A 57,671-nucleotide genomic window follows, 5' to 3' on the forward strand; every position below is an offset into this window, starting at 1 on the left:
CGCAGAGAACTCGCGAAGCTTTCGAGCGAATGATGCAGCCACCACTTATGCGCGCCGCCGAGCGCGCGGACCCCGTCCGACTCCTCGTCGAGCACCACAAGCGGAACGATTGGCCGATTGGTCTCGGCCGCGAGCGCGAGCGCCGGATTGTCGTCGAGCCTCAGATCGTCACGGAGCCAGACGACGATCGGGCCGGTCTCCTGATCTGCGGTTTCGCTCTTAGGCGCTTTTGATCTTGCCATTGGGTCTCGATCCGTCTCCGTTTCGCTGTCGTCGATGAATGTGTGACGCTGGAGATCGGTTGGAAGCCGGGCGCGGGACGGTATGCCGCAGACCGAGCCTAAGCTTTGCGTAGCGGAGGTGATCGGACGATCCGGTCTTCAGAAACGAAGCGGGTACAGGCCGTGAGGTTAGCCGAGCTCCTGAATGGGTAGGGTTTCACGAAAAAGAATCATTCGCCGAGAAAGGCAGCAGTACAATGATCAAAATTCTGGGTTCGGTTTGCATTCACGCTCGCCTGGCGAACAATCTCTGCGTGGCCGAAAGCGACTGAAATCGCATAATTGAAAAGAAGTGGCTCCCCGGGCCGGATTCGAACCAGCGACCGATCGATTAACAGTCGAGTGCTCTACCACTGAGCTACCGGGGAACGTGCCGAAGCCCGTGCAAAAGCTCCGGGGACGGCTGCGGAGGCTATAGCAAAGTGCCGGGCGGCTTGCCAAGCGCTTCTTCGCGAAAAATTCCTAGCCTTAGTGCCTATCTAAAACGTTTGGCCAGAGAACTCTTTTCTTCGCGCCGTGTTACCCTGTGAGACGACACCTGGACAGAGACGTATGGATAATCGGACGGATCGGATCGAAGACGAGGGACGGCACATAGCGGATGCCCCTATAGGTGAAGCCTTTGCGAGCAGCGAGCCAGACGTCGCGGGACAGAAGCAGTCGATGCGCCTGTTCGGCCGCAATTTCGACCTGCCGCAGAATCGCTGGCTTCGCATTTCCATCGGCACGTTGCTGGTGATCGGCGGCCTGTTCGGGTTCCTTCCTGTTCTCGGCATCTGGATGGTCCCGCTCGGACTGATTGTCCTGTCAATCGATCTTCCTGTTGTACGCCGACTGCGCCGCCGCTCAGATGTCTGGGCGACGCGCCGTTATCGTGAGTGGAAAACGAAACGTGCGCAGGAACGGCAAACGCGCGCTTGAAGTGGTCCTCGGCGTTCTTCTCGATCCCATCCTGTACTCGGCATCGCTTCGGTCGACCTGAAGCGTCCTGACAATGGAGTTGCGAAAAGTTCGCCTCTCATCTCCCCGTGCCCGTCGTCACGACCACCGCTGATTCAACCTATGGTCAAAATCGAGCCCATTTGGACTGACGTCGCAAATGTTAATGAGGCTTAGCTGATGACCACGCCGCACGTTCGGGCAATACGCTTCCTGGGAACGGACGGCCACGAGTGCGGATGATCTGTGCGGCAGGGTTCGACCACAGTCGCTTTAACGACTTTGGCTGCCGTGCGCATGACGCCGGGCAGTTGCGTGATTCGTGATACGCCAGGCAGGTGTCGAGCGCTGCACCAACGCGTGTAAGACAAACGCCACCTCGAATGCGCTCGCGCAAAGCAATGTAGACTGTCGGTCCTGTCGCGAGATCGGCGCCGCCGAACCCAAAGTGCCGTCTCACGACAGCGAATACAATTCGTTCAAAGTAGCCGGAAAAATGAGTGGGGGCCTCGGTATAAGATCGTCGAGCTATCAGAAGCAATGCTTTGTGGTCAACTGTTTTAGATTTTGATTTCGATTCGATCAATCACTTGTCCGCTGCGGTGATACACTTTCTCTAGCCCTCGATTAGGCCGAGGACGCTCACGTTAAAATCGATCAGTAAGATTGTGCGGCGGGCGATGATCTTCTGGCTTGCCTTGCGAGTGTAGAGGTTAGCTTCATTAGCGTTCTCCCAACCGAAAAGAGCCTTCAGATCCTCTTCGTTGGCGCCGTTCTTGGCGGCGATTGCGGCGCCTGCCTTCCTCAGGCGACGGGCCGAGCAATGGTTCAGGCCGGCTTCGTTGCACGACTTGCGAAAGCGTTGGCCGGGTCTCTTGATTGAGAACGGCTTTCCGTATTCGCTCAACCGCTACGCCCGTCTTGCTCATGGTGGTGATGGATGCAGACCGAGAAGAGCGGCCGCTAAAGGCGCTCTCATCGAGACGATAGAGCTTCGCAAATTCCTACATGCGATCGACGGAGTTCTGACCTGATAGCTTGGCATCGAATACGTGGTCGGCGCGATCAACCCATCTGAATTTGGCACTCTTCTCGATCAAGGCCGTATTAGCGAGGCGCAAGTCGCCGCAAGAGGCCGAAATATTCGCGTAACCTGCCCGACCGCTTGTCGAATCGCGTTGGCGTTCCTTATCCGTTCTCCATGAGCTTGCCGCGCCACAACCGAGGACTGATGTTTAGCCGCCCCGGCCAGCTCGGCCACCTCGTGCGCCTGCGATGCAATTACTGCCGGACGGGATCGCTCTTTTTCCGCCTTGAGGACCTTGTCGTCCTCGCGGGCGACCGGGAAGTCGACCGGCTGCGGCGCCGGCTGATATACGAGGTTTGCGGCTGGAGAGACTATGTCGAGATCGACACGCCGCCGCTGACGGGGCAGGAGCGGCAGAGCGTGATCGTCCGGCGGGCTGGTGCGGGTCTCGACGATCCGTCGCCCAATATGACGCGAGGAACTGCTGTAGATCTCGGAATCCCTGCGATGTGCAATCTCTATTCCATCACCAAGGGCCAGGTGGCGATCCGGCAGTTCACCAGGGCGATGACTGATCGCACGGGCAACCTGCCGAGCCTGCCCGGCGTCTTTCCGGACATGGAAGCGCCGGTGATGCGAAACGGCGAGTACGGCGATCGCGAGCTGACGATGATGCGCTGGGGCATGCCGTCGCCGAAGTTCGTGCTGAAGGGCCGCAAGACGGATCCCGGCGTCACGAACATTCGCAACACAAAGAGCCCGCACTGGCGGCGCTGGCTGTCGCCGGAACATCGCTGCGTCGTGCCGTTCACCTCGTTCAGCGAGTATGAAAGCGTTGACGGGAAGAAAGTGCCGGTCTGGTTCTCGCTCTCCGAGAAGCGCCCGCTTGCCGTCTTCGCGGGCATCTGGACGAACTGGACGAGCGTATGGAAGGTGAAGGAGGGTGAAGTGAACGCCGACCTCTACGGCTTCCTCACCTGCGATGCGAACGCCGAAGTCGGAGCGATCCACCCGAAGACGATGCCGGTGATCCTGACCGAGATGAACGAGATCGATACCTGGCTGCGGGCGCAATGGGACGAGGCGAAGGAGTTGCAGCGGCCGCTGGCGGACGGGACGCTGCATGTGGTGGCGAAGGGCGCGAAGAAGGACGCCGAAGGTGATGGCGGCTAGCGGCCATCCTCAGCACGGACCGGCTGAGTGAAGAACGCACCACGTACTTCGAGAGGGTCTCGCAGACGTCTCGATGGCATAGGCGGGGGATTAATCAAGCGCCCGAGGGCCGAGGTCAGTTTAGGTAGAAGGGCCTGTCTTCGATGAAACCTTCCATACCTACACGCTCGACCGTCTGATGGAACTCGGAAAAGGCGGTCATATCGGTCGGGAATGCGTCGCCCGAAAGCATCGACCCATCTTCCTCTTTTTGCCTAGCCATCTCATCCCTAAAGTGAGCGCGTGGTCTGCAGAGGACAACATGCTCCTACGGACTAGGCTGAGACTATCGCCGTGTGCCCTCAGAACGCCGAAATTCATATCGACAGGTTCAGTGGAATAGTGCCCATGGACGACCATGCCCCCTGACACTTCTTATCGCGCCGACGTGGACGGCCTCCGCGCCCTGGCCGTTGTTCTTGTGATCCTGTTTCACATCCATACTCCCTGGGTGCAGGGCGGTTACATCGGAGTGGACGTTTTCTTCGTTATCTCGGGGTACGTGATCACACGGGGAACAGCACCTGCGATAACCGAGGGCAGATTCCGGCTGACGACCTTTTATCTCCGTCGCTGCCGTCGCCTGCTTCCGGCATTGATCCTCGTTCTCTGCGCAGCCTCTCCGGTTGCCTGGTATTTGCTGCATCCAACGGCTTTTGGAGATTTTTCCGGTAACGCGGCCGCCTCGCTACTGTTTGTTTCGAACATCTTATACAGCTTTACCGACCCTTACTTGGTCGACCAGAGCTGGCTTAATCCACTCATTCATACATGGAGCCTCGGAGTAGAGGCGCAGTTTTATCTGGTCTTCCCCGTTATTCTTATGCTAACGTTGCGGAAGAGAAATCTCGCTGCGCTCCTAGCGATTTCCATTCTTTCATTGGTGTCTTTTGTGCTTGCTGTCGTTTTGACCGGCATCAGCAAAGAAGCTTCTTTCTATTTGCCTGTAACACGCTTCTGGGAGTTTGGCGTCGGCGCAATCCTGGCGTTGAGCGAACGATACCGCTCGCAGAAATATCAGGTGCTGCCATGGCTACTGCCTGCACTAAGCCTCTTGATACTGCTTTCTTCTGCCAATCTCTTCACAGAAGCCACGTACCATCCAGGACCCATGACGCTGTTTCCAGTTGCAGCGACTGCGCTGCTCATCTGGGGCGGCCATCGTCCAAATTTTGTGTCTCGTGCACTGTCACTCGCGCCGCTCGTGTCAATTGGTGGGGCATCTTATTCGATTTACCTGTGGCACCAACCAATACTTGCTTTCTTGCGCGACGCGCTGAACTCTGAGCCTTCGCTCCTTACTCTAGTATTGTGTTCGCCGGCTCTTCTGATCTTATCATACTTTAGTCTTCATTTCATTGAGAAGCCGATCAGAGAAGCGAGACAACCTGTCGGCGGCTTCGATCTTGGTCGCTGGGCAGCGCCTACACTGATAATGCTTGTGGCTTGCGGCTTGGGTATGTGGACCCAATACTCTCGCCTCGCTTCAACCTCCTCGGCACTCCTTTATGAACCCAAACGTGGTATCGCCCAGATCAATGGAACACCCTGCCTCATTAACGATCTCAACGACATCTGTATAATCGGTGATCAAGATGTGACACCCACCGTTGCTATCCTCGGCGACAGTCATGCACACACCCTAACCCAATCAATTCAGGAACGCCTTGCAGAAGAGCATGTCTCCGCGTTCGTATATATCTTGGCAGGGTGCCCTTTCATCGAGCAGGTGCGCCGGATTGGTTATCCAAGGGACTGCCCACGATTCATTGAAGAAGTTCTAGACCGATTAGCCGACTCCACTGTTCAGTCGGTTATCATTTCAGACTACCGCTCAGCCTATATTAGCGGGATGAGTGAGGCCGCCGCCGTGCCGTCGGAGAGTCTGGCCGTCTATCCGCTGGAACCCGTCGATGGTCACCGTGCTCGTCTTGAGGCGGTCGATCGCCTGCAACGACAGACAATCGATCGGTTGCTGGGTATGGGATTGAATGTCACACTCATTCTGCCGGTGCCGGATGCCCCTGGCCGTGTTCCAGCTGAAATTCGCAATCGATACTCCTCGAACTCATTGCCATATCGATATCCAGTCCAGAGCTACCTGACGAGAAGTTCGACAGTTTTGGCACTAGCTCAGGACTATGCGGAGAATCCGCAATTTCGAGCGATTTTCCCACACAAGGTGTTCTGTCGGGACGACGGATTTTGCGAAACGCACGGGCAAGATCAGGTTTACTATACAGACTCCAATCACTTGAGCGCAGAGGGTGCCGATTGGCTGATAGACGCTGCTGAGCGCGATCTACTTTGGTCGATGAATGGCGGCTCGAACTTCGTCGATCGCTAACGGCGGTCAGAATTCGGAACGTCCGATCGTCGAAGAGGCGTTCGGATTTTAAGTTCATTGCGCAGACAATGTTTAGGTGGCATCCGCCTGCAACCGTTCAGAGCGATATCGGCACCACTGACGGCGTTTCGGTGCGAGTTACCAAACCATCACAGCCCCACTTCAGTGAGACCCGCGCACGCTAATACACGAGCCGAAAGCGGCAGAAGATTTAGAGAACAGAAATGATACACCTTCGCGCGGCCGTGGCGTTCAGTATATCAAGTATCGTAAAACGCCTAGCAATATCAACAACCGGCATAGCGAATGGAGGCCTCGGCCGGAATCGAACCGGCGTGCAAGGATTTGCAGTCCTCTGCGTAACCACTCCGCCACGAGGCCCCATGCGGCGTCTACCTACTGAGTCGAGCGGGGCAGCGCAAGGGGCGCGCCTATCGATTGGTGGTGATTGATTCTGCTTTTCGTCCTCTTGAAACAGGCGGATTGGGTTGGTGCGCCAATCCGCCAAAACGCGTGGCAAAAAATGCCGGCGACCCCCTATCTTGCGATGGCTTGGCCTCGATAATAAGGGATGTATTGAGCCGGTCGTCCGGCTCTGGCGGATAAAAGGATCGCGGTCTCATGGATTTCAAGGACGCCCGGATCAAACTGGTCGATAACCAGATCAGAACGACGGATGTGACATCTCACGCGATCCTTAGTGCATTTCTGACCGTTCCGCGCGAAGAATTCGTTCCAGCCGGTAAGCGGCCGCTCGCCTATATCGATGAAGATATGCCTATCGGTAACGGCCGCTTTCTGATGGAAGCCTCGCCCCTTGCCAAGCTTCTCCAACTCGCATCGATCGACCGGGATGACGTTGTTCTCGACGTCGGCTGCGGCTCGGGCTACGGCGCAGCCATCCTGTCCTGTCTCGCAAGTGCTGTGGTCGCGCTGGAAGAAGATGAGGAACTCGCCGCAACAGCGACCGATATCCTCAACAGGCACGATTTCGTCACCTGCACGGTCGTCACGGGCCCACTTGCTGAGGGATATCCTGACGAGGCGCCCTACGACGTAATCCTGTTCGAGGGCTGCATCGAGACGCTGCCGCAGACCTTCCTCGATCAGCTCAAAAAGGGCGGACGCCTCGTCGCGGTGATCGGACGCGGCCTCTCGGCGCAAGCTCGGCTTTACGTCAAGGACGAAGAGGGGATCGTCTCCGACCGCTTCGGCTTCAACTGTGCGATCAAGCCATTGCCCGGGTTCTCTAAGAAGGCCGAGTTCGTCTTCTGAGCGACCCTAAACGCGCTGACGAAGGGCGTTGCACTTTTGCGCCGCTTCACGTCCGAATTTCGTTCCGGGCAATTCCGACACTTGATTATTCACTGTTCTGGGTGATGAGTTAGAGCCCGCATGCCGAGTACCGGGAGCGTTGATGTTCCGACCGGCGGATCCCGCGTCTTCGCGCGGTCCAAGACTGGAGTGAAGCAATTGCTCGCACGATCAATGTTGAGAGCGTTGGCGACAGCCGCCCTCATTCTTTCCGTCCCATCCATCGCGGATGCCGAGACGCTGCAGGGCGCGTTGGCGAAGGCCTACCAGAATAGCCAGGACCTCAATGCTTCGCGGGCACAGCTCCGCGCAACCGATGAAAACGTCACCCAGGCTCGCGCAGGCATGCGTCCCTTCGTGACGGGCATCGGCAGTGCGTCCGCGAGCCGACTGAGCAACGATCGCGATACGATTTCACGCAGCCGACAGCGTCTCAACAGCAATGGTACGACGCAGCGTTCGCGGCAATATCAAAAGAGCTTGGTCGACACGGAAACGGAAGTTCTGTCGACGACGGTCGGCATACAGCTCAACCAGACGCTCTTCGATGGCTTCCAGACGCCCAACAACGTCGAAGCTGCGAAGGCGCAGGTAAGGGCAGGGCAGCATAACCTCTCGAACATCGAGCAGAACACGCTGTTCGATGCGGCATCCACCTATATGAACGTACTGCGGGATCGGCAGATCGCATCGCTCCGGCAGCAGAATTTAAGCTTCCTGAGTGAACAGGTTCGCGCGGCGCGAGCGCGGTTCGAGGTCGGCGAGGGCACCCGCACCGATGTGAGCCAGGCCGAATCAGAGCAGGCACTCGCCACCGCGCTCCTGAACAGCGCGCTCGCACAGGTTGCGACGAGTGAAGCGAACTATTTCGACATCATCGGCGATGCGCCTACCGACTTACAGCCTGCAAGTGTGCCGCGAGCGATACCGAACACAGTAACGAGTGCCTACGAGATCTCACAGCGAGAGCACCCGGCGATACGCGCAACGCTCGCATCCGTCGACGCGGCGGCTTTCCAGGTGAAATCTGCGGAAGGTGCGCTGCTGCCGACGGTCGAATTGCAGGCCTCGGTTCAGAACGATTTCTCGACCTCGAACACGTCCCAGTTCTCGAACACCTTCACAGAGAGCCGTACCCTCAACGGGTTGCCTGGCGTGAGTACCAATACGCAGACGAGTTTTTCGGGCGTCGGCTCGCGCAGCAATGAGAATCAACTGAGCGCCACCATCGGTGCGCAGCTCACCGTCCCGATCTATCAGGGTGGAAGGGCCTCTTCGGTCGTCCGCCAGCAGAAGGAAGTGCTGGGTCAGAGGCGTATCGAGGTCGACGGCACGCGCGATCAGGTGCGGGCCGCGGTTGCTACGTCCTGGGCCGAGCTTCAGGCTGCGCGCGCCAATATCGCTGGCTATTCCGCGCAGGTTCAGGCCGCACAGCTCGCGCTGAACGGCGTTATCGAAGAGCGGAACGTCGGTCAGCGGACCACTCTCGACGTACTGAATGCCCAAGCGGACGTGATCACCGCCCGGATCCTGCTTGTCGGCTCGCAGCGCGACGAGGTCGTCGCGGGCTATGCATTGCTCTCGGCGATCGGTCGACTCTCCTCCGGCACGCTCGGCCTCGCCGGCAAGAGATACGATCCGAACGATCACTATGTCGAAGTCGAGGACAAGTGGTACGGCCTGCGTACGCCGGACGGCCGCTAGGGCGAACGCCCTCGATCGCGGCCCGGCGTCACCCGGCCGCGAAACCTCGGGAAAAACCTTAAAAATAACCTTCGTGGATTCACTTTCGGCCCATGCAGCCGTAGGTTTCGCACATGATTCGATCGCTATCCCTTGATGCGGTTGTCACGTGAGGAGCCAAGTGATGGGGAACGCTCTACCGGTCCAGGAACCGACGATGGACGAGATCCTTGCATCGATCCGCCGCATCATCGAAGGCCGCGACGATAGCGAGACCCCGACTCAAGATCACCAAGCGCCCATGCTTATGCCGATCCCGGACAGTGCCGAGACCGAAAGTCCAGCAGGGGAGGCGGCCAGTGATGCGCCGGAGGCCCTGGACGCGGTGCAGCCCGAGACCAAGCCGCGATCGAGCGCTTATGCGGCTTTGGAAGATGCTCAGCGCAACGGACCGATTGGCCTCAAAGCCGTCAATGACGAAGGCAAGACACCTTTCGCCGGCGCCAAGTCTTCGGAAGTCGAGCGTCAGGTCGCCTCGCAGATGGAAGAACTCGCGACGGTTTCCGTCGCGCGCATGCGCGCCGCTTCGCTGGAGGAGGCGGTCCGCGGTTTCCGCCAGCACGGTGCAGAAGCTGACGAAGTCAACGAAAGCGATGCCACCGGGGCAGAAGTAAACACGCAGGTATTCTCGGACGAGTTCGACGAGGCCGCCTTTGCGACGGAGCTGCTCGTGAATGCCGGGCTCATGGACGAGCCGGTCCTGCAGCCCGAGAGCGTCAGCTCTGCCGAAGCTGTGAAGCTGCGCCTGGCTTATCCTGAACGTCCTGCCGAGGGTGAACTGGAAGCTGAAAAGGCGCTTGAGACAGCCATCAGCGCGGCGACCGGTCGACCGAAAGAAACGGCGAGCGTGGAACAGTCGAGCGTCGAAGAGGACGGCCTCGATGAAGTGCTAGCCACGTCTTTAGAAACTACTGTCGAGGCGGCGACCCGCGGCGCCCTCGTTTCGTTGATTTCCGATAATGCGGAGACGAAGGTCAGCGCATCGTTCTCGGAACTTGCCGCTGTACTGCGCGACGAGCAGGCCCAGCGCATGGATGCAACGGTGCGCGAGATGTTGCAGCCGATGCTGAGCGACTGGCTTGAAGACAATCTCCCGATAATTGTCGAGCGGCTGGTGCGCGAGGAGATCGAGCGCGTGGCGCGGGGCCCCAAACGGGCCTGATCCGAAGCTGCGATTGAGAGACAAGCTTGAAGGGCGCGTCCGTGCTGGGCGCGCCCTTCGCGCGTTGACACTCAAGCGCGTTCGGTCATAACCCGGCTGCAAACGCACTGAGACTGCGCGCGACTGGACATTTCATGATCGACAAGACCTACGAAGCCGCGGCTATAGAGCCGCGCATTTCCGCCCGCTGGACCGAAGCCGAGGCCTTCAAGGCAGGTGCTGGCAAGACAGACGGCGCACCGGCCTTCTCGATCGTCATACCGCCACCGAACGTCACTGGCTCTCTTCATATGGGCCATGCGCTGAACAACACGCTCCAGGACATTCTCGTGCGCTTCGAGCGCATGCGCGGCAAAGACGTCCTTTGGCAGCCGGGAACCGACCATGCCGGGATCGCGACGCAGATGGTGGTCGAGCGCCAGATGGCGGCAAGCGGCGAGAGCCAGACGCGTCGGGAGATGGGGCGCGAGAAGTTCGTTGAGCGTATCTGGCAGTGGAAGGCCGAAAGCGGCGGCAAGATATCCGAGCAGTTGAAGCGCCTCGGTGCCTCTCTCGACTGGTCGCGCGAGCGCTTCACCATGGACGAGGGGCTTTCGGAAGCCGTGCTCGAAGTCTTCGTGCGGCTCTACGAGGAAGGACTGATCTACAGGGATAAGCGGCTCGTCAACTGGGACCCGCACTTTCAGACCTCGATCTCTGACCTCGAGGTGGAGAGCCGCGAAGTCGAAGGCCACATGTGGCACTTCAAATACCCGCTGGCCGGCGGCGAAACCTACGAATATGTCGAGAAGGACGAAGACGGGAACGTCCTCTTGCGCGAGACACGAGACTATATCTCGATCGCGACGACCCGGCCTGAGACGATGCTGGGTGACGGGGCGGTCGCGGTGCATCCTTCCGACGAGCGCTATGCGCCGATCGTCGGAAAACTCTGCGAGATCCCGGTCGGGCCCAAGGATCATCGCCGCCTGATCCCGATCATCACCGACGAATATCCGGACCCGACCTTCGGTTCGGGCGCGGTGAAGATTACGGGCGCCCACGACTTCAACGACTACGGCGTCGCTAAACGCGGCAATATCCCACTTTACCGGTTGATGGACGAACACGGCGCGTTGCGTGCCGACGGTACGCCCTATGCCGAGGCAGTCGAGATGGCGAAAGCCGTGCGGGATTCCGGAAAGGTTCCGGACACGGCACATGTCGATACGATCAACCTTGTGCCGGACGAATATCGCGGTCTCGATCGCTTCGAGGCGCGCAAGCGCGTCGTCGCCGACATTACGGCGGAAGGCAACGCGATCATGGTGCCGGAGACTGATCCGCGCCTAGGTCCGGTGAGCGCGCCGGTCGCGCCGGAGGAGGGCGGTGAGCAGCGCGCGCTCGTGCCTCTGATCGAAGCGAAAAAGATCATGCAGCCTTTCGGCGATCGCTCCGGCGTCGTCATCGAGCCGATGCTGACGGACCAGTGGTTCGTCGATGCCGAAACGCTCGCCAAGCCGGCTATCACTTCAGTCAAGGAAGAGCGCACGAAGTTCGTGCCGAAGCAGTGGGAAAACACCTATTTCCGCTGGATGGAAGACATCCAGCCCTGGTGCATCTCGCGCCAGCTTTGGTGGGGACATCGAATTCCCGCTTGGTATGGGCCGGACGGCAAGGTGTTCGTGGCGCGGACGGAAGCCGACGCGATCCGAGCGGCTGAAGGTCATTACGGGTCTCAAGTCGAACTGGTCCGAGACGAAGACGTGCTCGACACCTGGTTCTCCTCCGCGCTTTGGCCGTTCTCCACCATGGGCTGGCCGCATGAAACGCCGGAGATGGAGAAATACTATCCGACCTCGGTGCTCTCGACGGCCTTCGACATCATCTTCTTCTGGGTCGCCCGGATGATGATGATGGGCCTGCATTTCACCGGCAAGGAGCCGTTCCACACGGTCTACATGCACCCGCTCGTGCGCGACAAGTTCGGGCAGAAGATGTCGAAGTCTAAGGGCAACGGCATCGATCCGCTCGACCTCATCGAAGAGGTAGGCGCCGACGCGCTGCGGTTCACCCTAGCCGCGCTCGCCGTTCAGGGCCGGGACGTGAAGCTCGATCCGGCTCGGGTCGCTGGCTATCGCAACTTTTGCACCAAGCTCTGGAACGCGACGCGATTTGCCCAAATGAACGAGGCGAAGCATGGCGTCGACATTGAGCCCGCCTCGCTGCAGCTGCCCATCAATCGCTGGATCGTCACGGAACTTTCCAAGGCTGAAAAGGAGGCGACGGCCGCACTCGAAGCCTATCGCTTCAACGATGCGGCGGCGATTCTCTATCGCTTCGTCTGGAATTTGTTCTGCGACTGGTATGTCGAGCTCACCAAGCCGACACTGAACGGGGAGGATGCCGACGCAGCCGGCGAAGTGCGCGTCGTGACCGGCTTCGTCCTCGACCGCATCTTTGTCCTGCTCCACCCTTTCATGCCCTTCATCACGGAGGAACTCTGGGCCGAGACCGCAAGCGGCGAGCGTGCGACGCTGCTCTGCCACGCCAGTTGGACGAGCCTCGATTTCGAAGCGCCCGAGTCTGCGGACGACCTCAACTGGCTAATCGACATCGTCGGGCAGGTCCGATCGGTGCGAGTGGAGATGAACGTCCCCGGCTCGGCGAAAGTCACGATAGCCGCCATCGCGCCGGATGCACTGACGGCCGACCGCCTGAAGCGCCATGGGCCGCAGCTATCGCGCCTTGCCCGTCTTGAGGCCATCCAGTTCGCCGAGAGCGTTCCACCCCAGTCCGCCCAACTCGTTGTTGCCGGGGTGACATTTGCAATTCCTCTTGCCGGCGTCATCGACATCGCAGCTGAGAAGTCGCGCCTCGCCAAGGCGATCCAGAAGAACGAAGGTGAGATCGCGCGTATCGAGAAGAAGCTCGGGAATGCGAAGTTTGTCGCGAACGCGCCAGATGAAATCGTCGCCGCGGAGCGCGAGAAAAGCGAGGCCTACGGCACCGAAACCACGAGTTTGAAGGCGGCTCTGGCACGACTCGGGTGAAAACGAAGGGGCCACGCTATGGGCGAAAAAACGACCCGTAAGCTACAAGTCAGCCTCAACGCGCCGGTCGACGACGATGCGAACAAAATGTCGCACTTTCCCGTGTCCAAAATGACACTCAAGTCGCGCCTCGCGCGCGGCCGCCATTTCGTAACCCTCCCTTTCGAGTTAGCGTTTGTCTAAGGCCAGTTGCAGCCGACAAGACGGCGATACGCCTAGGGGGAAATAGATGAAGGCTTTCACGAAATCGATTCTTGGCGGGGCGATGGTCGCGACGCTGCTCGGAAGTTCGGCAATGGGTGCCGGTTTCCAGCGCGGTACGCCTGACACCGACATTCTGTTCGAGCCAGGCACGACATCCATGCGCTGGGGCCTGACATATGTCGATCCGCAACGCGGCTTCGACTCGATCAACGGTCAGAGCGGCGATTTCGGCGAATATGTTCAGGAATATAACATCCCCTCGCTCGCGGTATCCGTCGGCGGTGAAAACTTCGCCTGTTCGCTCCACTATACGAGATCCTTCGCGGCGGAAGCTGATTACACCGGCTCTCCAGATGGCGGCCTGCCGTTCCAAAACTCGGCAACGCAGAGCACTGACAACGACGACCGCGTCTTCGCGCTAAACCAGGGCACTACTGCCTATTCAAGAACACGAACAATCGATTTCGATTCAAACGAATTCGGTAGTACATGTCGAGCAAGTTATAATTCAGATTATGGTCGCTTCAGTCTTCTCGGTGGTATATTCTTTGAAGACTTCAATTTCGAAGGAAGTTCCCAAGGATTCCGAAGCCTAAATGCAAATGTAGCTCCGGCAATCGCCGGCTTGCCGGCGCCAACTCAAGCCGCAATCAATGGTGCATTCGCCAATGGCATGCAGATCATATTGCCGACTCTTGTCAGAACGGAAGTGGATAGCGGCTACGACGCGGGCTGGCGTATAGGCGCAGCCTACGAGGTTCCCGAGATCGCGCTTCGTGTTCAGGCTATGTATCGTTCAGAAGTCGAGCATGACAATATTACCGGCTCTGCGAGCGTTACAGCGAACAACAGCGCTTTCGTCGCGATCGGCGGCGAGCAAACGTCTATTCCCCTTTTTGACAGCCTGGTGAGTCAAGCAGGAACCGCGGCAAGTCAGCAAATACAGCAGGCCAATCAAGCGGGGCTGTTTACCGCAACCTTGAGCGACATCACCAGTCCGCAGTATTTGGAAATAAAGGCACAAACCGGAATAGCAGAAGGCACGCTTCTTCTCGGAAGCTTCAGGTGGACGGATTGGAGCACCAACAATGCGGTCGTTAATAGTCTGATCAGCCCAGACGGAACGGTTACCTCGACGTATCAGCCTTATCAGTGGCGCGACGGCTACACGGCGTCCGTCGGTATCGGCCGTGCGTTCAACGAGATGGTCTCGGGTGCGATTTCACTCGGCTACGACCGGGGCGTCTCGACCGGCGCGGAGACGACCTACACCGATCTCTACACCGTTTCTGGCGGCGTCTCGCTGAAGGGCGCAGATTGGGCGGAGTTACGCGTCGGGGGCCTCGTTGGCTATTGGACCGACGGAGAACAGAAAATCTCGGACGGCGCCTACTTCAATGGTAAAGTTGGGGACGATGTAGTTCTGGCCGGTAATGCGAGCTTGAAATTTACCTGGTAAGCTTCTGATATCAAACCTTTATTTTGTCGGATGACGCCGCGGCGGGGAACGATCTCGCTGCGGCGTTTCTCGTTCGGCCGACAGGCAAGATGCTCTTTCGCAACACTATTGCGCCGTTACATCGAAGCGTCTGACCAGTGTTGGAATGTGCCCCGTTGCCGCCACAAAACCCCGACACTCCTGAACCGTCTCGTCCGGCGGGGGAGTCGAGACGAAACGACAGGCCATTCAAGCGGGGATGAGATGGACGCACGCGTGATCGACAAGACGAAACTTCCGAGCCGTCATGTGACGGAAGGACCGACCCGCGCGCCGCACCGCTCGTATCTCTATGCGATGGGTCTCTCCAAGGAAGAGATCCATCAGCCACTGGTCGGTGTTGCCTCCTGCTGGAACGAGGCCGCACCCTGCAATATCTCGCTGATGCGTCAGGCGCAGGTCGTAAAAAAGGGCGTTGCTGCCGCACACGGAACGCCGCGCGAATTCTGCACGATTACCGTCACCGACGGTATTGCCATGGGCCATCAGGGCATGAAGTCGTCGCTGGTCTCGCGCGATCTCATCGCCGACTCGGTCGAACTCACCATGCGAGGCCACTCCTACGACGCGCTTGTCGGTCTTGCCGGCTGCGACAAGTCGCTGCCAGGCATGATGATGTCGATGGTACGCCTCAACGTTCCCTCGGTCTTCATCTACGGTGGCTCGATTCTGCCCGGCACCTTCAAGGGCCGGCAGGTGACCGTGCAGGATATTTTCGAGGCGGTTGGCCAGCATTCCGTCGGCGAGATGTCGGACGAGGATCTCGACCTGATCGAACAGGTTGCCTGCCCCTCCGCCGGTTCCTGCGGCGCCCAGTTCACAGCGAACACCATGGCGACGGTCGCAGAGGCGATCGGCCTTGCGCTGCCATACTCCTGCGGTGCGCCGGCGCCTTACGAAATCCGCGACCGCTTCTGCTACGCCTCGGGCGAGATCGTGATGGATCTTCTGCGCCGTAACATCCGTCCGCGCGACATCGTCACCCGCAAGTCGCTGGAGAATGCGGCGGCCGTCGTCGCGGCCACGGGCGGCTCGACCAATGGCGCGCTGCATCTGCCGGCGATCGCCCATGAGTGTGGCATCGAGTTCGATCTCTTCGACGTCGCCGAGATCTTCCGCAAGACGCCCTACGTCGCGGACCTCAAACCGGGTGGCAAATACGTCGCCAAGGACATGTTCGAGGCCGGCGGCATTCCGCTCCTGATGAAGACCATGCTGGAGCACGGCTATCTCCACGGCGACTGCATGACGGTCACCGGACGCACGATGGCCGAGAACATGGAGAAGGTCGCCTGGAACGCGGATCAGGATGTGGTTCGCCCAGCCAACAATCCGATCACGAAGACCGGCGGTGTTGTCGGCCTGAAGGGCAATCTCGCTTCCGACGGTGCGATCGTGAAGGTCGCGGGCATGAAGAACCTGAAATTCTCAGGGCCAGCGCGCTGTTTCGATTCGGAGGAGGATTGTTTCAAAGCGGTTTCGGCTCGCGACTATAAGGAGGGCGAGGTTCTCGTCATTCGCTACGAGGGTCCGAAAGGTGGCCCCGGCATGCGCGAGATGCTTCAGACGACCGCTGCGATCTACGGCCAGGGAATGGGCGACAAGGTCGCCCTCATCACTGATGGCCGCTTTTCCGGCGCCACCCGCGGCTTCTGCATCGGCCATGTTGGCCCGGAAGCGGCGGTCGGCGGACCGATCGGCCTTTTGAAAGACGGCGACGTGATTACGATCGACGCAGTCGAGGGAACGCTGGACGTTGCATTGAGCGAAGATGAACTCGCCGAGCGCCGCAAGGCTTGGGAGCCGCGCGAAACCGACTATCAGTCGGGCGCGCTCTGGAAGTATGCCCAGGTGGTTGGCACGGCCCGTCTCGGTGCCGTCACCCATCCCGGCGGTGCAGCCGAGAGGCAGTGCTATGCGGACATCTAAGAGCTTCCTTACCGCCTGTGTCGCCGGAATGCTCGTCGCGGCGGTGCCGTCGGCGAAGGCTCTAGCGCTTGATCCAGAGGCGCTAGTCGATCCAAACGCCAACCCGATCGAGCACTTTTCCAAAGGGTTCCAGGCCTACAAGCGCGGCGAAAAGCAACTGGCTTTTCAGAGCCTCAAATACGCCGCCGACAAGGGTCACCGGGGGGCGCTATGGAAACTCGCTCGGATGTATGCCGATGGCGACGGCGTCCCGGAAGACGACTACGAGGCGTACAAAATCTTCGAAAGCATCGTACGCGAGCCGGAAGACAGCAGCGCAAATAGCGCCAACGCCGCCTATGTCGCAAGCGCCGTCGTCGCGCTTGGCGACTACATGCGCAGGGGCATTCCCGGGCATGTCGACGTCGATCTGCAGCGGGCGCGCCAGTTCTACTTTCATGCCGCGAGCTATTTCGGTAGCCCGAAGGCGCAGTTCGAACTCGGCCGGATGATGCTGGAAGGCGAGGGCGGGCGGACCAACCCGAAGCAGGCGGCGCGCTGGTTGAAGCTGGCTGCCTCCAAGGGCCATATCGGCGCGCAGGCCCTGCTCGGCTATCTGTTGTTCGATGGAGAAGCGATCTCGTTGGAGCCGGAACCGGTCCGCGGTCTCGCCATGCTGACCATGGCACTGAAACGAGCGAGGCCCGAGGACCAGGCATGGATCAAGGGCCTACAAGAACGGGCTTTCGGCATCGCAAGCGAAGCGACCCGCCGTACGGCGCAAGCCTACGCCGAACAGCAGATGGCTGCGGCAAGCGGACCGTTGATGAGGAATTGATCGCAAGTGCGCTCCGCAAGCGCGGAGCGTTCCCCGCCGATAAACCGTAGGGTTTTTGCAGCCAACGAACACCATCGGGAAGCGATAGCTAGCTGATATCTCAGCCACTGCTTTCCGTGTGCCCCTTCCTGCCCATCGGGGGAAGAGCCTCGTGGCTTCAAAGGGGCCGCAAGTGCGATGAACCCCAATAGCTTCGTCGAGGGCGGGAAGAAACTCAGCGCACTTCGGAACCGACTCGAAAAAGGGTTGCCCCGTCACTTCGGAGCGTGTCACCCGCCCAACTCTGCCAAGATTGGTACGTGATCGGAAGGCTTCTCCCAACTACGCACCTGCTTGTCGATGCCAACGGATCGCAGCACGATCTGGGCTTCGGGTGATAGCAGCAGGTGGTCGATGCGAATGCCGTTATTTTTCTGCCAGGCGCCGGCCTGGTAGTCCCAGAACGTATAGAGTTCGGCGCGATCGTCCGTCATGCGTAGGGCGTCGGCGAATCCGAGATGAACAAGGCGCCGAAGATTGCCACGTGATTCGGGCTGGAAGAGCGCATCGTTCAGCCAAGCGGCAGGATCATGCACGTCTTTGGGCTGCGGAATGACGTTGTAATCGCCAGCCAGAATCAGTCGCTCCTCGTGCGCGAGGAGGGCTTCTGCATGACGCTCTAACCGATCCATCCAGGCAAGCTTGTATTCGAATTTGGCTGTACCAAGGGGATTTCCGTTCGGCAGATAGATCGAGGCGACGCGCAGGGGCCCGGAGTCAGTTTGCCAGAGCCCTTCGATGTAGCGGGCCTGTTCATCGCTCTCGTCGCCGGGAAGGCCGCGCCTCACGCTTTCCGGCTTTTCCTTTGAAAGCAGTGCTACTCCGTTGAAGCCTTTCTGGCCGTGGGTCTCGACATGATAGCCTAGGTCTTCGATCACCTTTTTCGGGAAGGTTTCATCCTGGCTCTTGATCTCCTGCAAACAGGCGATGTCCGGATTGCGCTCTTGCAACCATGCCGTAAGCCCGTCGATACGCGCTTTGATACCGTTTATGTTCCAGGATGCAATCAGCACGGACGCAAGGCACTTTCCATCAGATCGAGAAGCTGGTGCCGCAACCGCAACTCGCGACGGCATTCGGGTTCCGAATCTGAAAGCTCTGGCCCATCAGGTCGTCGACGAAGTCGATCACCGAGCCGTCGAGATAGACGACCGAAATCTGGTCGATCACGACGCGCGCTCCGTCCCGCTCAAGCACGAGATCGTCGGCTTCGGTTTCGCTCGTCAGATCGTATTTGTATGAGAAACCGGAACAGCCGCCCCCTTCCACCGAGACGCGCAGCGAATTGGACCCCGGCGACTTCGCCAGGATGTTCGCGATTCTTTTCGCGGCGTTGTCGGATAGGGTGACAGGTTGGTCGACTGTCTCGCTCATCGGTGTCGATCGAGGTCGGGTTGAAAGCCCGCCGCGCTCCTTGTTCAAGTGTTGTGCGAAAGGTAATAACGCGGCGAGCCTTGGTCAATCGACGGTGCGAAACGATGACGGCATCCGGAAGAGGCGGCCCGTGATAACGATCGGCATGGGCCGCGAGCCTCTCTGCCCCTATGCTGTCGACTATCGGCAGAGCCGCGGTCGGCTCTACACGGAGCCTGAGAGCGCGACCCGCACCCCCTATCAGCGCGACCGGGACAGGATCGTCCACTCCACCGCCTTCCGCCGCCTCAAGCACAAGACGCAGGTCTTCGTCGCGACCGAAGCCGATCACTACCGCACGCGCCTTACCCATACGATCGAGGTCAGCCAGATCGCCCGCGCATTTGCACGTGCCCTGCGGCTCGATGAGGATCTGACGGAGGCGGTGGCGCTCGTTCATGATTTCGGCCATCCTCCCTTCGGTCACGCTGGGGAGCGGGCGCTGCACAGGGCGATGGCGCCCTATGGCGGCTTTGACCACAATGCGCAGGCGCTGCGAATCGTGACGGTGCTGGAGCAGCGTTATGCCGAGTTCGACGGGCTCAACCTCTCCTGGGAAACGCTAGAAGGGCTCGTAAAGCATAACGGCCCGTTGCGCGGCCCGCTCGCGCGCGAGGCGCTACCCCAACCAATTGATGCCTTCGACGCACTTTTCCCTCTGCATCTCGAATGCCATGCCAGTCTCGAGGCGCAATGTGCGGCGATCGCCGACGACATCGCCTACAACACCCATGATCTCGACGATGGCTTGCGGGCGGGGTTGATCGAACTCGACGACCTGCGGGACCTGAAGCTCGCAGGCTCCATCCTGTCGGAGATCGAGAGCCGCTATCCGACCCTTTCCAAGAGTCGGCTCGCCAACGAGATCATGCGCCGGCACATCACGCGTATGGTGGAGGACGTGATCGAAACCTCGTTCGCCGAACTCGAGCACCTCGATCCGGACAGTCCAGATGCGGTGCGGAGAGCAGGGCAAACGATCGTCAAGTTCTCGCCGGCGATGCGCGAGGCGGTCGACGAAACGCGACGGTTTCTCTTCCAGCACGTCTATCGGGCCGAGAGCGTCATGGCAGTCATGAGAAATGCCGAGAATGTCGTCGAAGATCTCTTTGCGCGGTTCATGGCTGAGCCGGATCGGCTGCCGGCGGAATGGTCCGAGGCCTTCCAGCGAATGGACATCGGCAAGCGTGCCCGCCGGATCGCGGACTATCTCTCCGGCATGACGGACACCTATGCTCTCGGCGAGCATCGCCGCCTGTTTGACCGAACCCCGCGTTTGGGCTAGCCGCCGCCCATATCCGCATTGACTTGAACCAGAGGCAGCCGAACAACCCGGCCGTTTCTCTTTTGCGCTTGAGCTTATGATGAACATGTTCGCCGATTTCGAAATGCGGGTCAGGGCCGCCGTTTCGACCGTCCTTACCGATATCGGCCATGCGGTGCCCGATCTGGAACGCGTAACGGTCGAGCCGCCGCGCGATCCGGCCCATGGCGATCTTGCGAGCAATGCTGCCATGGTGCTGGCAAAGCCAATGGGGCTGAAGCCGCGCGATCTCGCCGAGAAGATCGCGGAAAAGCTGGGGGCGGATGAAGATATCGCATCGGTCGAGATCGCCGGCCCCGGCTTCATCAATATGCGGCTCGCGCCGGCCTTTTGGCCGCGCCATCTGAGAGAAATGCTGAACGCTCGGCTCGATTACGGCCGCGGTGCGCCGACCGGCCGGAAGATCAATGTCGAATATGTCTCGGCCAATCCAACCGGCCCCATGCATGTGGGCCATTGCCGGGGCGCAGTCGTCGGCGATGCCCTCGCGCGGCTTCTCGCCTTTTCCGGCGAGGAGGTGACGAAGGAATACTACGTCAACGATGCCGGAGAGCAGATCGGGGTTCTCGCCCGGTCGGCGTTCCTGCGCTACCGCGAGGCGCTCGGCGAGAAGATCGGCATGATCCCCGAGGGTCTCTATCCTGGCGACTATCTGAAGCCGCTCGGTCGCTCGCTGGCGGATGAATTCGGCGACAGTCTTCGGGACAAGCCTCAGGCCGAATGGGAGCCGATCGTTCGGGATCGAGCGATCGAAGCCATGATGGATATGATCCGTGAAGACCTGAAGACCCTCGGCATAGAGCACGAGGTCTTCTTCTCCGAGCGCACCCTGCACGATGCCGACGGCGGCAAGATCGCGAACGCAATCGCCAATCTTGAGGAAAAAGGCTATGTCTATCGCGGCGCGCTGCCGCCGCCCAAGGGCAAGCCGCAGGAGGACTGGGAGGATCGGGAGCAGACTCTGCTGCGCTCTACAGCCGTGGGCGACGATCAGGACCGGCCGCTTGTCAAGTCGAACGGACTCTACACTTATTTCGCTGCCGACGTCGCGTATTTCCGCGACAAGTATGAGCGCGGCTTCTCAGAGATGATCTTCGTCCTTGGGGCGGACCATTCGGGCTACGTGAAGCGGCTCGAAGCGGTTGCCAAGGCGATCTCCGGTGGGACGGCGAAGGCGACGGCGATCCTCTGCCAGCTCGTGAAACTATACCGGGACGGCGCGCCGGTGAAGATGTCGAAGCGTTCCGGTGATTTCGTTACACTCGCTGAGGTCGTCGAAGAGGTGGGCCGCGATCCGGTCCGCTTCATGATGCTCTATCGCAAAAGCGATGCCCCGCTCGACTTCGACTTTCAGAAGGTAACCGAGCAATCGAAAGATAATCCGGTTTTCTATGTCCAGTACGCCCATGCCAGGGCTCACTCGATCTTCCGCCAAGCACGGGAAACGGGTTTCGACGTTTCGATCGGCGCGCCGATCGAAGCTGACCTCAACCTTTTGCGGGATGAGGGCGAAACCGGGCTGATCGCCAAGCTTGCCGAGTTCCCGCGGGTCGTTCAATCCGCAGCGAACGCCCGCGAGCCACACCGTCTGGCCTTCTATCTATATGATCTCGCTTCGGCCTTCCATGCTCAATACAATCGGGGCAAAGACCTGCCGCAGTTACGCTTTGTTAATCCTAGCGCGCCAGAATCCAGTCTCGCCCGGCTGGCATTGGTCGACGCCGTTGCGACTGTCGTGCGATCGGGTCTCGATATCATTGGCGCCCAAGCCCCTGAGGAAATGCGATAGTCCATCACGCTTTGGCCAATTTCGTCTTCTAGCCCTCTCAAAATGCACGTTGAGGGGCGTGCCGGGGATGTATGGGGATGATTGATGGACGATAGATCGGGCACCGGACCGGGACCATCCGAATTTGCGGGTGCCGACCAGGACGATCCTTTCGCCGAACTCGCCAAACTAATCGAAGCACCATGGGGTGAGCCGATCTCGAGACCGGCGGCCAAAGTCAATACCGTTGCCGAGCGCCTTGCACCTGCCTCCGAACCCGATCCAGAGTTCGAAGCCTTCGCCGAGAACGCGCCCCTAGAGGGCATCGCAACTGAAAGCGATGCGCCGAGCGAGGATCTGCGGATCGGCGAGACCGTCGACGTGTTGGATGCGAGCGATGCGGACATTGATCTAGAAGAGGAGGAGCCTTCCGTCGCCAATGACGTTGCTTCTCCGATTGAAGCCGCGGCAGCAAAAGAGACGGCAGTATTTCCCGCTTCGGCCGATATGGCATTCGAGTTGAAGCCGAGCTTCGATGATTTTTCATCTACGAAGGATTCGTCAGTCGCAGAAGCGGCGGCCCAGCAAGCGGCGAATTTGGTAGTCGACCATTTCGGTCTCGACAGTGCGATCGCAAGTGAACTCGACGTCGAACTTGCAGACTTCGCCAAAGATATTGGCGCTAATGGTTCGGCCGACGTAGTCGAAGCTCCGGCTGAACCGGTCGAACCCGCCAAACCTCGGGCCCGCCCGCACTTTGGCGCAGCGATCTTCGGTCAGCATAAGAGCGGTGCGATCGCGAAAACGGAAACCACTAGCCCCGTCACAGTATCTGATCCGGTGCTCGAGCCGCTCGCAGTCGACAAAAGCGATACCGCTGGAAAAGGCGATGACGGTTTCGACGTCGAATTCGCGATGGCCCTAGAGGGGCTTTCCGCGCCGGCTGATCCGCTGGCCGGTAAGGTTCGCAAGACAGAAGCATTCGCGCCCGAACGCAGAGCAGAAGAGGAGAAGGTCGAGAGTGTTTTCGACGACTTCGACTCTCTGCTTGCCAGTGAAATAGCGACGCTCAATCTCGATAAGGCCCCTTCTCAAGCGATTGAAGACACGCCGGCGCCTGAGGCGAGCGATTCCGCTTCGGAATCTGCTGCCGACTCCGACGACATCGAGCGGGAGCCTCTTCCCCGCATCCTGTCGACTTTTTCCGAAAGCGCGCCCTCCGGGTCCCGCGTTGCAGCATCTCCGGTTCGCTCCTTCCGCAGCTTGCCCTTTCAAAAGCTGGCGGCCGGCATCGTCGGCCTTGCGATGCTCGGTGGCGCTGGCATGCTCGTGTTCGGCGGGTCGGGCGACGAGGACGGCGCAGCCGAACCGCTGATCGTCAAGGCGGACGCGGAACCGGTGAAGATCGCTCCGCCCGATCCCGGCGGCAAGCAGGTCGCGAATCAGAATCGGGCCACCTACGAAAAGGTCGCGAACGCCGACGCCGACGGCAAGACGCAGCAGGAAGCGCTGATTTCGGCATCGGAGAAGCCGATCGATCTGTCGCAGAAAGCGCCGGAGAGCTATGAGAATCTGCCCGGTGTGCAGTCGTCCGCGTTTGCCATCGCGATGAGCGATTCAAAGCCGGCATCTGCCGAGCCGACCCTTCAGCCGCGCCGTGTCAAGACGGTGACAGTCCTGCCGGACGGAACGATTGTCGCGAACAAGGAGACGGAGTCGCTCGAACCGAGAAGCGCTCTTATCGACGCTGCCGCGCGCCCGCTTGAAGGTCGGCAAACGATTGGCGGGATCGCAACGCCCGCCTCTGCCGAGCAGGCGACGCTTGCCGGTTCGGCCGACCTCGCGGCGATTGAGGCAATGGCCAATGCTTCGGCCACAAACTCCAGTGATGAAATGGTCATGACCGGGAACTCGGAGATCGTTGGTGAACCGGCACCGGATGTGCCTGTTCCTTCCATGAAGCCGAAGGCGCCCGAACGCCGTGTCGCTTCGCTCGAGCCAGTTGTACCGCCCTCAGCACCGGCGGTTGATACGAATGCAGCGACCGGCGAGAGCGATTCCGCTTCTTCGAGTGCGTCAGCGCCGGGACCGGATATCTGGTATGTACAGATGTCGTCACAGCCGAATGCCGAAGCGGCCCAGGCTTCCGCTCAAACCGTTGCTTCGAAATATTCGAGCATCGTCTCGGATCGCAAGGTGATGATTCAGGCGGCCGAAATACCCGGCAAGGGAACCTATCACCGTGTCCGTCTCGCCGCGTCGTCCAGGCAGGAAGCGATCAACCTGTGCGAACAGATGAAATCAGCCGGCGGAAGCTGCTACGTAGCGCGCTGATCGCAACGGGCGTCGGCGGGCTTGGCTTCGTCGGCCACAAGCTAGCTTCAGGTTCTAAGAAGACGTTCGATGATTCGCCCGGATCGCGCGGCGACACGAGTATGGACTTATCCATGAGCGACGCAAAATCCTGGATCGCCGCGCCGCTCGGCCTCGAACCGAGTCGCGAGGAACGCCAGTTCTTCGCAGGCGAACGGCCTTGGGGCTTCATTCTGTTCGCGCGCAACATCGACGGTCCCTCACAACTGACGGAACTCGTCGAAATGCTCAAGGAGCTCGGCGGGCGTGAGACAACGCCGATTTTCATCGATCAGGAAGGCGGCCGGATCCGTCGCCTGATGCCGCCTCTTGCGCCCAACCGACCGGCGCCACGCGTAATTGGCGATCTCTACCGTGAGGATGGCGAATCGGGTCGGCGGCTTGCCTACCTACATGGCCGACTGCTGGCCGCTGATCTCATGCGCTATGGAATCAACGCCGACTGCGTGCCTTGCATAGATGTTCCGGTGGAAGGTGCCCACGACATCATCGGCGACCGTGCTTTGAGCAATGATCCGCATGAGGTCGCCGTTCTCGGGCGGGCGATGGCTGAAGGGTGCATGGCTGGCGGTGTGTTGCCGGTTCTGAAGCACATGCCGGGCCACGGCCGGGGCAGGGCCGATTCTCACAAGGAACTGCCGATTGTAGACGCGAAGCACTACGAGTTGGCAGCGCGCGATTTTCTGCCCTTCGCCGAGCTGTCGGACATGCCGTGTGCCATGAGCGCACACATTCTCTTCAGCGATATCGATTCGCAGCGCCCCGCGACGCTATCCCCGGTGATCATCGAAGACGTTATTCGCGGCGAGATCGGCTTCGAGGGCCTCTTGATGACAGACGATATCTCAATGAAGGCGCTGAAGGGTCCTTACGACGAGAGAGCGCGCGCTTCGATCAGCGCCGGTTGCGACATCGTTCTCCACTGCAACGGCGACATGCAGGAGATGCGACCGCTGGTTCGCGGCGTTCCGGTATTGGATGGCGAATCCCGCCGCCGCGCCATCCACGCGGAGAGCTATCTGACGCAGCCTGCGGATAGCGAACAGTTGGACGCCATGGGCGAGGAATACGACCGACTACTTTCCGTTCTCGTTTAATCTCCTCGGCGCACGCGACGCCAAGACCGCTTGCGCAAGCGTCGAGGAATCATTACCGAACAAGGCATTGGGTGGAGCTCGGCGGGACCGCCGGGCCCTTAGTCGATTCGGGACGTGCCGAAATCTTGCTTTCTCGCACCAAGACAGCAGCGCCGCTCTCGCCTTCGGTACGTACCAGCGCTGGCGTCAGCTTTGCAGCCAACCTTACCTTCGAGGCCATCCGACATCGACTTGGCTCGAAAGAGGTACTGGGCGGCATCGATCTGTTGGCGGAAGCTGGAAAGATCCTCTGCCTGCTCGGTCCTTCGGGGTCGGGCAAGACGACGCTTCTTCGGATCGCCGCAGGTATCGAACGCCAGAGCGAGGGCCGGCTTCTGGTGAACGGACGTGAAATGGCTGGACCGGATCAGTTCGTGCCGCCCGAGCGTCGCGGCGTGGGTCTGATGTTCCAAGATTACGCGCTCTTCCCCCACATGACGCTCCTGAAGAATGTCGCTTTCGGCCTTTCGGGACTGTCTTCGACCGCCGCGAAGCGCGCGGCAGGGTCGGCGCTCGAGCGGGTCGGTCTTGCGCACCGGGCAGATCAGTATCCCCATATGCTCTCAGGCGGTGAGCAGCAGCGGGTAGCTTTGGCTCGCGCCCTTGCTCCACGCCCTTCGGTCCTCCTGATGGACGAACCCTTCTCCGGCCTCGACAGCCGGTTGAAGGACGTCATCCGCACCGACACGCTGCAGATTCTCCGTGAAACGCATGCGACCGCAATCGTCGTCACGCACGACGCTGAGGAGGCAATGCGGATGGGCGACAAGATTGCGCTCCTTCGTGATGGCAAGCTCGTCCAGACGGGGTCGGGTGCGGAAATCTATCGTCGCCCCGCAGATCTCTTCGCGGCAGGCTTCTTCTCGGAGCTCAATGTACTTGAAGCCGAGGCCCTTGGAGGGCGTGTCGTGACGGGACTTGGTCCGGTGGCGCACACCGATCGAACTGACGGGACCAAGTTGACGGTCGCCCTCCGTCTCAATGGACTGCGGCTCGGGGAGAGCAATTCTGGCGTCTGCGGGCGGATCGTTTCCCGGCGCTTCCTCGGTGGGGTCGATTTGTTCACTGTCGCTGTCGAAGGCATCGACGAACCGCTGCGGTCCCGCATGCGGGCGGGGATCGTCTCCGAAAGCGGTCGAGATGTCGTCGTTTCGGTCGACGCGCGGGACGTGTTCGTGTTTGAAAAAGACGTCAGCGATCGTTAGTTAAGTCTAGCAAGGTTTAGGTAGCCGGGCGAAGTCGCTCGGGGGTACGGAGAGTTTCCATGGGTAGCTTCAGCATCTGGCACTGGCTGATCGTTCTTGCGGTCGTGCTTCTGCTCTTCGGGCGCGGCAAAATCCCCGAGCTGATGGGCGATGTCGCAAAGGGAATCAAAAGCTTTAAGAAGGGCATGAAGGACGACGAGGAGTCTACGCAGGCTCAGGAGCGTCGCGGACTCGATGATCATTCGGGTCAGACTGTCCAGCGCGAGACGAAGACCGACAAGACGACCGTCTGATCCATTCCGTTTTGAGGACGCGTAAGGCGGCGGGAGCCTTCCGCCGCTCCGGCCGCGTCGAGGACTGAGCATGTTTCCCGATATCGGCTGGACCGAGATGATGGTCGTGGCGGTCGTTCTGATCGTCGTCGTCGGTCCCAAGGATCTGCCGGGCATGTTGCGCACCTTCGGCCGCGCCATGAAGCAGATGCGCTCCATGGCCGGCGACTTCCGCAAGCAGTTCGACGAAGCCCTTAAGGAAGCCGAACTCGACGAGGTCAAGAAAACCGTCGACGACGTGCGCGGCCTCAACCCGCGCAAGCATGTGCGCGACGCGATGAAGCCGATGAAGGAGATCGGCGACGATATCCGCTCGTCCGTTAAATCGGCAACCAAGATGGCGGACGATCATGTCGAGACCGCCGACCGCAAGCCGAACGCAGATTCCCCGGCGAAGAGCGCGGCGACCTCGCCGGCAAAGGGCGAATCGGCTGAAAGCAAACAGCCTTCGGGAGCGGTTGCTGAAAGCAAAGATTCGACCGAAGGCAATTCGATGGAGCGGACATCGTGAGCGCTCGCGACGACGATATCGAGGCCTCCTCCGCACCTCTCATCGACCATCTGATAGAACTGCGGCAGCGGCTGATGCGCTCGATCATCGGCTTCTTTCTCGCGTTCATCCTCTGCTTCTTTTTTGCCAAAGAGCTATTCAATCTCCTGGTTGTCCCGTACCAGACGGCGTTCGATTGGTCGGGCATTCCGACCGAGCAGGCACGTTTCATCTATACCGCACCGCAGGAGTTCTTTTTCACCCAGGTAAAGATTGCGGCCTTCGGAGGCTTCTTCCTCGCCTTCCCGCTGATTGCGGCACAGATCTACAAATTCGTCGCACCCGGTCTCTACAAGAACGAACGTGGGGCCTTTCTTCCTTTTCTCGTCGCGACGCCGGTTCTCTTTCTCATCGGCGCCTCGCTCGTCTACTTCTTCTTCACGCCCATGGTGATGTGGTTCTTCCTCTCCATGCAGCAGACGGGCGGAGATGGTCAGGCGATCATCGAGCTTCTGCCGAGCGTTTCGGAATACCTTTCTCTAATCATGACGCTGATCTTTGCGTTCGGGCTGGTCTTCCAACTACCGGTCGTCGCGACGCTTTTGGTGCGAGCCGGAATGACCACGGCGGAAGGCCTTGCAGGCAAGCGCAAATACGCGATCGTCATCGCTTTCATCGTCGCGGCGGTGATCACGCCGCCCGATCCGTTGTCCCAGATCGGTCTTGCCGTGCCGACGATCCTTCTCTACGAGTTTTCCATTCTCGCGGCGCGATACATCGAGAGGAAGCGGGCACGGGAAATCGGCGAGGCCGGAGCCTAGACACTTCCTTTCTCTGCGCCTGAATATGAAAAATGAAGAGCAGTTTGTCTTGAGCGATCGGTCCTCGTCAGCGATCGAGCGGAACGAGAGAATATGATCGATATCAGATGGATACGCGATAATCCCAACAAGTTGGATGAGGCGCTCAAGGCGCGCGGAGCCGGCCCGGCCGCAATCGATCTGATAAAGCTCGACGAGAAGCGCCGTGACCATCTCAAGATTCTCCAGGATTTGCAGGCCCGCCGCAACGAAGCCTCGAAGGCTATCGGCAAGGCCAAGGGATCTGGCGATGACGCCAAGGCTGAAGAGCTGATCGGCGAGGTTGCTAAGATCAAAAGCCAGCTGCAGGCCGGCGAAGCCGAGGAACGTCGGATCGATGCTGCTCTGCGCGACGGTCTCTCGCGTCTACCAAACGTGCCGCTTGAGGATGTGCCTGTCGGGGCGGACGAGGGCGATAATGCTGAGCTCCGAAAGGTGGGCGAGAAGCCATCCTTCGCGTTCAAGCCAAAGGAGCATTACGAGCTCGGCGAGGCGCTTGGTCTCATGGATTTCGAGCTTGCGGGTAAAATCTCCGGCTCGCGTTTCAATGTGCTGCGTGGCGAACTCGCGCGGCTCGAACGGGCGCTTGGGCAGTTCATGCTGGACCTTCACACCGGCGAACACGGATATGAGGAGGTGCAGCCGCCGGTTCTCGTGCGCAACGACGCCATGTACGGCACCTCGCAACTGCCGAAATTCGGCGAGGACCTTTTCATCGGTGCATCCATGACCGGCCGCGCCCAGCAGACCGATGACGTGCTTGCGCAATACACGCGACCCGAGGATATCGAACGCCTGAAGTCCGGCGAGATAGAAGTCCGCGAGCTTGTGGCGAACGCCTTTGAAGATGCGCCGACCGAGGAGCAGTTCTGGCTGATCCCGACGGCCGAGGTTCCGCTCACGAATCTCGTGCGCGAGGAGACGCTCAGCGCCGAAGCGTTGCCGCGCCGAATGACTGCGCTAACGCCGTGCTTTCGCTCCGAAGCAGGTTCGGCGGGGCGCGACACCCGCGGCATGTTGCGCCAGCACCAGTTCAATAAAGTGGAACTCGTCTCAATCACCGACGAGCAGAGTTCGCTCGCCGAACTGGAACGCATGACGGCCTGCGCCGAAGAGGTGCTGAAGCGCCTCGGCCTGCCATATCGGGTCGTCACGCTTTGCACCGGCGATATGGGCTTTGCCGCGCGCAAGACGTATGACATCGAGGTCTGGCTGCCCGGACAGGATACTTACCGCGAAATCTCCTCTTGCTCGGTCTGTGGCGATTTCCAGGCTCGGCGCATGAATGCGCGTTACAAGGCGGAGGGCGAGAAACAGCAGCGCTTCGTCCATACACTGAACGGATCCGGCGTTGCGGTGGGTCGCGCGTTGATCGCCGTCATGGAGAATTATCAGCAGGAAGATGGCTCCATCCTCGTGCCAGATGTCCTGAAGCCATACATTGGCGGCGTCGAACGGATCGGGGGATCGGCTTGACCCGTATTCTCATCACCAACGACGACGGCATCAACTCGGACGGACTTGCAGCGCTGGAGCGGATTGCGGCCGCAATATCGGAGGATGTCTGGACGGTAGCACCGGAAACCGATCAGAGCGGTCTCGCGCACTCGCTGACCCTGTCTCACCCGCTTCGCCTGAGAAAGCTTGGTGAGAAGCGCTTCGCCTTGACTGGCACCCCGACGGATTGCGTTATCATGGCGACGCGCAGATTGATGGATACGCCTCCCGATATCGTTCTGTCCGGCATCAACGTCGGCCAGAACGTCGCAGACGATGTCACCTATTCCGGTACTGTTGCAGGGGCCATGGAAGGCGCGATGTTGGGCGTGCGCTCCATCGCGCTCAGCCAAGCCTTCGACCGTAAAAAACGTATGACCGAGCCGTGGGCGACGGCCGAGCGGCACGGACCCGAGGTCATCAGCAAGCTGATGACCTGCGATCTGCCGGGCGGGCATCTCTTCAACGTCAATTTCCCCGTGCGCGAGCCGGAGGCGGTCGAAGGGGTTCGTGTGACGCGTCAGGGAAAGCTGGAATACGCACTCGGCATCGAAGAGCGACAAGACGGCCGCGGCTATCCGTACTTCTGGCTCAAGTTCGGTCGACAGACCGGACCGGACGTAGAGCATTCCGATCTCGGCGCGCTAAGGGATGGCTTCATTTCCGTGACGCCGTTGCATCTCGATTTGACCGCCGATCACATGCTTGATCGCCTCGGAGATCATTTCGGACGATGAGTGCGGAAGCTGGAGGCCGAGAACAATTTCTTGCCGACTTGGCGGCCAGCAATCCGACGATCACGCAGGCGGTGCTGACAGCTGCCGCTGAAATATCGCGCGAGGCCTTTCTTCCTGTCTCCGGTGCTCGGCCCTATGCGCCGGGCCCCGTTCCCATCAATTGCGGGGAAACGATGCCGGATGCTGCAACCGCGATTCGGCTGGTCGACGCACTGGATCTTTCGCCGGAGCATCGTGTCCTGGAGATCGGCACCGGCAGCGGCTTCGTCACTGCGCTTATTGCCAAACTGGCTCTCCACGTCACCTCGCTCGAAAGGTTCAGACGTCTCGTAGCAGGCGCGGAGGCGGCGCTTCAGCGATGCAAAATCACCAATATCACGCTGGTCCACGCTGATGGATTGGAAGGTTATGGCGAGGGCGCTCCCTATGACCGGATCATCGTCCATTCGGCATATCCATCAGCCCCGCGCATTTTTCTCGATCAGATGAATCAGCAGTCCTGCTTGATCTGCGCCATCGGTGCGGGTGGCGACGCGCAAACCCTCGTTCGGCTCAAGAAGGTGGGCTCACGTTTCGAGCGGGAGGACCTCTCGACGGTTCACTATCAGCCGATTGGATCGAATGTTGCCAAAGTCCTTTAATTGCAGCACGGCCTTAACAGCAAAGTAAGATTAACGCGTTCTAATGGTGACAAATCTTCTGTCGTTTAAGGGACAGCGATGCGTTACCGAGTATCCGTCACACCCCATTCCCGCCGCGCGCTGACGATCGCGCTCCTCCTCGCAACGGCTTACAGCGCAGGGTGTTCTGCGGACGCCGTTCGCTTGGACGACGGCTTCTACACCGGCGCCGTTCCGCAGAATGCCAACACCCAGATGGCGGCCAATCAGGCGGGAGGATATTATCAGAACGTAGACAATACCATGACAGGCTCGATCTCGCCGGATCAGGCCGCGTCAACAGCCGGGAGCGGAGGTTTTAGCGGCGCTTCACAGCGGATGCCGACCCAACAACAGTATGCTGCCGATGGTGTTCAGCGGGGCCAAATGCCGCCTCCGCCGCAGTCGGGCTACCCCTTCGACCAGAGCGGAGCTTCGTCTTCAAGCACAAGCTCGGCGAACACGCAGATGGCCGCCACTCAATCGCAGACTGGTATTGGTGCAACGCGAGGAGCTCCGCCGACAACCCTCAACGAGCAGGCTCAGCGTATCGGCAGCCCGAGTCCGCGCCCGGCGACCGCAAATTCAAATGTGTCCGGTGGGGCAGGTCAGACGGTGACAGTCCAAAGCGGCGATACGCTCTCCGCCATCGCGCGGCGCTCGGGCATTTCTGCTGAAGCTATTCGCAGCGCCAATAACATCACAGGGGACACGGTGCGGATCGGCCAGCGTCTCGTGGTGCCCACTGTGCGCCCGAGTGTTGCCAATCAGCCTGCCCAGGTCGCGGCTGTCCAGGCCGCGCCGAAGCCTTACGAGAAGCCAGCGGAGAACCAGTCCACGCCACAAGCGACTTCCGCGCCGGAGGCGCCCAGGCAGGAAGCTGCGCAGCCCGCGGAAGCCCCCGAGCAAAGCCGTATTGCGACGGCACAGCCGACTTCTTCGGTCGCCGATCAAGCGGCAGCGAGCGAGGAGGCCGCGCCCGAGTCGAGCGGAATTGGTCGCTATCGCTGGCCGGTGCAGGGCCGCGTCATGCAGCGCTTCGGTGAGAAGGTTGGATCCAAGCGCAATGACGGGCTCAACATTTCGGTCCCACGTGGAACGCCGGTCAAGGCCGCCGAGAACGGCGTCGTCATCTACGCCGGCGACGGTCTTAAAGAGTTCGGCAACACCGTTCTCGTCAAGCACGATGACGGGCTTGTCACGGTCTACGGCAATGCCGACTCGCTGAATGTGAAGCGTGGGGACACGGTCAAGCGCGGGCAGCAGATCGCGAGTTCGGGCATGAGCGGTGACGCCACCGTGCCGCAGCTTCACTTCGAGGTCCGCAAGGACTCCGCGCCAATCGATCCGTCCGGCTATCTCCAATAGGCTTCGCCCTCAATCGAGGCCCTGGCCGAGCCGGCCAGCGAGATGCTGAATGAACTGAAAGGCGACGCGCCCCGATCGGCTACCGCGCGTCACCTGCCATTCCAGGGCCTCACGGCGCAAATCTTCAGGGTCGATCATCAGGCTGTACTGCTCGGCATAGCCTTTGACCATTGCGAGATAATCTTCCTGGCTGCAGTTGTGGAAGCCGATCCACAGACCGAAGCGGTCCGAAAGCGAAACTTTCTCTTCCACCGCTTCGGCGGGATTGATCGCGGTCGAGCGCTCGTTCTCGATCATGTCCCGCGGCAAGAGATGCCGGCGGTTGGAGGTCGCGTAGAAAAGGACATTCTTCGGACGCCCCTCGACGCCGCCCTCCAGCACTGCCTTCAGCGATTTGTAGCTCGAGTCGCCGATATCGAAGGAAAGGTCGTCGCAGAAGAGAAGGACCTGAAACGGCTGTTCCTTCAAAAGCGTCATCAGGTCCGGCAAATGGTCGATGTCCTCGCGCGCGATTTCCACGAGTTTCAGCGGTGCCTGATCGCCCGATAGCCCTTCGTTAACGCTCGCATGGGCCGCCTTAACCAGCGAAGACTTGCCCATGCCTCGCGCGCCCCACAACAGGGCATTGTTGGCGGGAAGACCCTTGGCGAACCGCGCCGTGTTATCGAGCAGCATGGCCTTGGAATGGTCGATGCCATGCAAGAGGTCGATCGCCACGCGGTTTACGACATGCACCGGCCGAAGCGTGAGTGGTGGATCGAATACAAAACAGTCCGCAAGATCGAGATCGACCTCTTGTGGGCCTTCCGGCGCAATACGTTCCAGCGCGCCAGCGATCCGGTTGAGGGTTGTCTTCAGATCGGCGATTTCGGTCTCCGGCATACTTGGTCTTTCGTAATAGCGGGGCGCGCTTCTCTCCCCGGCTTATGTTGCATTCGACAGGTCCAATCGTATATTCGGCGCAATTATTTCAAGGCGCGGCGGCAACGCCCGCGCTTTTTCGTATGAAAGGTCAACTCTATGTTCGTCACGCAAGCCTTCGCCCAAACAGGTGCTCCGGCGGGCGGGGGAAGCGAACTGCTGCTCAGCATTCTCCCCTTCGTCGCGGTCTTCGCGATTATGTACTTTCTCATCATTCGGCCTCAGCGCCAGCAGATGAAGAAGCGCAATCAGATGCTTGAGAACATTCGCCGCGGTGATCAAGTGGTGACGGGTGGCGGCATTCTCGGCAAGGTTACGAAGGTTCTCGACAACGGCGAACTGGAAGTGCAAATTTCTGAGCAGACTCGGGTTCGCATGGTTCGCGCTATGATCAGTGACGTTCGGGTAAAAGGCGAGCCGACGGCGGCCAACCAGAAGTAAGTCTTGCCAGAGTTCAAGCGGTTAGCCCCATCGGTGCGTCGCTTTTGCTCCACTAGAATGGCACGAACGCTCTCGTAATGGCCGGCGGTTTGAGCCGTGCCGTTCAACACTCGACCGGACCATCGAATGCTGTATTTCTCGCGCTGGAAGTCGATCCTTATTTGGCTCGTGGTCGCCGTAGGCATCCTCTACGCTCTGCCCAATGTCTTCCCGCGTTCGGTCCTGGACGGGTTCCCCGATTTTCTTCCGAATGATCAAGTGACGCTTGGTCTCGATCTTCAGGGCGGATCGTATATTTTGCTCCAGGTCGATGAGGAAGACCTGATAGCCAAACGCGTTCAGTCGCTTGGCGACTCAGCGCGCTCTTCTCTCAGACAGGCGCGAGTAGGCTATTCAGCGATTGCCGAGAACGATCGCTCCATTACGATCCGCCTGCGTGATCCCGATCAGACAGAGGCCGCGCAAGAAGCGCTATCGGAACTGGCTGAGCCGGTCTCTTCGGGACTGCTGAGCGGCGGCACGCTGAGCGAAGCTGAGATCAGCACACCGCAGTCGGGCGTTATAGAAGTCTCGCTGACGCCCGAGGGGGTCGACTACCGCACCTCGAGCGCCGTCGAGCAGTCGATCGAAGTCGTGCGCCGCCGCGTCGACGAACTTGGCACCACCGAGCCGGTCATCCAGCGCCAAGGCACGAACCGCATCATCGTTCAAGTGCCCGGGCTCGGCGATCCCGACCGCCTTAAGAACCTGCTCAATCAAACCGCGCAGCTCAATTTTCGGATGGTCGATCTCACGGCCTCGCCAGAGGCCGTAGCGAATGGCGATGCCCGCCCGCCCGCGGGCTCGGAGCTACTTTACACGACCGATCAGCCGCCAGAGCCGCTTCTCGTGCAGCGCCAGGTGATGGTTTCCGGTGAAAATCTCGTCGACGCGCAGCCGGGTTTCGACCAGCAGACCAACGAGCCTGTGGTCAATATCCGCTTCGACAACCGTGGCGGCACCCAGTTCGCCCGGGTGACCCAGGCCAATGTCGGTAGCCCGTTCGCAATGGTCCTCGACAACCAGGTGCTGTCGGCGCCGAATATCCGCGAGCCTATTCTCGGCGGTCAGGCGCAGATCAGCGGCAATTTCGACGTTCAATCCGCGAACGATCTCGCCGTGCTGTTGCGTGCTGGTGCGCTGCCCGCCAATCTCGACATACTGGAAGAACGGACAGTCGGCCCGGGTCTTGGAGCCGACTCGATCGCTGCCGGCGAGATCGCTGGCGTGATCGGTGCAATTCTCGTCATTGTCTTCATGATAGCCGCCTACGGCTTCCTCGGCGTTATCGCGAATTTGGCGCTTGCCATCAACGTGGTGCTGCTGTTCGCGATCCTGACAGCCATCGGCGCGACGCTCACCTTACCTGGCATCGCCGGCATCGTGTTGACGATCGGGATGGCTGTCGACTCGAACGTGCTCATCTACGAGCGCATTCGGGAAGAACGGCGAAAGCACGGGCGTTCGATCGTCCAGTCGATCGATGTCGGCTTTCAAAAGGCGCTGGCGACCATCCTCGACGCCAATATAACGACGCTGATTGCCGCGGGCATCCTGTTCTGGCTTGGAAGCGGCCCGGTGCGTGGCTTTGCTGTAACCCTCGCAATCGGTATCCTGACGACTGTCTTTACTGCCTATACGCTTACCCGATGGCTCGTTGCCTACTGGGTGAAGACCCGGCGGCCGAAGGAGCTTCCGCAGGGCTTCATCCGGTTGGTGCCGGAATCGACCTTCATCAGGTTCATGCTGTTCCGTCTGAAGGCTTTCTACTTGTCGCTCGCGCTTGTTGTGGCCTCCATGGTGGTGTTGCCGCTGATTGGTCTCAACTTCGGCATCGATTTTACTGGTGGCTCCGTCATCGAGGTTCGTGCCAAAGAGGGCCCAGCCGATGTTGGCGGCATCCGCACGACTCTAGACGAAGCCGGTATCCCGGATGTCCAGGTGCAGTCCTTCGGGACGAATTCGGAAGCGCTCATCCGGATCGGCAATGCGCCCGATGCGCCGGATGGCGCTCAGCAGGAAACGATTCAGACTGCGCAGGCATCGCTGGAAGAGGCGTACGACATCCGACGTACGGAAGTCGTTGGGCCTACGGTCTCAGGCGAACTTGCGTGGGCGGCAATTTTCGGCGTTCTCGCATCGCTGCTCGGCATTCTCGTCTATATCTGGATCCGATTCGAATGGCAGTTTGCCATTGGGGCCATCGTAGCGACAATCAACGACGTCTTCCTGACGCTTGGCTTCATGGTGCTCACCCAGATCGAGTTCAATCTGGCGACCGTGGCTGCAATCCTCACCATCGTCGGCTACTCGCTTAACGATACCGTCGTCATCTATGACCGCGTGCGAGAGAACCTGAGGCGATTCAAGACGAAGAAGCTCGGCGATCTTCTGGACCTTTCCGACAACGAGATGCTGTCGCGAACTCTGACCACGTCCCTCACCACGCTGCTTGCATTGTCCGCTCTCTACGTCTTCGGAGGCGAGGTTATTCAGAACTTCGTTGCACCGATGATGTTCGGCGTCCTGATCGGAACCTTCTCTTCGATCTTCGTTGCGGCGCCCATGCTCTACTTCTTCAACCTCCGTCCGTCGGAGTTCGAAGCAGATAAAAGCGATGCTGCCAGCATCGAAGCCTCGGGCGCGAACAGGGCCTGAAGCTTGGCGAAGGGAATCGAAATCCGGGAAGCCCACTTCCCGGGCCGAGCGCCGATCGAAGCCTACGGCAATGGCGGCTTCCGCTTTGCGGACATGTCCCATCGCGGTTCGATCCTCTGCCTGCCGTCGGGCATCTACGGCTGGAGCGGTTCAGCCGAGCAGCCGTTTTCCGGGGAGCGGCTGGATTTCATCTTCAGGGAAGCGGAAAGCTACAAGTTTCTGCTCTTCGGGACGGGGCCGAAGATCCAGTTCCTGCCGCCCGCTCTCAAGGAACGTTTCCGAAGATTGGGTCTGTCCTGCGATCCGATGTCGACGGGTGCGGCCGTCAGGACCTACAACGTCATGCTGGCCGAGAACCGGCCGGTCGCAGCCGCCTTGGTCGCAGTCGAGTAGGCGGCACCGTTGGCTCAAGAGCAACGAACCGGCGTGATCGAAGCGCGCACCAGCTTCGCGCTGGTGGAAGATCAGGACCGCGACCGTACCCTTTCACTTCTCTTCGCACCGCCGGAGAAGCGGGGCGCGCTATCGGCTCTCTATGCGTTCGACATCGAGACGTCCCGCGTCCGCGATATGGTAAGCCAGCCGCTTCCAGGAGAGATACGGCTCCAATGGTGGCGCGATTTGATTTCTTCGGGCGCGAAGAGCGGATCGGGTCATCCGATCGCCGACGAGCTTCTCGAGGTGATCGATCGCTACGATCTGCCACGCTCAGCCTTCGAGCGATATCTCGAAGCGCGGATCTTCGATCTCTACGACGATCCGTTTCCGACGACCGGGGATTTCGAGGCCTATGCCGGCGAGACGCGGTCGACGTTGATCATGCTCGCCGCCATGGTTTTCTCGAAGCGCGGCGCGGAACGGATCGGGGACGTGGCGGGGCATGCGGGCGTGAGCTCAAGCGTCGCTTCTGTCCTGCGCTCACTGCCGAAGACGCGTTCGAGGGGCCAGGTTCTGGTTCCCGTCGACCTTCTGACGGCTGCGGGCTGCACGACCGAAGAATTTCTCTCGGGCAATCAGGCAGCACGACAGCAGGCTATTCTGGCGTTCTGCGCCTATGGCCGTGACCATGATACCCGCTGGCGTTCACTCCTGAAGAGCGTCCCCAAGCCCATGCGTTGCGCCGTCCTCCCGGCATCGCTCGCCGAGTTCACTTTCGATGCCGCGGAAAAGGCGCCGGACAGGATTGAGTCCCGCACTGCCGAGATCAGTCCGCTCAGGAAAAGCTGGCGATACTGGCGCACGATGCGCGGATAGGGCAGGGCAGCGGTCGAGGGTGCCGAGCTAATTTTCTCTCAGGTGTCGCCGACCCACGGAACCCTGATACCAGCCGATTGCCACGTTGCCATCGCCTTCTCGTCCTATCATCGAGACCGCAACGACGTATTAACGGCGACAGCAGAGTTCGCGTTTCGGAAGGGGACCATGAGCGGATCGACAGAAAGTTCCGGGTCGTCAAGCGCTGGCTGGCGTGGAAAGGCGCGGCGCATCATAAACTCCTCGCTCCGGCGGACCGGCGAGGCGTTATCGCGTTTTCCAGTCGTCATCCTTCTCATTCTCATCGCATCGGTGGCAGCCAATCTCGAAACGCCAGACTATGCCCGCTTCGCGTTCGACTCGTTCCTGCGCCTCGAAGCGGCGCTTTTCGCGGGCGCTGCCGGAGCCGTTGCCGGCACTCTTTTGCTGGAGGCGCGGGGTGTGTCAGCTCCGGCCCGCTACGGGGTGCAGATGGTCTGTGCGTTGGTCTTCGGTCTCGCGGTCTGGTTTGGCCTCGACTGGGGTGTCTACCCGCCGGCGCTCGTCATCGGCCTCACGCTCGCGATCCCACTTGCGCCCTATCTTGCGCGCGGTGACGGCCTAAGCTTCTGGTCCTTCACAGTCCTCGCCTTCGTTGGCGTCGTCTTGGCTTTTGCTGCAGTCTTGATCTTCGTGACCGGCGTCATCGCCATCATCGAAATGATCGCGTTCCTTTTCGACATCGATGCGGGTTCGAGCGTCCAGGAACACATCTTCATCACGGCTATCACGCTTGTCGGCCCGCTCTTTGCGCTCGGCCGCATCCCTACGCGCTTCGACGAGCGGATCGAGATCGGCGAGAAAGAGCAATTCGTTCGGGGTATCGCCCTCCTCGCAGGTTGGGTCTCGGCGCCGCTCGCGCTCGTCGCGGCGCTGGTCCTCTACCTCTATGCGGCGAAGATCCTCGTGACGGGCATCGTGCCTAATGGCGAGATCGGCTGGATCGTCTCGTTCTTCTCCCTGCTAACCGTATTGCTCAGGATCGCGGCGGAACCGATCCGCGATCTTGGCGGTGTCGCGCTGAGGGTTTTCGCGAAAATCTGGCCTTGGCTTCTGATCCTGCCTCTCGGACTCCTTGGCTATGCAGTCTGGACACGGATCGCGGCCGAGGGCTTCACCATCGCGCGCTACTATCTTGCCCTCGAAGGCTTCGCTGCGGCTATCCTCGCAGGATTGGCGATCGCACTTCGAAATCGACTCGACATCCGATGGCTCGCGGGCATCCCGGTCGTTCTCATCCTTCTGTCCAGTTTCGGTCCCCAGGGCGTCGCGAGCACGGTGGGCCGCAGTCAGTCGGACTTGATCTTCGCGACGATGGGAAGCGAGCCGCCATCGGAAGATGCCTCCACCTTGAGCGATGGGGCGCGGCAAGTCGTCCGATCGCGGATCTACGCTTTGGCCGAGGTCGATCAGCTCGATCGCCTTTCCGGCCTGACGCAAGGAGGCTTCGAGTTCTCCGGCGAGAAATCCTACGAACAGGCGCGCTTGGTGATCGCAACACTCGGCCTCGAAGCGAGCGAGGTAGGGCAACCAGTACGCACGGCACGTTTCGAACGCTTCGGCGTGATCGACATCGCCGGCTTCGACAGATTCGCGCCGGCCCTGACTGCGCGTCGAAGCGATGAAGGAGAAGCGCGCGCGATAAGGAATGCTGCTCCGGAGGATGGACTTGGAGCGAACGTCGATCTTCCTATTGCCTGGTTCGAAGGCAAAACGCTCCTGTTGACGATCGGTGATGTGACCGACTCGTTCGTGATCGATGCTGACGAAATCGAACCCACACTTGAGGTGCCGCGGTCCTCTAGTGCGACCGGGGCTCCGTCGATCTCCCTCGCCAGCGAAAACGGACGGACCATCACACTGGTCGTTCTTGCGTTCGAATCCAGCGAGACCGGAGAGATCAGCTTTCTCGAGGCCGATCTCCTCTACCGCGAAGAAGACTGGGCGCGATGAGAAAGCTGCGGATCACTCCGCGGCGATCGACCCGGCTTCACCGAGGAGCCAGGCCCGGAAATCGTTGAGGGCTCTCGCCGACAAAGCCTTCTTCTTGGCGATCGCCTTGTCCTTGCCGCGGAAGCGCTTGATGCCCTCGGGTCTGACGATCGCACCCGGCTCCAGCGGCGGGAAGAGCCCGAAATTGACGTTCATCGGCTGGAAGGACCGCTTGCCACCGTCCTCCTCATGGGCGAGGTGCCCACCGGTGATATGGCCGAGCAGGGCGCCCATCGCCGTCGTCGCCGGCGGCGCGGAGACTTCTTCGCCCAACCGTTCGGCCGCCGCGAACCGGCCGGCCATCAGGCCGACGGCCGCAGATTCCACATAGCCCTCGCAGCCCGTGATCTGGCCGGCGAACCGCAGACGGTTCAGGCTCTTCAGGCGCAGCGTGGCGTCGAGCAGGCGAGGGGAATCGAGATAGGTGTTGCGATGGAGGCCACCGAGTCGGGCGAATTCGGCGTTCTGAAGCCCCGGGATCATTCGGAAGATTGCGGCCTGCTCACCGTATCTCAGCTTCGTTTGGAAGCCGACCATGTTGTAGAGCGTACCGAGTGCGTTGTCCTGGCGCAGCTGGACGACGGCATAGGGTTTCACCTCAGGATCGTGCGCGTTGGTGAGACCCATCGGCTTCATCGGGCCGTGCCGCAGGGTCTCGGGGCCGCGCTCCGCCATCACCTCGATCGGCAGGCAGCCGTCGAAGTATGGGGTGCCTTCCCAATCCTTGAACTGCGTCCGGTCGCCTTCGACCAGCGCAGCGACGAAGCGATCGTAGGTCTCCTTGTCGAGCGGACAGTTGATGTAGTCCTTGCCCGTGCCGCCCGGCCCGACCTTGTCGTAACGCGACTGAAACCAGGCGGTCTTCATGTCGACCGAATCGAAATGGACGATCGGCGCTATGGCGTCGAAGAAGGCGAGGGCGTTCTGACCCGTCGCTTCCCGAATGCCCTCGGCGAGGGCCGGTGCCGTCAGCGGGCCGGTCGCGACGATCGTGTCGCCCCAGTCTTCCGGCGGAAGCCCTTCGATCTCGCCCCGCTCGATGGTGATCAGAGGATGCTCCTCGAGCGCCCTCGTGACGGCAGCCGAGAAGCCCTCGCGATCGACCGCGAGCGCACCGCCCGCAGGCACCTGATTGGCGTCGGCCGAGCGCATGATAAGTGAGCCAGCAAGACGCATCTCGGCATGGATCACACCAACGGCGTTCGTCTCGGCGTCGTCTGAGCGGAATGAATTCGAGCAAACAAGCTCCGCGAGCCCGTCGGTCTTATGCGCGTCCGTGCCGCGAACGGGCCGCATCTCGTGCAGTACAACCGGGACGCCGCGCGAAGCGATCTGCCAAGCCGCTTCCGAACCGGCGAGCCCGCCGCCGACAATGTGGATAGGTTTATCGGTCATGAGCGAAATTTAGCAATCACAGGAGCAGATCGAAAGATGGTGTGATGGCGGTCAGGAACTGTACGCGGTTTGACCGAAATCGCGCTGCGAGGAAGCGATTCCCGCGCCGGCGATCAGCAGCCCGGTCGAAATCCATTGGCCTGCCGATACGCCTCCCGTCACGTCGCTTAGGAAGCCGACGCCGACCGGGCCAAGGATCTGGCCGATGCCGAAGGCGATTGTCATCGCCGAGATTCCGGCCGACCAGTGCTCCGCCGCGAAATTTCGACGCACAAAGGCAGTCGTCGAGGCGACAACCGCTAGAAAAGTCGCGCCCACCATGGTGGCCGAGACGAAGAGGACGATCGGAGATTGCGATAGCGCGACGAGGGAGGTTGCCGCCGCGAGCAACAGGCTGAGGATTGCGAAGGCCGTACCGTTTCCGTTGCGTTTCATGAAACCACCCCAAAGCCAGGGCGATACCATGGCGCCGAGCCCGACCACGGTCCACAAGCCGGACTGCAGAGGCAGGCTGGCGCCATTTTCGCGCACCCAGGCGATGACGAAAGTCAGATAGCCGATATAGCCAGCGCCGAAGAATCCATAGCCGATGAGTATTGGCGACATTTTTCCAATGCGCGCTTTCGTTCCTGTTCCGGATGGAGCTGTGCCCATACAGTGCGGCTGTCCGAGCAGTAGGATCACGCCAAGGATGGCCGAGAGGACGGCGAGTAGAGCCCAGGCGAGCGGCCAGCTTCCCGCTCCGCCGGCATGGAAGACGAACGGCACCGTAACGCCCGAGAGCGCGATACCGAAGCCAGGCCCTGCATAGAAAAGCCCGAGGAGAATGGCGTTGCCTTCGTTTTGGGATGCGATACGCGCGGCCAGAAACCCACCGCCGACGAAGGCGAAGCCGGCGCCGATGCCCGCAAGAATACGCGCAAGGTTCAGCGTAATCGGATCGCGCAGCACGATGCAGAACGCCAACGATCCGACGCATAACCAGACCCCGATCTGCATGGCGCTGAAGGCGCCCACTTTGCGGTTTACCCGCGCGGCCAGGAGCGCTCCGGCTAGATATCCGAGGGCGTTCGTCGTGTTCAGCCATCCGGCCGTCGAATAGGACCAGCCGAGATCGGCACGCATGTCGGGAAGGATCAGCGCATAGGCGAAGCGAGCAAGGCCGAGACCGACGGCCGCAGCGGCTGCAAGACCGATGACCTGAAGCCAGGGCGGCAGCGGTTCTGCCTCTTCTCCCCGTGCCAGCTTTCTCATCGTTCGCTACTCCGCCTCAAGATGGGCGGGGTGTAACAGTGCCCGCTACGACAGGCCAGTCGACGAAAGAGCTGGGTGCAGTGCGCAAATTGATCGGTACAGAGACGTCTTGCTCTGCACAAAGAACAACACCCGCCGGGGGAGGACCGGCGGGTGTCGTATGAACGGAGCCTACGTTGGGAGGAGGAGTGTAGGCCCCTTGATCCGCTTCGAAGCCCGGGAGGAGGTGAGCCCGAAGCGAAACCCTCAGAAATCTTTTGCTTTGGCGTCCGCCGGGGGGAGGACCCGGCGGACGTCTTGCATAGGTTCACCGCGGGAGGAGGAGTGGTGAACCCGTCATTCGCGGAACCCGATGGGAGGAGAAGGGTTGCCGCAAAACCCGTGTTTATCCTTAGCCGACTGTGCGCCGCGCAATGGACGGAATGTCGTAACGCGAAATGCCGAGATCGTTCAGTTCGCGCTGCGAAAGACGGTCCAGTTCCTTGACGGTGTCACGGTAACGGCGCCAATTCTTATACGATCTTACGATATCCATCTTATCTTGTCCTGTCCTGACCAGATGCCTGGCTTCGTCTTATAGGTCGGCGTTGCATTTTTGCTTTCCGCCGTCCGCTGAACTCAAAGCTAATCAGGCCGTGGGTGCTCCGCTAGACGCTATACCGCATAGGAGCCATGCGTTTTGTGCAGCGCAACAACAAACGCTTCCGCATCCGATGAAACGCGAGGATGCAATCAACCCCCGGTTCGGAATCCGGCCTTACTGCAATGAAACGAAAATCTCCGGCTTCCTTGTTGCTGCGCGGCAACATGGCCGATATGCGCTGCCACAGGGATTAGGTGCGTTGCCGCCGGTCCGGTGGAGTTGCGAGAAGGCGACGTTCAAATCGGACGAGAAGACGTTCCGCCGCTAAAAGGGTCGGTTTCGGCCCTTTCGTCGCCTATATGCCGGTGATATAGAGGCGCTCGATTCACGCTGGTTTCACCGAGCCCGGCGTGCCCATTCGCGGGTGTGGCGGAACTGGCAGACGCACTTGGTTTAGGTCCAAGCGCCGAGAGGCATGGGGGTTCAAGTCCCTCCACCCGCACCAGTTCAGGAAAAGAGCGCGATCGACGGCTGCTACGATGGCTCGGGGCCGTCAGGACAAAAGAAGGTACAAAGAATGCAGGTGACGGAAACGAAAGCCGAGGGCCTCAAGCGGGAGATCGAGGTCGTCGTACCCGCTTCGGACCTGGAGGCACGGCTTCAGACCCGGTTGCACGAGGCGAAAGGCAAGGTGCAACTGAAGGGCTTCCGGCCCGGCAAGGTGCCGGTGTCTCACTTGCGCAAGATGTACGGCAAGTCCTTTATGGCCGAGATCGTCAACGAGATCCTGAAGGAAACGCCGAGCAGCATTATCGCCGAGCGCAACGAACGCTCAGCGATGCAGCCCGAAATCGACATGACCGAGGACCAGGGTGAAGCCGAAAAGGTTCTGGCCGGTAAGTCCGATTTCAAATTCACCCTTTCCTACGAGAAGCTGCCGAACTTCGAACTCGCCAGCACCGACGGAATGAAGATCGAGCGTCCGATCGTCGAGGTGCCGGACGAAGAAGTCGAGGAACAGGTCAAGCGTGTCGCTGAGAACGCTCGCGAATACACGCCGAAAGACGGCGCGGCCGAGGACGGCGACCGCGTAACTCTCGACTTCGTGGGCAAAATCGACGGCGAGGCATTCCAGGGCGGTTCGGCGACCGACTCTAACCTCGTGATCGGCTCGAACCAGTTCATTCCCGGCTTCGAAGAGCAACTGGTCGGCGTTTCCGCTGGCGACGAGAAGCAGGTCGTCGTGACATTTCCCGAGGATTACGGCGCTCCCGACCTCGCCGGCAAGGAAGCGACGTTCGACACCACGATCAAGTCCGTAGCTTCGCCGGCCGACATCGAGATCAACGACGAACTCGCCAAGAAGCTCGGTCTCGAATCCGAGGAGCGTCTTCGCACCGTGGTGCGCGAGCAGATCGAAAGCCAGTACGGTCAGGCGACCCGCCAGAAGGTCAAGCGCCAGATCCTCGACGCGCTCGACGAGACCTATTCCTTCGAACTGCCAGAGAAACTCGTCGAGGCTGAGTTCAACAATATCTGGAACCAGGTGCAGGCCGAGCTTTCCCGTTCAGGGAAAACCTTCGAAGACGAGGACACGACCGAGGAGAAGGCCAAAGAAGAGTATCGCAAGCTCGCCGAGCGTCGTGTTCGACTCGGTCTCGTTCTCTCGGAAATCGGCGAAAAGGCCGGCATTCAAGTCAGCGAAGAGGAACTGCAACGGGCGATGTTCGACCAGTTGCGCCGCTATCCTGGGCAGGAACAACAGGTCTACGAATTTTACAAGAAGAACCCGGACGCGCTCGCGAGTTTGCGCGCGCCGATCTACGAGGACAAGGTCATAGACAAACTGCTCGCGGAGGCAGACGTCACTGACAAGGTGGTGACGAAAGAAGAGCTGCTTGCAGAAGAAGAGGAAGACGAGGCTCTGAGCGTCGCTTCTTGATTTTCCGCTCACATAGAGTTGAGTCATAGGCCGGCCTCGCGCCGGCCTTTTTTGTTCGCAGCCAAACCATCGTCAAGATCTGCGCTATCCCGGCACGGGTCGGCCAACGAACCGAACCGCCAATGCCCCAGCCTCGTCGCAGGGTTCAGCGGGAGCGGCGAACGGCGGAACATGAAGATATCAGTAGGAACAGGATTTCGCATGCGTCGCATTACGACGGCCATCCTAATGATGGTCGCTGCCATCTTTTTCGCTCAAGTCAGTCCTGTTGCTGCTCAGTCGTCCACGGCCGCCGCGAATGCGTCGGATACAGCGTCGCCGCAAGAAGGCAGCGAACCCAGTCTCGACGATCTCATTTCGATACTTGAGAACGAAGAGACGCGCGCGAAGCTTCTGGAGTCGTTGAAGGCTGCCGCTTATCAAGCGCCGGAAGAAGGCGGCGAAGACGGTGCGCTACTCGATGCACCCGATCCCGATCGGACGCTGCCAGCCCGAATTGCCGAAGGCGTGCGGAGTTTCATCGGCAGCATCGGGGAGACCGGCTCGGAGGTCTTGGCGAGCGTTCGTTCGTCGGGCAACCTCCTTTCAGGCGCAGGCTCCCTCGATATTCCGGCGATATTGGAGGCGGTGCTTCCCGTCGGCCTTGTCGCGATCGTGGTCTTTTTCGTCCTGGGTCTAGGACGTCTTGTGAAGGCGCCGATCTTCCGGTCGCTCGCCGAGACGAGTGAACATGCGAGCCCGCTAAACAAGCTTCTTCTTCTCGCTCTTTCCGGTTTCATCGATGCGCTATCGATCGTTCTCAGCTGGGCGGCAGGTGTCGTGGCGGCCTCGGTTTTTGCAAACGGCCAGCCGGGCTTCAACCAGCAGCTCTTCCTCAACGCGTTCCTCGTCATCGAGATGATCAAGGTCTCACTCGGCTTGTTCGTCTCGCCGAATTATCCGGGTCTGCGTCTGACGCCATTCTCGAACCGTCAGGCGAGCTACTGGTACTTCTGGCTGTCCCGCTTCATTTCGATTCTCGGCTACACATTCCTTTTCGTCGCACCGGTCATCAGGTCCGCGACAACGGTCCAGGCGGCCGACGCGACGCGGTTCATCGTCGTCGTGATCTGCGTGCTCATTGGCATCAGTTTGATACTGAAGAACCGCGGCACAGTCCGTGAGCGATTGAAGCGCGCCAAGAAGGAGGGCGATCGCAGCGTCGGCGCGCATATCAACGCCTTCATCGGCCAGATCTGGTGGGTCGTTGCCATCGGCTTCGTGCTCGCAGCCTTCATCGTTTGGCTGAGAAGCCCGGAGGAGGGGCTCAGCTTCCTCACTATCGGCACCTTGAAGACGATCGCCGCGATGGCCGTTGGCGGATTGATCGTATCGGTTCTCAGCCGATGGATCACCAGCGGGATTCCTATTCCGGAATCGGTAAAGGACAAGCTGCCGCTGCTGGAAAAGCGCGTGAACAGCTTCATCCCGAATGCGCTGACCGTCATTCGTGTCTTCGTGGTGATTGCGGTGCTAGCCTATGTGCTGGAGGCTTGGACGTTGGCCAGCTATTCGACCTGGCTTGCTTCCGATATGGGCCAATCGATCGTTGGCGGTCTCATCGGCGCGGGCATCATCCTTGTCATCGGCGTTGCGATCTACATCGCTGTGTCGTCCTGGATCGAATACCGGCTGAACCCGAATTACGGGACCATTCCGACAGCGCGCGAACGCACGCTGCTCTCGCTATTCCGCAATGCGTTCACCATTACCATGGTCGTCGTCGTCGCGATGCTGGTTCTCAGCCAGGTCGGCATAGATATTGCGCCGCTGCTAGCCGGTGCTGGTGTCGTTGGTCTCGCGATCGGTTTTGGCGCACAGAAATTCGTTCAGGACATCATCACCGGTGCGTTTATCCAGATCCAGAACGCTATGAACGAGGGTGACATCGTCGAAGTGAACGGCGTCACTGGAACTGTCGAGCAATTGACCGTTCGATCCGTTGGCTTGCGCACGATCGACGGCACCTGGTGCCTGATACCGTTCTCATCGGTCGATCAGGTGGCCAACTACTCGAAAGACTTCGCCTATTACGTCGCCGATATCGGCGTTGCCTATCGCGAAGACACGGCGGACGTGGAGGCGATGATGGTCGATGCCTTCGAAGAGTTGAAGACGACTGCGGTCGCCGACAATTTGATCGGCAACATGGAGATGTGGGGCGTGCAGGAACTTGGCGACTCTGCCGTCGTCATGCGTGGACGCGTCATGACGAAGCCAGGCACGCAGTGGGGCGTCGGCCGCGCATATCGCGGCATCATTAAGCGAATGGCGGACGAGCGCGGCATCGAGATACCGTTCCCACACATGACCGTTTGGTTCGGAGAGGACCGGAAGGGCAATGCCCCGCCGATCCGGATGACGGATCCCGAGACGTCTGCACCGAAGATCGAAGCGGAGCGCGCCGATCGCTTGCAGCCGCAAGGCGCAGCGCCGTCTTCCTCGACCGACTACGGGACCTCTGACGTCGGCGGAAAAACCATCCCGCCGGGGGGCGGGGACGTCGATGCGGCGGGGCCCGGCCGCGGCTAGCAGAACTGGGCCAATCGGGCGCGGTTCCAAAAGGTGTTCCGCCTTGCATCGCGCCTAGGCTCGGTCCTATTTACGCGAGAGATGAATACGTGACTCGATTCGTTTCGATCTCTGAGAGGTCGAGAGGAAGAGCGACCAGCGAGACCAAACTGCGATGAAGCATCCGATCGAAACCGCCATGAACCTCGTACCCATGGTGGTTGAGCAGACCAACCGCGGCGAGCGCGCATACGATATCTTTTCGCGTCTCCTCAAGGAGCGCGTGATTTTCATCACCGGACCGATCGAGGACTCGATGGCGACGCTCGTCTGCGCGCAATTGCTCTTCCTCGAAGCGGAGAATCCGAAGAAGGAGATCGCGCTCTACATCAATTCTCCTGGTGGCGTTGTTACCAGTGGCATGGCGATCTACGACACGATGCAATTCATTCGTCCGGCTGTGACAACACTCTGCATCGGTCAGGCTGCTTCGATGGGTTCCCTGCTGCTGTGCGCTGGTGAAAAGGACATGCGCTTCGCAACGCCGAATGCTCGGATCATGGTGCACCAGCCGAGCGGCGGCTTCCAGGGCCAGGCCTCGGACATCGAGCGCCACGCCCAGGACATCATCAAGCTCAAGCGCCGGCTGAACGAGACTTACGTGAAGCATACGGGTCAGGATTACGAGACGATCGAGCGCACCCTCGACCGCGATCACTTCATGACTGCGGAGGAGTCCCTGGAGTTCGGCCTGATTGATAAGGTCTATTCATCGCGGGTGGAGCAGGAAGGCACCGATCGAACGTCTCAACACGGTGCGACCTCGTAGTAGTGGATGAAAAGATCGGCGGATGGGACGATCTCAGACGTTAAGCGCTGCTCAAGATCGGTGGGCGATCATGATTCTCTGTCGATGAATGGGTCGAGGGTGTCGCAAAATCGCCAACGCCTTTGCTAAGGTGCCGGACAGCGACTAAGTTGGACTTAACGTGAGAAGGGTTCCTCGCGGATCGCCCGAACCCGGAAGGAAGAACGAATGAGCAAAACGAGCGGCGGCGACTCCAAGAACACGCTCTATTGCTCTTTCTGCGGAAAGAGCCAGCACGAAGTCCGTAAGCTTATCGCCGGGCCCACGGTCTTCATTTGCGATGAGTGTGTCGAACTCTGCATGGATATCATCCGCGAGGAAAATAAGTCCTCGATGGTGAAATCGAGAGATGGCGTGCCGTCCCCGCAAGAGATCATCGCTGTACTCGACGACTATGTGATCGGCCAAGCCTACGCCAAGAAAGTGCTGTCCGTCGCGGTCCACAACCACTACAAGCGCCTCGCCCACGCGTCGAAGAACAACGATGTCGAGCTGGCGAAATCGAACATCCTGCTGATCGGCCCGACCGGCTGCGGCAAGACTTTGCTCGCTCAGACGCTCGCCCGCATCATCGACGTGCCGTTCACCATGGCCGATGCGACAACGCTGACCGAAGCTGGCTATGTCGGTGAGGACGTAGAGAACATCATTCTGAAGTTGCTTCAGTCTGCCGACTACAATGTCGAACGGGCCCAGCGCGGCATCGTCTATATCGACGAAATCGACAAGATCAGCCGCAAGTCGGACAATCCGTCGATTACGCGGGACGTGTCTGGCGAGGGCGTGCAGCAGGCGCTGCTCAAGATCATGGAAGGCACCGTTGCCTCCGTGCCGCCGCAGGGCGGGCGCAAGCATCCGCAGCAAGAATTCCTGCAGGTCGATACGGCAAACATCCTCTTTATCTGCGGTGGCGCATTCGCCGGTCTCGACCGGATCATTTCGGACCGCGGCCGCAAGACGTCGATTGGTTTTGCCGCCAATGTTGAGGCGCCGGACGAGCGCAAGTCGGGCGAACTCTTTCGCCAAGTCGAACCTGAGGATCTCCTGAAATTCGGGCTAATCCCCGAGTTCGTCGGTCGTCTGCCAGTCCTGGCTACCTTGGAGGATCTCGACGAGGCCGCCCTCGTGCAGATTCTGCGTGAGCCTAAGAACGCGCTGGTGAAGCAGTATCAACGCCTCTTCGAGATGGAGAGCGTTCAGCTTACCTTCCAGGAGGACGCGCTCGGCGCAATCGCTCGGAAGGCGATCGAGCGCAAGACTGGCGCACGCGGTCTGCGTTCGATCATGGAAGCGATGTTGCTGGACACGATGTTCGATCTCCCCACCCTCGAAGGGGTTCAGGAGGTTGTCGTCTCAGACGACGTAATCGCCGGTAATGCTCGGCCTCTCTACATCTATTCGGAGCGTTCCGAGGAGAAAGAGAACGTCAGCGCCTGACACCGGCCGCAGCTTTAAGCCGCCCGCTTATCGACTTAAAAATCCCGCCGCGCTTTTCGAAGCCGGCGGGTTTTTAGTTCTGCGAAGCCCGAATGCTGACGACATCTACGCGCTTCTTCGTGATTGGGGATACCAACACCTGCTGGTTTAATCACGTGGTGATAATCCATCTTATGGCCTTAGCATTGCCGGCTTCGCGGAGGACGAATTGAAGACGAGGTTCATCGTACCCGAACCATAGACAGGATCAGATTCGGCGTTCGATGACGGTTGACGATCCGGTTTCCTGCAAGCCTGTCGCGCGACAGTGCTGAGACGCTGCACATGCTTGCAATACAGGCCGTCGTGACCCACATCCTCGAGTGTTAGAGGCTTTGGAATGATCGCTCCAGGCGAGGGTCGGTCCGAAGCGCTCGATAAACGGCACCCCGCCGTAGAAAGGAAGTATCATGTCCAATTTGCCGGAAAGCCGAGATCGGACAGAGGCCGTGCTCTACCCGGTCCTGCCGCTTCGCGACATCGTAGTCTTTCCGCACATGATCGTGCCGCTCTTCGTCGGCCGCGAGAAGTCGATCAAGGCTCTCGAAGAGGTCATGGGGGCGGACAAGCAGATTCTACTCGCGACACAGAAGAACGCTAGCGACGAAGATCCGACGGCCGATGCAATCTACGACATCGGAACAGTTGCGAACGTTCTCCAACTTCTGAAGCTGCCTGATGGTACGGTGAAGGTGCTCGTCGAGGGCATGTCGCGCGCGAAGATCGAGGGTTTTTCCGACCGTACCGATTGGTATGAGGCTTCCGCTAGCATCATCGACGATTCCGAGGATGATCCGGTAGAACTTGAGGCGCTCGCGCGCTCTGTGGTTTCCGAATTCGAGAATTACGTCAAGCTGAACAAGAAGATCTCGCCCGAGGTCGTTGGCGCGGCAAACCAGATCGACGACTATTCCAAATTGGCGGACACGATAGCCTCCCATCTCGCGATCAAACTGCCTGAGAAGCAGGAAATGCTGACGCTCATTTCGGTCAAGGACCGTCTTGAGAAGGCGCTGGGCTTCATGGAGTCCGAAATCTCCGTCCTACAGGTCGAAAAGCGCATCCGTTCGCGCGTCAAGCGCCAGATGGAGAAGACGCAGCGCGAGTATTATCTCAACGAACAGATGAAAGCGATCCAGAAGGAACTCGGCGATGGCGAGGACGGCCGCGATGAGATGGCTGAACTGGAAGAGCGCATCAAAAAGACCAAGCTTTCCAAAGAGGCTCGAGACAAAGCCAATGCGGAGATGAAGAAGCTTAAGCAGATGTCGCCGATGTCTGCTGAGTCGACGGTCGTACGCAATTATCTCGACTGGCTGCTGGGCCTGCCATGGGGTACCCGCTCGCGCGCGAAGATCGATCTGAAGAAAGCCGAAGATATTCTCGATGGTGATCATTACGGCCTTGAGAAGGTCAAGGAGCGCATTGTCGAATATCTTGCCGTACAGAGTCGGCAGAGCAAGCTGAAGGGGCCGATCCTGTGCCTCGTCGGGCCTCCGGGCGTTGGCAAGACTTCGCTCGCCAAATCTATCGCGAAGGCGACCGGCCGGGAGTATGTCCGTATGGCCCTCGGTGGCGTGCGCGACGAGGCAGAGATCCGTGGGCACCGTCGGACTTATATCGGCTCGATGCCCGGTAAAGTCATCCAGTCGATGAAGAAGGCGAAGAAATCCAATCCGCTTTTCCTGCTCGACGAGATCGACAAGATGGGCCAGGATTTCCGTGGTGATCCGTCTTCGGCGCTCTTGGAAGTGCTCGATCCGGAGCAGAACTCGACCTTCATGGACCACTATCTGGAAGTCGAATACGACCTTTCGCCTGTAATGTTCGTCACGACGGCGAACACACTTAACATTCCAGGTCCCTTGATGGATCGCATGGAAGTGATCCGGATCGCTGGCTATACTGAAGACGAAAAGGTCGAGATCGCAAAGCGCCATCTCCTTCAAAAAGCGATCCGTGATCATGCCCTAAAGGAGAGCGAATTCTCGATCGACGACGGTGCGCTCTACGAGATCGCACGGCGGTACACGCGCGAGGCAGGCGTTCGGAATTTCGAACGCGAACTGATGACGCTGGCTCGTAAAGCCGTCACCACGATCTTGAAGGGTGAGACTGAAACCGTTCACATCACGGCTGAGAACATTTCCGATTATCTTGGCGTGCAGAAGTTCCGTTTTGGTGAGGCGGAGACTGAGGACCAGGTCGGTGTTGTCACGGGTCTCGCCTGGACCGAAGTCGGTGGTGAATTGCTCACTATCGAAGGCATGATGATGCCTGGTAAGGGCAAGATGACCGTCACCGGTAACCTCAAGGAGGTGATGAAAGAGTCGATTTCGGCTGCAGCGTCTTACGTGCGAGCGCGCGCGCTCGACTACGGAGTGAAGCCGCCGCTCTTCGAGAAGCGGGACATTCACGTCCACGTTCCCGAGGGTGCGACACCGAAGGATGGTCCGTCAGCTGGCACCGCCATGGCAACGGCAATCATCTCGGTTCTGACTGGCATTCCGGTTCGCCGCGATATCGCGATGACGGGCGAGATCACACTGCGAGGTCGTGTTCTCCCGATTGGTGGGTTGAAAGAGAAGCTCCTTGCGGCACTGCGTGGCGGCATTAAGAAGGTTCTGATCCCGGAAGAAAACGCCAAGGACTTGGCCGAAATCCCGGACAACGTGAAGAACAATCTTGAGATCGTCCCTGTTTCACGGATGGGTGAAGTGCTCAAGCACGCTCTGCTACGCCAACCAGAACCAGTCGAATGGTCCGAGAGCGAAGAGCCTCTGCAGGGCCGTTCCCCTCTAGAGGATGAAGGTGCAACCGCTGTTGCACACTAAACGCATCGTGCCAATTTTAGACAAGTGCCTTCCTTCGTTGCCGGATTTTGTTATGAATCGGGCGAAGGAAGGGCGCTCAACCGTTGCCGTCAGGGCTGTTCTGCGCCACATTCGGTCACCGAACGCGCATCGAGGCGCACGGATTTTTGAGAGCCTGGAGGACAATTATCCATGAACAAGAACGAGCTGGTCAGCGCGGTTTCCGAAAAAGCCGATCTCTCGAAGCAGCAGGCAACGGCTGCCGTCGACGCCGTTTTCGGCACGATCGAGAAGACACTTGCTGATGGCGGAGATATTCGTCTCGTAGGTTTCGGCACATTCGCGGTGACCCATCGGAACGCCTCCAAAGGACGCAATCCATCGACGGGCGCGGAGGTCGATATTCCGGCACGCAATGTTCCGAAGTTCACTCCAGGCAAGGGCCTGAAGGATTCGGTCAACAAGTAATCGCTAGGCGGTCAGCGCAGCTTAGAGCGCGGTACCAGAACTCGAATTACAAAAGGCCGCCCCCGCACAGTCCATGCGCGGGAGCGGCCTTTACTTTGTTGATGTGAACTGTGCCGCAATCGGATCGGTACGGCTGGTCTATCCTGCGTTCGTGTGTCTATTCAGGCAGACCGCGATACTGCCGAGATGTTCGGCTTGCAGCTTCTCCTCAGATGAACTGATGCGAGCTCGTTTGCTCATTCCCACGGTTTTGTGGTCGAACTCGGGCTTCCAATCTCAGTTCGCGCCGGTCTCTCCCGCTTCGCCTTCGAAGTAGGGCTCTACGGCTCCCTTCAGCTTTATTTGTAGAGGGTTCCCACGGCGATCTCGCGCCTTGCCAGCCTGAACCTTGATCCACCCTTCCGATACACAATACTCCTCGACATTCGTCTTCTTTTCGCCTTTGAAGCGGATGCCGATGCCTCGGGCGAGGGCGTCGCCGTCGTAGTACGGACTGGTCGGATCAATCGAAAGACGGTCTGGCGGCGTATCGGCCATCAAGCTCACTCTCCTTGCTGTTGGTGCCCGAAGGATTGAGCGAATCGTCTTCGGTATTCGCCACCTTCTAAGCCTCTACAAGCCGTAATATGCCAGCTTCGCGCAAGTCATTCTGACGGCCGGCCATTTTCATGTCTGGTTCATGAGCCATCACGGACGATCAGAATGGACGCGGGTCGAGATGACCGGCAGGCGAGTTGTGCGCGTCAGAAGCACCTCGAACCTGCCTCGGAATTCCAACTAGGGGATGAGCGGATGAAGTTGAAGGGTCGTGGAACGGCGTTGCGGGGATTGCTGGTGATGGGCACGGCGCTCGCTGGTCTTTCCGTCGGCGCTCCGAGCGCCGAAGCGCAGGGCTATATCCCGCCCGAAGCGGTCGAGTCCTATGTCGATCAATACGGCCGCGAAGTCTTCCTCGATATCAATGGCCGCGTCGTCACCGTTATCCAGCCTCAGCGTTCCGATCCATTCGAAGAGCGTCGGCAGCGGTTTCAGGAGCGCCGTGGTCAGGTGTTCGACCGTCCGCCGCCCCCCGGTGTGACTTTGGAGGGACCGGCGTTCGTGTTTCCTGACGAACCGTGGGCGAACGACGACTACCGTGGGTTCGAAGACGAGCGGCCGCGGACGATCGATCCGTACGACGACCGGCAGTTCGACGGCGGGCCGGTGGAGGCAGCGCCACTTCCAGCGCCCACTGAGCAGCCGCAGCAAGGTCTTCCGCCTGAGACTCAGGCGGCCGAATTGCCACAGCCAGACGAATCGATGGGGCCGCAGGCCGAGCTCCCAGCGCCGGATGCGTCGATCGTCACGGATGGCCCGACTGAAAGCGCCAATCCGCTGGAACAGCCGTTCCAGGAGCAGACAATTGAGGAGACCGATCCGGCTCCCCAAGTTGCGACACCGCAAGGCGAAGACAAAAAGGCCGCGGTCGCAGCGCTTCAAGTCATTCTCGACCGGGCCGGCATGAGCCCTGGCGTGATCGACGGGCGGATGGGCTCGAACGTCAACAAAGCTGTGGCTGCCTACGAGGAGAAGTTTGGACGGAAGCTCTCGACTGGCGACAGTCGCGTTCTGGCGGAAATGCTGGACGAGAGCGGCGGACCGGCCGTGAAAACCTACGAACTGACCGCCGAGGATGTCGCCGGGCCTTATGTCGCGCAGATTCCGACGGATTATGCCGAGAAGGCGAAGCTGCCGGCGATGAGCTTCGAGCGGCCTGTCGAAAAGCTCGCCGAGAAGTTTCACATGGACGAGGCTTACCTCAAGGAGATCAATCCGGGCGCTGACTTCTCGCGCGCTGGAACCCGCATCAAGGTGATGAATGTCGGTGAAAACGTCGACGGCAAGGTCGCCCGGATCGTCGCCGACAAGGGGCGCGAGCAGGTAAGAGTCTACGATGCGCTCGGTGAACTGATTGCTGCCTATCCCTCGACCATCGGCTCTGCCTCGACTCCTTCGCCGTCCGGCACTGTCCAGGTCAACCGGATCGCCTTCGATCCGAACTACACGTATAACCCGAAGATCAACTTCAAGCAGGGTAACAACGACAAGGTTCTGACAATTCCACCCGGACCCAACGGCCCGGTCGGCTCAATCTGGATCGCGCTGTCGAAGCCAACCTACGGCATTCACGGTACACCCGAGCCGTCCAAGATCGGCAAGACCAACAGCCATGGGTGCGTGCGACTGACGAACTGGGACGCTTACGAGTTGGCGAAGATGGTTCGTCCGGGCGTCACGGTGGAATTCGTCGAATAGCGCTGCGGTTGTTCAAGGTCGCAGTTGGCCGACGCGCCGGCTTCTGTCCCGTTGGCCAACGGAGTGGTCCATGCTCAGCAAGGACCGCTTCGGAGAAGCTTTTCGACGATTTATCACTACTGCCCCGTGACAAAGCGTCGGGCTTGGTGTAACGACGCGCACGATTTCCTCAGAATAACAGAGCCGTTTGATCGGCCATGTCGGGGTTTTATCCACTCCGGAATGCAACGAATTGAGGCTATGCCATGAACATAATCCAGGAACTCGAAGCCAGCGAAGCCGAACGCATCTCGGCCATTCGCAAGATTCCGGAATTCTCCGCCGGCGACACCGTGCGCGTCAACGTGCGCGTCACGGAAGGCACGCGCACTCGCGTTCAGGCCTATGAGGGCGTATGCATCGCGCGCTCCGGCAAGGGGCTTCAGGAAAACTTCACAGTCCGCAAAATCTCCTACGGCGAAGGCGTCGAGCGCGTGTTTCCGGTTTATTCGCCGCAGCTCGATTCGGTCGAGGTCGTGCGTCGCGGCAAGGTCCGTCGCGCCAAGCTTTACTATCTGCGCAATCGTCGCGGCAAATCCGCCCGTATCGTCGAGGCGACCAATGTTCGTGCTCGCCGTCTGAATGACGAGGCTCGCCAGATCGCGGCCGATCAGCGGGAAAAAGCGAAGGCTGAGAAGGAAGCTGCCAAGTCCGGAGCAGCCGAGTAACCGACCTCGCGAGATCCGAATAATCGACGAAAGGCGGTTCTCACGAGCCGCCTTTTTCGCATTCAATAAGTTTAGAGCTAAAAGATACGGATCGGCGATCGGCCGTCGATCACTGGCGATCGAGAATACATCGTCGCGAGGATCCTCAGAGTCGCCGGCTTGACGCGGCGATCTCTAAGCCGAAGTTTCGCAAGCATGAGCGATCCGCAAGATAAGACCCCTGCACCCGATATCGAGATCCGTATCCTGCGATTGGGGGAAGCTGCTGACTTAGCGCCACTCATTGCGGCCTACAACAAATCGCTGTTCTCCGAAGCGCCCGGCACGCCGGACGTCTCCTATGCGGAAAAGCTCTTGCAGGATCGCACGGCTGAGGTCCTTGGAGCCCGGCTCGATGGCGTCTTGGTAGGCTTCGTCGTCTTCTACGACATCCCAGATCTCTGGACCGGAATGCGCTCGGGGCTTGCCGACCATATTTATGTCGACGAGCACCACCGCCGCAAAGGTATTGCCAAGGCGATGATCGATCTTCTTGCGGAAGAAGCCGATCCGCGCGGCTGGTCGAAGCTTGTCCTACACTCCCCGCGCAATCCGGAAGCGGGGCGGCAGCTCTACGAGCGCGTCGCGGCACCTGCGGATTGGAAAAGTTTCGTCGTCCGCTTCTCGGACCGAAGCCTGCCGCCGCGATGATTCCGAGTCGGCGCTCCGAAATTCAGGTTTCGTAGAACGTGCCGAAAGGAAGCAGGCTTACCAATCGATTGAAACTGCTTGCTACTGATTGGAGTTCGTTGAGCGGACGCTAAACATGCTTTCGTGACAAAGATGCTTCCTTTAGAAGCACTCTAGAACGATGAGGGGGCATGCGTTTATGGTGCGCCGCATCATGAGCTGCCGAGCCGCTCGAAATTGAAGACGGAAAGGACCGAGATGTCCGACGTAAAGTCGAACCGACCACTTTCGCCGCATCTGTCGATCTACAAATTTCGCCCTACGATGGCGATGTCGATCGTTCATCGTATCACGGGTGGCGCTCTTTATTTCGGAACCATCCTGATCGTCTGGTGGCTCATCGCTGCCGCGAGCGGCGAAGCGGCTTTCGAGACAGCATCCTGGTTTTTTGGTTCCTTCATCGGCATCCTTATCTTGATGGGCTACAGTTGGGCACTTTTTCACCATGCCCTTGGCGGTATCCGTCATTTCATTTGGGATACCGGCCATGGCCTCTCAAAAGAGACCTCCACGAAATTTGCTCAAATGACGCTCGTCGGAT

At 59.8% G+C, this 57,671-nt stretch carries 45 protein-coding genes, 3 tRNA genes and 2 pseudogenes (2 of these 50 running past the window's edge); 39 read left to right on the plus strand and 11 right to left on the minus strand.

Annotation, left to right across the window (positions count from 1 at the left end):
* A protein-coding gene (locus FP2506_RS04005; RefSeq protein WP_007066113.1) for a cryptochrome/photolyase family protein crosses the window boundary here: on the minus strand, window positions 1–242 show its 5' end (the start). It extends 1,237 nt beyond the left edge of the window; the window shows 242 of its 1,479 coding nt (coding positions 1–242); the start codon lies at window positions 240–242; the stop codon falls past the left edge of the window.
* Window positions 243–574: 332 nt separating this feature from the next.
* Window positions 575–649: transfer RNA gene (locus tag FP2506_RS04010), tRNA-Asn, on the minus strand.
* 295 nt (window positions 650–944) lie between these two features.
* On the opposite strand from FP2506_RS04010, the gene FP2506_RS04015 reads away from it, so the two are divergent.
* Window positions 945–1,202: a hypothetical protein gene (locus FP2506_RS04015; protein ID WP_050765119.1), complete on the plus strand. Its 258-nt coding sequence runs from the start codon at window positions 945–947 to the stop codon at window positions 1,200–1,202.
* A gap of 634 nt (window positions 1,203–1,836) precedes the next feature.
* Here the strand turns inward: FP2506_RS04015 and FP2506_RS04020 are convergent.
* Window positions 1,837–2,127 (minus strand): tyrosine-type recombinase/integrase, encoded by a 291-nt coding sequence (locus tag FP2506_RS04020; protein WP_007066115.1) that lies wholly within the window; start codon window positions 2,125–2,127, stop codon window positions 1,837–1,839.
* Window positions 2,128–2,754: 627 nt separating this feature from the next.
* Here FP2506_RS04020 and FP2506_RS04025 point away from each other — a divergent pair.
* Both FP2506_RS04025 and FP2506_RS17880 read left to right on the plus strand, forming a co-directional pair.
* Window positions 2,755–3,420, plus strand: a complete 666-nt coding sequence (locus tag FP2506_RS04025) for an SOS response-associated peptidase (protein ID WP_187289073.1) — start codon at window positions 2,755–2,757, stop codon at window positions 3,418–3,420.
* A gap of 397 nt (window positions 3,421–3,817) precedes the next feature.
* A complete protein-coding gene (locus FP2506_RS17880; RefSeq protein ID WP_007066118.1) occupies window positions 3,818–5,806 on the plus strand; it encodes an acyltransferase family protein in 1,989 nt (662 codons plus the stop codon).
* Between the two features lie 307 nt (window positions 5,807–6,113).
* On the opposite strand, the gene FP2506_RS04035 is transcribed toward FP2506_RS17880, so the two are convergent.
* A tRNA-Cys gene (locus FP2506_RS04035) sits at window positions 6,114–6,187 on the minus strand.
* 240 nt (window positions 6,188–6,427) lie between these two features.
* Here FP2506_RS04035 and FP2506_RS04040 point away from each other — a divergent pair.
* The 7 genes from FP2506_RS04040 to FP2506_RS04070 all read left to right on the plus strand — a co-directional run bounded on the left by FP2506_RS04040 (window position 6,428) and on the right by FP2506_RS04070 (window position 17,505).
* Entirely contained in the window at window positions 6,428–7,081 is a 654-nt protein-coding gene (locus FP2506_RS04040; protein WP_007066119.1) for a protein-L-isoaspartate O-methyltransferase family protein, read from the plus strand.
* A gap of 213 nt (window positions 7,082–7,294) precedes the next feature.
* Entirely contained in the window at window positions 7,295–8,824 is a 1,530-nt protein-coding gene (locus tag FP2506_RS04045; RefSeq protein WP_040488896.1) for a TolC family outer membrane protein, read from the plus strand.
* A 163-nt stretch (window positions 8,825–8,987) separates the two neighbouring features.
* A complete protein-coding gene (locus tag FP2506_RS04050) occupies window positions 8,988–10,025 on the plus strand; it encodes a PopZ family protein (RefSeq protein ID WP_007066121.1) in 1,038 nt (345 codons plus the stop codon).
* A gap of 134 nt (window positions 10,026–10,159) precedes the next feature.
* Window positions 10,160–13,057: a valine--tRNA ligase gene (locus tag FP2506_RS04055; protein WP_007066122.1), complete on the plus strand. Its 2,898-nt coding sequence runs from the start codon at window positions 10,160–10,162 to the stop codon at window positions 13,055–13,057.
* A gap of 229 nt (window positions 13,058–13,286) precedes the next feature.
* Entirely contained in the window at window positions 13,287–14,720 is a 1,434-nt protein-coding gene (locus FP2506_RS04060) for a hypothetical protein (RefSeq protein ID WP_007066124.1), read from the plus strand.
* A gap of 243 nt (window positions 14,721–14,963) precedes the next feature.
* Window positions 14,964–16,688 (plus strand): dihydroxy-acid dehydratase, encoded by a 1,725-nt coding sequence (ilvD, locus tag FP2506_RS04065; protein ID WP_007066125.1) that lies wholly within the window; start codon window positions 14,964–14,966, stop codon window positions 16,686–16,688.
* Window positions 16,675–17,505, plus strand: coding sequence for a tetratricopeptide repeat protein (locus FP2506_RS04070; protein ID WP_040488898.1), 831 nt, complete (start codon window positions 16,675–16,677; stop codon window positions 17,503–17,505). The genes ilvD and FP2506_RS04070 overlap by 14 nt, the downstream gene beginning before the upstream one ends.
* A 269-nt stretch (window positions 17,506–17,774) precedes the next feature.
* Here the strand turns inward: FP2506_RS04070 and xth are convergent, their stop codons facing one another.
* Both xth and erpA read right to left on the minus strand, forming a co-directional pair.
* Window positions 17,775–18,557: an exodeoxyribonuclease III gene (gene xth, locus FP2506_RS04075; RefSeq protein WP_007066127.1), complete on the minus strand. Its 783-nt coding sequence runs from the start codon at window positions 18,555–18,557 to the stop codon at window positions 17,775–17,777.
* Between the two features lie 19 nt (window positions 18,558–18,576).
* Window positions 18,577–18,918: an iron-sulfur cluster insertion protein ErpA gene (gene erpA / locus FP2506_RS04080; protein ID WP_007066128.1), complete on the minus strand. Its 342-nt coding sequence runs from the start codon at window positions 18,916–18,918 to the stop codon at window positions 18,577–18,579.
* Window positions 18,919–19,063: 145 nt separating this feature from the next.
* On the opposite strand from erpA, the gene FP2506_RS04085 reads away from it, so the two are divergent.
* The 13 genes and pseudogenes from FP2506_RS04085 (at window position 19,064) to FP2506_RS04140 (ending at window position 32,706) form a co-directional block, all read left to right on the plus strand.
* Window positions 19,064–20,242 carry a deoxyguanosinetriphosphate triphosphohydrolase gene (locus FP2506_RS04085; RefSeq protein WP_040489389.1) on the plus strand — a complete coding sequence of 393 codons (1,179 nt, stop codon included), beginning with the start codon at window positions 19,064–19,066 and terminating at the stop codon, window positions 20,240–20,242.
* Window positions 20,243–20,321: 79 nt separating this feature from the next.
* Window positions 20,322–22,070, plus strand: coding sequence for an arginine--tRNA ligase (gene argS, locus FP2506_RS04090; RefSeq protein ID WP_007066130.1), 1,749 nt, complete (start codon window positions 20,322–20,324; stop codon window positions 22,068–22,070).
* A gap of 84 nt (window positions 22,071–22,154) precedes the next feature.
* Window positions 22,155–24,383 (plus strand): SPOR domain-containing protein, encoded by a 2,229-nt coding sequence (locus FP2506_RS04095; RefSeq protein ID WP_007066131.1) that lies wholly within the window; start codon window positions 22,155–22,157, stop codon window positions 24,381–24,383.
* A gap of 113 nt (window positions 24,384–24,496) precedes the next feature.
* On the plus strand, window positions 24,497–25,519 hold the full coding sequence (gene nagZ / locus FP2506_RS04100; protein WP_007066132.1) for a beta-N-acetylhexosaminidase: 1,023 nt from the start codon (window positions 24,497–24,499) through the stop codon (window positions 25,517–25,519).
* 125 nt (window positions 25,520–25,644) lie between these two features.
* A complete protein-coding gene (locus FP2506_RS04105; RefSeq protein WP_040489390.1) occupies window positions 25,645–26,763 on the plus strand; it encodes an ABC transporter ATP-binding protein in 1,119 nt (372 codons plus the stop codon).
* A gap of 59 nt (window positions 26,764–26,822) precedes the next feature.
* Window positions 26,823–27,056, plus strand: coding sequence for a twin-arginine translocase TatA/TatE family subunit (locus FP2506_RS04110; RefSeq protein WP_007066134.1), 234 nt, complete (start codon window positions 26,823–26,825; stop codon window positions 27,054–27,056).
* 70 nt (window positions 27,057–27,126) lie between these two features.
* Window positions 27,127–27,606, plus strand: a complete 480-nt coding sequence (gene tatB / locus FP2506_RS04115) for a Sec-independent protein translocase protein TatB (RefSeq protein ID WP_007066135.1) — start codon at window positions 27,127–27,129, stop codon at window positions 27,604–27,606.
* The gene (gene tatC / locus FP2506_RS04120; RefSeq protein WP_007066136.1) at window positions 27,603–28,406 is read left to right on the plus strand and encodes a twin-arginine translocase subunit TatC; all 804 of its coding nucleotides are present in this window, start codon (window positions 27,603–27,605) and stop codon (window positions 28,404–28,406) included. Before tatB ends, tatC begins: the two co-directional genes overlap by 4 nt.
* A 93-nt stretch (window positions 28,407–28,499) precedes the next feature.
* Window positions 28,500–29,159 (plus strand): annotated as a pseudogene (locus FP2506_RS19425) (serine--tRNA ligase); the annotation flags it as partial.
* Between the two features lie 150 nt (window positions 29,160–29,309).
* Window positions 29,310–29,921: pseudogene (gene serS / locus FP2506_RS19430) on the plus strand (serine--tRNA ligase); the annotation flags it as partial.
* Window positions 29,918–30,679: a 5'/3'-nucleotidase SurE gene (gene surE / locus FP2506_RS04130; RefSeq protein WP_007066138.1), complete on the plus strand. Its 762-nt coding sequence runs from the start codon at window positions 29,918–29,920 to the stop codon at window positions 30,677–30,679. The pseudogene serS and the gene surE, both read left to right, overlap by 4 nt.
* Window positions 30,676–31,320 carry an rRNA adenine N-6-methyltransferase family protein gene (locus FP2506_RS04135; RefSeq protein WP_007066139.1) on the plus strand — a complete coding sequence of 215 codons (645 nt, stop codon included), beginning with the start codon at window positions 30,676–30,678 and terminating at the stop codon, window positions 31,318–31,320. Before surE ends, FP2506_RS04135 begins: the two co-directional genes overlap by 4 nt.
* A 78-nt stretch (window positions 31,321–31,398) precedes the next feature.
* On the plus strand, window positions 31,399–32,706 hold the full coding sequence (locus FP2506_RS04140) for a M23 family metallopeptidase (RefSeq protein ID WP_007066140.1): 1,308 nt from the start codon (window positions 31,399–31,401) through the stop codon (window positions 32,704–32,706).
* Between the two features lie 9 nt (window positions 32,707–32,715).
* Here the strand turns inward: FP2506_RS04140 and FP2506_RS04145 are convergent, their stop codons facing one another.
* The gene (locus FP2506_RS04145; RefSeq protein ID WP_007066141.1) at window positions 32,716–33,588 is read right to left on the minus strand and encodes an ATP-binding protein; all 873 of its coding nucleotides are present in this window, start codon (window positions 33,586–33,588) and stop codon (window positions 32,716–32,718) included.
* Window positions 33,589–33,726: 138 nt separating this feature from the next.
* On the opposite strand from FP2506_RS04145, the gene yajC reads away from it, so the two are divergent.
* The 5 genes from yajC to FP2506_RS04170 all read left to right on the plus strand — a co-directional run bounded on the left by yajC (window position 33,727) and on the right by FP2506_RS04170 (window position 40,011).
* Window positions 33,727–34,068 (plus strand): preprotein translocase subunit YajC, encoded by a 342-nt coding sequence (gene yajC, locus FP2506_RS04150; RefSeq protein WP_007066142.1) that lies wholly within the window; start codon window positions 33,727–33,729, stop codon window positions 34,066–34,068.
* A 126-nt stretch (window positions 34,069–34,194) separates the two neighbouring features.
* Window positions 34,195–36,765: a protein translocase subunit SecD gene (gene secD / locus FP2506_RS04155; RefSeq protein ID WP_007066143.1), complete on the plus strand. Its 2,571-nt coding sequence runs from the start codon at window positions 34,195–34,197 to the stop codon at window positions 36,763–36,765.
* A 3-nt stretch (window positions 36,766–36,768) separates the two neighbouring features.
* Window positions 36,769–37,158 carry an Mth938-like domain-containing protein gene (locus FP2506_RS04160; protein WP_007066144.1) on the plus strand — a complete coding sequence of 130 codons (390 nt, stop codon included), beginning with the start codon at window positions 36,769–36,771 and terminating at the stop codon, window positions 37,156–37,158.
* Between the two features lie 33 nt (window positions 37,159–37,191).
* Complete coding sequence (locus FP2506_RS04165; RefSeq protein ID WP_007066145.1) at window positions 37,192–38,019, plus strand: phytoene/squalene synthase family protein; 828 nt, start codon at window positions 37,192–37,194, stop codon at window positions 38,017–38,019.
* 168 nt (window positions 38,020–38,187) lie between these two features.
* Window positions 38,188–40,011, plus strand: a complete 1,824-nt coding sequence (locus FP2506_RS04170; RefSeq protein WP_007066146.1) for a DUF4153 domain-containing protein — start codon at window positions 38,188–38,190, stop codon at window positions 40,009–40,011.
* A 12-nt stretch (window positions 40,012–40,023) separates the two neighbouring features.
* Here the strand turns inward: FP2506_RS04170 and trmFO are convergent, their stop codons facing one another.
* The 3 genes from trmFO to FP2506_RS18290 all read right to left on the minus strand — a co-directional run bounded on the left by trmFO (window position 40,024) and on the right by FP2506_RS18290 (window position 43,234).
* Window positions 40,024–41,445 (minus strand): methylenetetrahydrofolate--tRNA-(uracil(54)-C(5))-methyltransferase (FADH(2)-oxidizing) TrmFO, encoded by a 1,422-nt coding sequence (gene trmFO, locus FP2506_RS04175; protein ID WP_007066147.1) that lies wholly within the window; start codon window positions 41,443–41,445, stop codon window positions 40,024–40,026.
* Between the two features lie 51 nt (window positions 41,446–41,496).
* Window positions 41,497–42,699, minus strand: a complete 1,203-nt coding sequence (locus FP2506_RS04180; RefSeq protein ID WP_007066148.1) for a YbfB/YjiJ family MFS transporter — start codon at window positions 42,697–42,699, stop codon at window positions 41,497–41,499.
* Window positions 42,700–43,090: 391 nt separating this feature from the next.
* On the minus strand, window positions 43,091–43,234 hold the full coding sequence (locus FP2506_RS18290; RefSeq protein ID WP_007066149.1) for a DUF1127 domain-containing protein: 144 nt from the start codon (window positions 43,232–43,234) through the stop codon (window positions 43,091–43,093).
* A 468-nt stretch (window positions 43,235–43,702) separates the two neighbouring features.
* On the opposite strand from FP2506_RS18290, the gene FP2506_RS04185 reads away from it, so the two are divergent.
* The 7 genes from FP2506_RS04185 (at window position 43,703) to FP2506_RS04215 (ending at window position 53,399) form a co-directional block, all read left to right on the plus strand.
* Window positions 43,703–43,787: transfer RNA gene (locus FP2506_RS04185), tRNA-Leu, on the plus strand.
* 72 nt (window positions 43,788–43,859) lie between these two features.
* Entirely contained in the window at window positions 43,860–45,224 is a 1,365-nt protein-coding gene (gene tig, locus FP2506_RS04190) for a trigger factor (RefSeq protein ID WP_007066150.1), read from the plus strand.
* 201 nt (window positions 45,225–45,425) lie between these two features.
* Complete coding sequence (locus FP2506_RS04195) at window positions 45,426–47,795, plus strand: mechanosensitive ion channel domain-containing protein (RefSeq protein WP_040488899.1); 2,370 nt, start codon at window positions 45,426–45,428, stop codon at window positions 47,793–47,795.
* A 154-nt stretch (window positions 47,796–47,949) separates the two neighbouring features.
* Window positions 47,950–48,603 (plus strand): ATP-dependent Clp protease proteolytic subunit, encoded by a 654-nt coding sequence (locus tag FP2506_RS04200; protein ID WP_007066152.1) that lies wholly within the window; start codon window positions 47,950–47,952, stop codon window positions 48,601–48,603.
* Between the two features lie 207 nt (window positions 48,604–48,810).
* The gene (gene clpX / locus FP2506_RS04205) at window positions 48,811–50,079 is read left to right on the plus strand and encodes an ATP-dependent Clp protease ATP-binding subunit ClpX (RefSeq protein WP_007066153.1); all 1,269 of its coding nucleotides are present in this window, start codon (window positions 48,811–48,813) and stop codon (window positions 50,077–50,079) included.
* A gap of 449 nt (window positions 50,080–50,528) precedes the next feature.
* Entirely contained in the window at window positions 50,529–52,952 is a 2,424-nt protein-coding gene (gene lon, locus FP2506_RS04210) for an endopeptidase La (protein ID WP_007066154.1), read from the plus strand.
* Window positions 52,953–53,123: 171 nt separating this feature from the next.
* A complete protein-coding gene (locus tag FP2506_RS04215) occupies window positions 53,124–53,399 on the plus strand; it encodes an HU family DNA-binding protein (RefSeq protein WP_007066155.1) in 276 nt (91 codons plus the stop codon).
* A 276-nt stretch (window positions 53,400–53,675) separates the two neighbouring features.
* Here the strand turns inward: FP2506_RS04215 and FP2506_RS04220 are convergent, their stop codons facing one another.
* Window positions 53,676–53,936, minus strand: a complete 261-nt coding sequence (locus tag FP2506_RS04220; RefSeq protein WP_007066156.1) for a DUF3297 family protein — start codon at window positions 53,934–53,936, stop codon at window positions 53,676–53,678.
* 255 nt (window positions 53,937–54,191) lie between these two features.
* Here FP2506_RS04220 and FP2506_RS04225 point away from each other — a divergent pair, with 255 nt between their 5' ends.
* The 4 genes from FP2506_RS04225 to sdhC form a co-directional block, all read left to right on the plus strand.
* Window positions 54,192–55,694 carry a L,D-transpeptidase family protein gene (locus FP2506_RS04225; RefSeq protein WP_244404121.1) on the plus strand — a complete coding sequence of 501 codons (1,503 nt, stop codon included), beginning with the start codon at window positions 54,192–54,194 and terminating at the stop codon, window positions 55,692–55,694.
* Window positions 55,695–55,939: 245 nt separating this feature from the next.
* Window positions 55,940–56,401, plus strand: coding sequence for a 50S ribosomal protein L19 (gene rplS / locus FP2506_RS04230; RefSeq protein WP_007066158.1), 462 nt, complete (start codon window positions 55,940–55,942; stop codon window positions 56,399–56,401).
* A gap of 195 nt (window positions 56,402–56,596) precedes the next feature.
* Complete coding sequence (locus FP2506_RS04235) at window positions 56,597–57,091, plus strand: GNAT family N-acetyltransferase (RefSeq protein WP_007066160.1); 495 nt, start codon at window positions 56,597–56,599, stop codon at window positions 57,089–57,091.
* A gap of 237 nt (window positions 57,092–57,328) precedes the next feature.
* Window positions 57,329–57,671, plus strand: partial view of a succinate dehydrogenase, cytochrome b556 subunit gene (sdhC, locus tag FP2506_RS04240; RefSeq protein ID WP_007066161.1) — the 5' portion only. It continues 47 nt past the right edge of the window; the window shows 343 of its 390 coding nt (coding positions 1–343); the start codon lies at window positions 57,329–57,331; the stop codon falls past the right edge of the window.

The sequence above is a fragment of the Fulvimarina pelagi HTCC2506 genome (assembly GCF_000153705.1).
Classification (GTDB): Bacteria; Pseudomonadota; Alphaproteobacteria; order Rhizobiales; family Rhizobiaceae; genus Fulvimarina; species Fulvimarina pelagi.

Coding starts and splice junctions, on each gene's coding strand:
- clpX (WP_007066153.1), top strand. CDS start 48,811: ATGAGCAAAACGAGCGGCGGCGACTCCAAGAACACGCTCTATTGCTCT.
- FP2506_RS04200 (WP_007066152.1), top strand. CDS start 47,950: ATGAAGCATCCGATCGAAACCGCCATGAACCTCGTACCCATGGTGGTT.
- yajC (WP_007066142.1), top strand. CDS start 33,727: ATGTTCGTCACGCAAGCCTTCGCCCAAACAGGTGCTCCGGCGGGCGGG.
- FP2506_RS17880 (WP_007066118.1), top strand. CDS start 3,818: ATGCCCCCTGACACTTCTTATCGCGCCGACGTGGACGGCCTCCGCGCC.
- ilvD (WP_007066125.1), top strand. CDS start 14,964: ATGGACGCACGCGTGATCGACAAGACGAAACTTCCGAGCCGTCATGTG.
- FP2506_RS04180 (WP_007066148.1), bottom strand. CDS start 42,699: ATGAGAAAGCTGGCACGGGGAGAAGAGGCAGAACCGCTGCCGCCCTGG.
- FP2506_RS04025 (WP_187289073.1), top strand. CDS start 2,755: ATGTGCAATCTCTATTCCATCACCAAGGGCCAGGTGGCGATCCGGCAG.
- FP2506_RS18290 (WP_007066149.1), bottom strand. CDS start 43,234: ATGGATATCGTAAGATCGTATAAGAATTGGCGCCGTTACCGTGACACC.
- erpA (WP_007066128.1), bottom strand. CDS start 18,918: ATGAGCGAGACAGTCGACCAACCTGTCACCCTATCCGACAACGCCGCG.
- secD (WP_007066143.1), top strand. CDS start 34,195: ATGCTGTATTTCTCGCGCTGGAAGTCGATCCTTATTTGGCTCGTGGTC.
- FP2506_RS04215 (WP_007066155.1), top strand. CDS start 53,124: ATGAACAAGAACGAGCTGGTCAGCGCGGTTTCCGAAAAAGCCGATCTC.
- lon (WP_007066154.1), top strand. CDS start 50,529: ATGTCCAATTTGCCGGAAAGCCGAGATCGGACAGAGGCCGTGCTCTAC.
- FP2506_RS04225 (WP_244404121.1), top strand. CDS start 54,192: ATGAAGTTGAAGGGTCGTGGAACGGCGTTGCGGGGATTGCTGGTGATG.
- FP2506_RS04195 (WP_040488899.1), top strand. CDS start 45,426: ATGCGTCGCATTACGACGGCCATCCTAATGATGGTCGCTGCCATCTTT.
- FP2506_RS04235 (WP_007066160.1), top strand. CDS start 56,597: ATGAGCGATCCGCAAGATAAGACCCCTGCACCCGATATCGAGATCCGT.
- FP2506_RS04135 (WP_007066139.1), top strand. CDS start 30,676: ATGAGTGCGGAAGCTGGAGGCCGAGAACAATTTCTTGCCGACTTGGCG.
- FP2506_RS04220 (WP_007066156.1), bottom strand. CDS start 53,936: ATGGCCGATACGCCGCCAGACCGTCTTTCGATTGATCCGACCAGTCCG.
- nagZ (WP_007066132.1), top strand. CDS start 24,497: ATGAGCGACGCAAAATCCTGGATCGCCGCGCCGCTCGGCCTCGAACCG.
- rplS (WP_007066158.1), top strand. CDS start 55,940: ATGAACATAATCCAGGAACTCGAAGCCAGCGAAGCCGAACGCATCTCG.
- FP2506_RS04045 (WP_040488896.1), top strand. CDS start 7,295: ATGTTGAGAGCGTTGGCGACAGCCGCCCTCATTCTTTCCGTCCCATCC.
- FP2506_RS04040 (WP_007066119.1), top strand. CDS start 6,428: ATGGATTTCAAGGACGCCCGGATCAAACTGGTCGATAACCAGATCAGA.
- FP2506_RS04095 (WP_007066131.1), top strand. CDS start 22,155: ATGGACGATAGATCGGGCACCGGACCGGGACCATCCGAATTTGCGGGT.
- FP2506_RS04085 (WP_040489389.1), top strand. CDS start 19,064: ATGGGCCGCGAGCCTCTCTGCCCCTATGCTGTCGACTATCGGCAGAGC.
- tatB (WP_007066135.1), top strand. CDS start 27,127: ATGTTTCCCGATATCGGCTGGACCGAGATGATGGTCGTGGCGGTCGTT.
- FP2506_RS04170 (WP_007066146.1), top strand. CDS start 38,188: ATGAGCGGATCGACAGAAAGTTCCGGGTCGTCAAGCGCTGGCTGGCGT.
- FP2506_RS04110 (WP_007066134.1), top strand. CDS start 26,823: ATGGGTAGCTTCAGCATCTGGCACTGGCTGATCGTTCTTGCGGTCGTG.
- tig (WP_007066150.1), top strand. CDS start 43,860: ATGCAGGTGACGGAAACGAAAGCCGAGGGCCTCAAGCGGGAGATCGAG.
- trmFO (WP_007066147.1), bottom strand. CDS start 41,445: ATGACCGATAAACCTATCCACATTGTCGGCGGCGGGCTCGCCGGTTCG.
- FP2506_RS04060 (WP_007066124.1), top strand. CDS start 13,287: ATGAAGGCTTTCACGAAATCGATTCTTGGCGGGGCGATGGTCGCGACG.
- argS (WP_007066130.1), top strand. CDS start 20,322: ATGAACATGTTCGCCGATTTCGAAATGCGGGTCAGGGCCGCCGTTTCG.
- FP2506_RS04140 (WP_007066140.1), top strand. CDS start 31,399: ATGCGTTACCGAGTATCCGTCACACCCCATTCCCGCCGCGCGCTGACG.
- FP2506_RS04015 (WP_050765119.1), top strand. CDS start 945: ATGCGCCTGTTCGGCCGCAATTTCGACCTGCCGCAGAATCGCTGGCTT.
- FP2506_RS04050 (WP_007066121.1), top strand. CDS start 8,988: ATGGGGAACGCTCTACCGGTCCAGGAACCGACGATGGACGAGATCCTT.
- FP2506_RS04070 (WP_040488898.1), top strand. CDS start 16,675: ATGCGGACATCTAAGAGCTTCCTTACCGCCTGTGTCGCCGGAATGCTC.
- FP2506_RS04145 (WP_007066141.1), bottom strand. CDS start 33,588: ATGCCGGAGACCGAAATCGCCGATCTGAAGACAACCCTCAACCGGATC.
- FP2506_RS04055 (WP_007066122.1), top strand. CDS start 10,160: ATGATCGACAAGACCTACGAAGCCGCGGCTATAGAGCCGCGCATTTCC.